This window comes from Aliiroseovarius crassostreae (genome assembly GCF_025137635.1).
GTDB classification, from domain to species: domain Bacteria; phylum Pseudomonadota; class Alphaproteobacteria; order Rhodobacterales; family Rhodobacteraceae; genus Aliiroseovarius; species Aliiroseovarius crassostreae.
This window is the reverse complement of the sequence record NZ_CP080772.1, coordinates 3,094,935-3,152,133: the sequence shown is the minus strand read 5'-3', so window position 1 is coordinate 3,152,133 and position 57,199 is coordinate 3,094,935. Positions and strand designations below refer to the sequence as shown.

The window sequence follows — 57,199 nt, the reverse complement described above, 5'->3', positions numbered from 1 at the left end:
CTTGGTCAGACGCTGTGTGCCGCCCATCCCGGCCATCACGCCGAGGTTCACTTCGGGCTGGCCAAATTTGGCAGTTTCGGACGCGATGATGAAATCACACATCATCGCCAACTCGCATCCACCGCCCAGCGCATAGCCTGACACGGCGGCGATAATCGGTTTGCGGATCCGCATGATCGCGGCCTCTTCGGGGGTGAACAGATCCCCGGCGAACACATCCACAAAGCTCTTCTCAGCCATCATCTTGATATCGGCCCCGGCGGCGAATGCCTTTTCCGACCCCGTGATCACGATGCAGCGCACCTTGTCATTTTCCTGCGCCTCTGCCAGCGCTTCGCCCAGCTCGCCCAACAGCTCGAGATTGAGAGCATTCATCGCATCCGGGCGGTTCAGCCGGATCAGCGATACGTGGTCTTCGATTTCGACGATAATATTCTTATAGGCCATGGTTCCCCTGCCTTAGTCCCGTTTTGGTCGTCCCTGACCAGTGGTGGTCGAGGGGGAGTCCTACGCGGGCATTCCCCCTCGATCAAGCTATCTTTGACATTGCCCACAATAGAAGCTTGATCGTCCCCCCTGCACGATTCGGGCAATTTTCCCTTTGCAATCAGGTGTGACGCAGGGTTCGTTTTCCCGTCCGTAGACCTGAAAACTGTGTTGAAAATACCCCAGATCACCATCCGTCTGACGGTAATCCTTCAGCGAAGATCCACCGCTTTTGATCGCCTCAGTCAACACATCACGGATGATCGGCACCAATCCCGCCACCCGTTTGGCGGCAATCTGACCTGCCTTTCGAGTCGGATGGATCCCCGCCCGAAACAGCACCTCGCAGACATAGATATTGCCAAGCCCTGCGAGTATTCCCTGATCCAGAAGCGCGGTCTTGATGGCCGTGTTTTTACCGGCAAGCCTGGCGGCCAGATAGGTTTCATCAAAATCATTGCCAAGGGGCTCCGGACCCAGGACGCGGATCAGCTTATGCGCCGCAAGACCCGCCGTGGGGCATAGATCCATCGCCCCGAAGCGACGCGGATCGTTAAAGGTCACCCGCGCGCCGTTCTCCATATCAAACACGACATGGTCATGCTTTTCCGGCGCCGGGTGGGTGTGGTGAAACTTGCCCAGACGATGACCCGAAATCAGCATCCGCCCGGACATGCCCAGATGCACGATCAGGGTTTCATCAGTATCGAGGTCCAGCAGCAGGTATTTCGACCGACGCCCAAGATGGCGCACCTGCGCCCCGGTCAACCGGTCAGCCATCCGATCCGGGAACGGCCAGCGCAACCCGTCACGCCGCACCTCTGCCCGGGCAATCCGCACGCCCTCCATCACCGGGGCAAGACCGCGACGCACGGTTTCAACTTCGGGCAGTTCAGGCATGGGACCTCTCACTCATACGCATTCCAGTTCTCAGACAGCTCTTCATTGGCCCGCTCTATCAATGCCTCCATCCCGGTATAAAAGGAGGAGATCTTTGCCTTGCCGGCCTCACCAAAATGAAGCTCATATTGCATCGCTTCCCGGTTATAGCCAACGTCCACCAGATCATTCCAGGCATATCGCTTCCTGCGAAAACTCCAGTGCGTATTGATCAGCCCCTCGCGGTCATAGGACACAAAAGCGACGATCATCCAAAGGCACATCAGCCCGAAGAACAGCCCGAACGCCGCCATGAAAAGCGACAGACCAAGCTGATCCCCCTCCAGTGCAACAAAGATGAACAGGGCAGACAGAGCGCCGCTTGCCGGAACGAAAAGGAAAAGAAACCCGGATTTGAGCCGAAGCGTGGTGACCCCCTCAAACGGATCATGCCGCCCCTCATCCCCGCCGAGCCGGGCCACCGATACCAAAAAATAAGGCAGGGTTGGCGCAAGAAGAAGCGTGCCCAATAATTTCAGGATATTCTCGGACCAGGGATTTCCGGGCTGAAGAAAGGCCAGGGCAGGGGGCAGGGTGTTGGGGTGCTCGCGAAGATAGGTCCCGCCGAAATGGGCCAGCCCGAAAAACACGCCCCCCGCCATCAGCAAGAGCAAAAAGGAAATGACAACCTGACGCATGTTCCGTTTCCAGCCTCAACCGCAATTGTATCCGGGACATATCTGACTATAAGGGAGCAGAGACAATTTAAGGCAAGTGCCGATGACATCGAACAGCAAGAAAACCACGCATTTCGGGTTCAAAACCGTAGACGAAGACCAGAAGGCCGGGATGGTCCATGGTGTTTTCACAAATGTGGCCTCGAAATACGACATCATGAACGACGTCATGTCCGTCGGCATTCACCGCCTCTGGAAAGACGCGATGATGGACTGGCTGGCCCCCCGTCCCGGGCAGCGCCTGCTTGATGTGGCCGGTGGCACGGGCGACATTTCCTTTCGGTTCTTGAACCGCGCGGAAGGCACATCCTCTGTCGTGCTGGACATGACAGAATCCATGCTGATCGAAGGACGCCAGCGCGCAGAAGCCGGCAATATGGCGAACCGGCTTGACTGGGTGGTTGGCGACGCGATGCAATTGCCGTTCGAGGATAACAGCTTTGATCGCTACACGATCAGCTTTGGCATCCGCAACGTGACCCGTATCCCCGACGCGTTGAAAGAGGCCTATCGGGTGCTCAAACCCGGCGGGCGCCTTATGGTGCTGGAGTTTAGCCAACTGCCCAATGACGGATTGCAAAAACTCTACGACCTCTATTCCTTCAACGTGATCCCCCGGATGGGCAAGCTGATCGCAGACGACTATGACAGCTATCAATACCTTGTTGAATCCATTAGAAAATTCCCGGATCAAGATACATTTGCCGGAATGATCCGGGACGCCGGTTTCGAGAATGTGAAATATCGCAACCTGTCCTTGGGGATTGCAGCCCTGCATTCGGGATGGAAGATCTGACATGCGTGGACCGCACAATATCTGGCGCCTGATCCGCACCGGCGCCACCTTTCAGCGCACCGGCGCCATGGGTGTCGTTCTGGATGCGATGAACGCACCGCCTGCCCTGCGGGTGGCCGCTCGGGTCATTGGCTTTCCCTTTGCGTGGCTGGGCAAGAAAGGTGACACATCCCTGCCCCCTGTCACCCGCGCCATTACCGCGCTGGGACCGGCCTATATCAAATTCGGACAAATCCTGTCGACACGCCCGGACGTGGTTGGGTCTAACCTCGCTGACCAGTTGAAATACCTGCAGGACAAGCTGCCTCCCTTCCCGCTTGATGTGGCGCGTGACATGGTTGAGGACGAGTTGGGGATCAAGGTGGACGAGGTCTTTTCCGAGTTCTCCGAACCGGTTGCCGCCGCCTCCATCGCGCAGGTCCACCGCGCCCGCCTTGCCGCAAATGGCCAGGAAGTGGCCGTCAAGGTTCTGCGCCCCGGCATCCTGCGGGCCTTCCGCACCGATATCGACGCGTTCCACTTCTCTGCGCGGATGATCGAATGGCTCCTGCCCTCAACCCGGCGTTTACGCCCGACCGATGTGGTGGAACATTTCGAAGGCGTGGTGATGGGGGAGCTTGACCTGCGCCTGGAGGGGGCTTCCGCCAGCGAGTTTGCGGAAAATACCCAAAAAGATCAGGGCTTTGAGGTTCCTCATGTCAATTGGGCGCTGACCGGGCGCTCCGTGATGACACTGGGGTGGGCCGAAGGCATTCCCGCCAATGATCTGGACAGTATTCGGGCATCAGGCCTGAATATGACCGATCTGGGTGAACGGGTGCTGCAGCTGTTTCTCAGCCATGCCCTTCGGGACGGGCTGTTTCATGGGGATATGCATCAGGGCAACCTGAAATTCGCCGAAAACGGAGACATCGTTGCCATTGATTTTGGCATTATGGGACGGATCGACGAATATACCCGGCGGGTCTATGCCGAAATCCTCTACGGCTTCATCACCCGCAATTACACCCGCGTGGCTGAGGTGCATTTCGAAGCCGGCTATGTGCCCGCAGATCGGGATGTGGTGGAATTCGCACAGGCCCTCCGCGCCGTTGGTGAACCAATTGCAGATATGGATGCAACGCAGATCTCGATGGCCAAACTCCTCTCTTACCTCTTTGAGGTCACAGAGAAATTTGGCATGCAGACCCGCACGGAGCTAATCTTGCTGCAACGGACGATGGTTGTGGTCGAAGGGGTCGCGCGCTCACTTGACCCACATATCAACATCTGGCAGGTCGCCCGTCCCGTCGTCGAAGATTACATCAAGGCGTCAATCGGTCCCAAAGCACTCGCCCGCGACCTGCTTCGAACCGCACGCGTCCTGTCGCGGTTTGGGCCGCGCCTGCCCGAACTGGCCGAAGCGGCACTGATCCGGCAATCCGCGCCCTTGCCAGAAGCGGCGCCAGCGCGACCAATGAGGGCGATGGCCTATGTCAGCCTTGGTGGTGGAATTGCGCTTGTCGCGGTCTGGCTGTCATCACTTATATGATGGCCTGACCGTACAATTTTGAAGCAAAAGCAACTCTGAACGCCCGGTTTTCCGGGGGGGCTAGCTGTCCGACGCTTCGCGTAGCGCAGTTACCTTATCGGCAGACACTTTGTCGCCACTTTCGAGAACCAGCTTGAGTTCACCATCTTCCTGCCGGGTTTCCACAACCCTCGCGTAGACCTCTACTGGCGTTGCATCAATAAGTTTGCCCTCGCTCCAGCTTTCAAGCTCAAACGAATAGGTCCCATTTGCAAATGGCTGGCCGGATGTGTCCACTCCTGCCCACTCGATCTGATCACTGGATACGGGAATATCGGTTTTCTGAACCACGCTTCCCTCTGCATCCTTTACAATCAGATAGGTCTGGTCCGCGGTGGACGGTGGTTTGGGCGACAAGGTCACCGGGGTACCATCAAAACTGGCAGGTGCGCTCACCCGCGCCTCCATGCCAACCCAGCCCGCGACATCCGTCATTCCCATCAGATCAAGCCGTGCGGTCATTCCTTCCAGCAAACTGTTGCCCCTCACCTGCTGCTCGACGCCTGAAAATGTCGCAAGCTGCATGGCAAATTCCGTTGAGTCCATCGGGTTCAGCGGGTCCTGGTTTTCCATCTGAACCGTCATCATCGTCAGGAATGTCTCAAAATCCGAAGACAGCGCTGCGGACGCATTTTCATCGGTTTTGACCTCACTGGGAGAGGCGGGTGGCGCGGTGAGGGAGGAGGGTAAAGTCGGGTTGGTTGCAGTCGTAACCATCTGATATCCTTATAGTCTAATATCAATTCCAGAGCGGGTCATCACATTCAGAAGCACCGGCTCAGCTTTGTCAGGCACGTGGCCATTATCAGTTGCATCCCCAGAGGAGCTGGGGGCGTGATCAGAAAATGACTGCCCACCTTCCTTGCCGCCCGCCCCGGATTGCGTGAAGGAAAAGGTGACCTCTCCATATCCAATGTCACGCATTTCCTGGGCAAGCAGGTCGATATGACGCCGCATCAGATCGAGCGTTTCCGGGCGCTCTACGTTGACCGCAATTGTCATTGCAGACAGGTCACCGGAAAAGGTCAGGCGCAGCTTCCCAAGTTCCTCGGGGCTCAGCGTAAGTTCAACCGGTCGGTCCGGCATTTTCCTGGCAACCTCTGCCAGCTGAAGGGCAACATGACGTGGGAGTTCGGTGCGCATTTGCCCCGAGAGCTCCGCGCGACTACTGAGTGTCTCTACCATTCGTCCCTCAGCGATCCCCGCCTCAGAACTGCTCGCAAACAACTGGTCCAATTCGAAATTCCCAGAGGGTAGGCGCGCGCTACTTTCCTGCAGGACATTCAGTTGGGCCTGCATCGCCCCCCCCCCTGCAATCAAAGGAGTTGCCCCTGCTGGATTTGCCAACGCCGGGGCCGCAACATGGCTTTGCTCAGGCGCACTTGCCCAGCGGGCCTGTTCCTTCCCCAAATCCTTGGCCTCTCCCGTGCCCGAGGGACCTTCTTTCATGGTTGCTGGTGCGTGCACGGTCACGTCTGGCGCTGCGGAACGAGGCAACCTGGTCGCGTCCTCCCCCGGCATCATGACACCCGCAGACACTGGCGTGCTATGCGGGTTTCCACCCGGTTGACTGCCCACTCTGCCTGCCTCCCCTGTAAAGACCGACCCCGTTATCATTTCCGGCGTGGCCCGGATACCAGCGCCAACCACATTGGCCTGTTCACTGTTTTTTACTGTCTCCACCAGTAATTTACCCTGCGAAGCAGTCATTGTCTGAGGATCCATCTGCAACGATGGTTGCGGCTGAAACTGCGCGGCAAACATTGTGTCCACTCGTGACAAGGATGCCCGACCCGGACCCGTTGTCCCGCCCGCTATCTCGGTCATCTGCCCACCTATCCGGACCCGGTCACCCGCCTCTACAGTTTTCAAATTGTTGCCGAGAGCACGATCCGATTTGCCTTCACCGGATAGGGTTGCGCCAAGTTCCTGCAAGCCAAGCGCCGGAACTCTGCTGACCGCTTGCGCCGTTTCAACTGAAACCCCGCTGGCTTTTATCGCTTTCAACCCAGCCACCAGAACTGTTTCATCTGGCGACATCTGAGAGGGCTGTGTTTCAGAGCCAGCACTGTCGCCCCCCACCCGCTGAACACTATTTTCGGTCTGCACAGAGCCCCCTGGGCCCCCTGGCATCCCGAAAAACACGTTGGCCTCCGCCGGTAGATCCGTCATGTGCCCCAGCATGGGGTCAAGCAACCGAATTTCGGAAAGGGCTTCATCATGCTGATCCGCAACCTGCATCATAGGCCGATCCACGTCCTTTGCACCCGACATCAGGTCACTAAAGAGATCGCCCACGCCGCGCCCAGGACGAATGTCACTGACACCATTCTGCGCACCATCAGCAGCGCCGCTTATCGGTAATTTCGGTCCAATTTGCATGTGTCCATCCGGGTATTCTGACTCCGATTTCGATCAATATGACAGCAGTTGGTTACCGGATGTTTACCGCCAGCAGAGATAGTTGGGGAAATAGATCGCATTTGAAAGGATGGCACATGGATCCGACACGGGCAGCCTTGGGGCCGCTTAAAACTTCGGTTGGAGCGGTGGGAAATTCCACTGAGAACAGTCAGGACGCAGCACTGCGCCAGGCTGCAAAAGATCTGGAAGCCTCTTTTCTTGCAGAAATGCTGAAGGCAACCGGCCTCGGCAAAACGCGGGAAAGTTTCGGAGGGGGAGCGGGGGAAGATCAGTTCTCATCATTTCTGGTTCGTGCCCAGGCCGATGAGATGGTCAAGGCCGGCGGTATTGGTCTGGCCGAATCACTTTTCGAAGCATTGAAGGAACGATCCAATGGCGCTCTTTAAACGCATATCTCCGGCGCAGGCCCTGAACAATTTGCTGGATCAGGAACGAAGTCTTCTCTTGTCCGGGCAGCTTGTCGAACTTGCAAAGCTTGGCCCCGAAAAGGAACGTCTGTTCCGACTATTGCCGAGTATGGCGCTAAGCCGCACAGTGATTGAGCAGATGCGGCAGAAAGCTGAACACAATCAGGCATTGCTTCTGTCTGCAAACAAGGGCCTTCGCACAGTTTCGCGCCGGCTGGAGCTGCTCCGCAATCAGAAATCACAATTGCGCACCTATGATGCGGGCGGGCAAAGCCAGGACCTCGCCCGCCCCTCAAACAAGTTTGAACGTCGCGCATGACACAAGACCAGTTAGTTCAAATTGAACGCAAACCAATCGCTCGAATTTAGAATTCCTTCAGCATTTCGGCGTCAGCTATAGACGCATTCCTCGAGGGGGTGGCGCGGAACGGACAATCCCGAAAACTTCCGCAGAGTTGAGAACGGCTCTTCTTATTCGCTTTCAGGCGATTTTTTCAAACCCGGTGTAAAGCACCGAAAAGACTGAAGGAAAATCTCATGTCTAGTATCCTGACAAACAACGGGGCAATGGTTGCATTGCAGACGCTGAAGTCGATCAACTCGAGCATGACCGACACCCAGAATCAGATCTCAACCGGTAAAAAGGTTTCCACTGCCAAAGACAATTCGGCCGTGTGGGCAATTTCCAAGGTGATGGATTCGGATGTAAAAGGGTTCAAGGCGATCTCGGAGTCCTTGTCTTTGGGGGAAAGCACCCTCGCAGTCGCACGCAACGCATCGGAAACCATCACCGACCTTCTGACCGAAATGAAGGGCAAGATCGTCGCGGCACAAGAAGAGAACGTTGATCGTGCGAAGCTGCAAACTGACATCGTTGCCCTGCGCGACCAGATCGGCTCTGTTGTCAGTGCGGCCCAGTTCAACGGCCTGAACCTGATTGACGGATCAAGCACCGACGCCATGCAGGTGTTGTCATCGCTGGATCGTGATTCCAATGGCAACGTGACGGCAAACCATATTGCCGTGGATCGCCAGAACCTGTCCACGACAACCCCGGTAACCGCACAGGCATTTGGCGCCACGGATCTTGCAGATGCCGCAGCCGCCAACGCTCTCATGCAGACGGGTGCCGCCAACACCCAGCACGACGACGTAGCCTTTGATCCGGCCAGCCCAACCGCAAGCATTGCAGATGGTGCCAACCTGCAAATCGACATCAAGTCGGTTGCAGAAGGAAACAGCTACCAGATCATCCTGGATGATGTGAATGTGAACGTGAATGGTGGTGGGAGCACTCTCGGCCAACGTACCTTCGAATATGTGGCATCATCCACCGATGGTACCGCCGAGGTTGCCAAGAACCTGACCGACCAGATCAACGCCTTCTTCGGTGCAGCAACCGATTCGGGTGAAGGGTATACGGTCACTCTGGGCACCGGTTCCAACGCCAATCAGCTTACCATCGCGAATGCCGCTGGTGGCGACGCAACTGCGATCAAGGTCGGCCTTCGCGTTCAGACCGGCGGAACCGCAGGTTCCACCGCGTCCTCTGGTGGTCTGGGGGCACTTCAAAATATTGATGTGACCACCGACTCGGGTGCAACTGGCGCACTGGCCGCAATTGAAGGCCTGATCAACCAGTCCATTGATGCTGCCGCTGCCTTCGGCTCTGCCGCTGGCCGCATCGAAACCCAAAGCAGCTTCGTCTCCAAACTCTCGGACTCGCTGAAATCGGGTATCGGCGCCATGGTAGACGCGGATATGGAAGAAGTATCGGCGCGCCTGCAAGCCCTGCAGGTACAGCAACAACTGGGAACCCAGTCGCTGTCGATCGCCAACCAGGCACCGCAAAACATCCTGTCGCTGTTCCGCTAAGGGACCATATGGCGGGGCGTCAAAAGGGCGCCCCCCATATCCCTCACCCCTGATTTCAACGTTTGACGGAAGGAAAAACCGTGAACGCTATGAACTTGGCCAAAACGGCCTATGCGGCCTCAAACACCGCAGTCCGCACCCCTCGAGGCGTCGAATACGAAGCCTTCGCGCGGGTCACACACAAACTCAGATCAGCGGCCGAAAAAGGTCGTACCGGTTTTGGAATGCTGTCTCAGGCTCTTCACGAAAACCGCCGTTTGTGGACACTTCTCGCCGCAGATGTAGCAGAAGCTGACAATAAACTGCCGCAAGATCTTCGCGCCCGGATTTTCTATCTCGCAGAATTTACAAATGATTTCAGCCGGAAAGTCCTAACTGACGGCTCGGATCCGCAGGCCCTTATTGAGATCAACACCGCCATCATGCGTGGTCTTCGTCAGAAATCGGAGGCAGCATGAGCGGACTGGTCCTTAAATTAAGCCCGAAAGAACGCGTTCTGATCAATGGCGCAGTCATTGAAAATGGAGATCGGCGTTCACGCCTTTCGATTGTGACACCAAACGCCAATATTCTGCGACTACGAGATGCCATTCATCCGGAAGAGGTAAACACCCCTGTCCGCCGTGTGTGCTACATTGCCCAACTGGTCTTGTCAGGCGATGTTGAGCAAAAAGAAGCGCATCTGCAATTGCTGCGCGGAATTGAACAACTCAGCCAGGTTCTGACGGATCACGACAGTCGGGATCAACTGACACGCGCAACCGAAGCCGTGAACAGTCAACAATTCTATCTTGCGCTGAAATGCCTGCGAACGCTTTTGCCACGCGAAGAGCGCTTGCTCGCTGCGAGAATGGCATGAGTTTCCAACCCATCATACCGATGGGCGGCGCTGCCGGCTGGGCGTTTCTGCAACGTACGCAGGACGCCCAGAAACAAACGTTCAATGCGTCAGCAGAAATGCAACGTGATGCTTCCTACTACAAAGAGAATATCGGCAAAATATCTTCTGCACAGGAGTTGGTGGATGACTATCGCTTGCTAAAGGTTACCCTTGGAGCCTACGGCCTGAGCGACGACATCAACAATAAATTTTTCATCCAAAAAGTTCTGGAAGATGGCACCTTTGACGAAGGTGATCTTGCCAACAAACTCTCAGACAAACGCTATTACGAAATGGCCAAGGATTTCGGGTTTGGCGATCTCAGCATTCCAGCAACCCAGATATCCACCTTTGCAGACAAAACCATCTCAGCCTTTCAGGAAAGGCAATTTGAAGTTGCCGTCGGCGAGCAAAATAAAGACTTTCGCCTCAGCCTGTCTTTGAAACGAGAGCTTGGCGCCATTGTCGATAAATCCACTTCCGAAGACGGAAAATGGTTCTCCATCATGGGAAACCCTCCACTGAGAAAGGTCTTCGAAACCGCTCTGGGGTTGCCCAATAGCTTCGGAGCACTTGACCTGGATCTACAACTGCAAGGGTTCAAGGATAAGGCGGAAGCCTATTTTGGAAGCAACAAGATCAGCCAATTTTCCGACCCTTCCAAGTTGGACGAGCTGAACAGGCTGTTTCTGATACGATCCGATTTGGCCAATGGCTCGACGGGCATGTCAAGCAGCACCATTGCCCTGACACTGCTTCAAAACCTCTGAGCAGCGCAATCTGCCTAGCTGGGATTTGCCATGCAAGCCCCCAGCCGGCGGAAGCTGGCCTCGGTGTTTTCCAATTCATCTTCAGCCAAGAAACCATCCAGTTTCGGATAGCACTCAATTGCTGCATCCACCATCGGGTCGCTTCCGGCCGCATACAGGCCAGCCTGTATCATCATTTCCGATCTGGCATAAGCACCAAGGCGCTGTCGAGCAGCCGATATGAGAGCGTTCTCTGCATCGGTCGCAGCCCCTGGCAACGCGCGGGAGACGGACCTCAGCAGATCAATGGCCGGGAAACGCCCCCGCTCAGCGATTTGGCGGTCTAGCACAACATGACCATCCAGAACACCGCGCAGGATGTCCGCCACAGGTTCTTCCATGTCAGATCCGGCCACCAAGACAGAAAAGATGGCCGTAATATCCCCTTGTTCATCCTGCCCGGGACCTGCCCGTTCACATAACGTGGTAATTTGTTGCGCAGTCGATGGTGGGAACCCGCGCAGCGAACTGCCCTCACCAGAGGCCAGCGCGATTTCGCGGTGTGCTTCTGCAAATCTGGTCACGCTATCGGCAAGGAACAAGACGTGACGCCCCTGATCCCTGAAATGCTCTGCCACGGACATTGCCGCCCAGCCTGCCCTTCTGCGAACCATCGGTGATTGATCCGATGTCGCGGCTATGACAACTGCACGTTTCATACCCTCAGACCCAAGAACACGTTCAACAAACTCCCGCACTTCTCGCCCTCGTTCGCCGATCAGGGCAATGACCACGACATCTGCCTGCACCCCACGGGCCAGTTTTGCCAGCAAGGTGGACTTCCCCACACCGGAGCCTGCAAACAACCCGATCCGTTGCCCCTTAACAATCGGCAAAAGCGTATTGAAAACAGCAAGCCCAGTCTCTAGCCGCGCCCCCAGAACCCGACGCTTGGTCGGGTTTATGGCTGTCCCGCGCAATGGCCGTTCGACCCCTCCGCGCATAACCGGCAATCCATCTATGGCTTTCCCAAACGGGTCGAGCACACGACCAATCCAACTGTCATCCGGAGCAATCTGCGTGCCGCCTCGCAGCACCACCTGCTCTCCAATGCGCAGCCCTTCAACATCACCATCAGGCAATACCGTTATCCGATCCGCCGACAGATTGAGAACTTCACCCAGCCGTTTCTGCCCTGAGGACCCGATTTCTACCAGATCACTTTGCGCCGCCACATGTGAAAGCCCTGCAACCTCGATCGTGCCACGATGGATTTCCACAATGCGACCAATGTCTGCCGTCCGGGTCACGGCTGCGACTTCTGCGGTGAGCTGCTCGAATCCGACGGCTTTCATGGCGTTCTCCTAAAATTTGAGTCGTGAAACTGTTTTTAAAGGAATCAGGGTTAAGCCTTAGTTGAAACCAATCGAGGGAGAAGCCCCGATGTTCGACAAACTGGAAATTTTTCGCATGAGTCAGGGGTTGGCACAGCACGCCGCGGCTCGTCAGTCGACCATTGCACAGAATGTTGCAAATGCAGATACGCCGGGTTACCGCGCCCGCGATCTTGTCTCATTCGCCGAGACATATGATGCCCCCAATGGCACTGAAATGCGGCATTCCCGCGCAAAACATGCGCTCACCGCTTCTGACCATCTGGGACAAGCGCCCCAATCGATCCTGCGCGACGGCCCCACGTCCCCAAATGGAAATTCCGTTTCATTGGAGACCGAATTGATGGCCTCTGCCAGTGCAAAGCGCGACCACGATCTTGCACTCGCTGTTTACAAGAGCTCGATGAACATCATGCGGGCCGCCGTCAGCGGTAGATAAGGAATGGCATCATGAATGATCTCAGAAATTCTGCCGCCGCCGCCGCCTCAGGCATGCGAAGCCAGGCCGCCCGGTTGCTCCACGTTTCAGAAAACATCGCCAATGCCGACACCCCTGGCTATCGGCGGAAGCTGGTCAGTTTCAATCAGGTGATGGAAAGCGGGCGCGCAACCGGGTTGGTAGAACCCGGACAGGTGCGCCTGGACCAAACGACTTTGCCCAGCGTGTATGACCCCTCTCACCCGATGGCAAATGACCAAGGCTACTATGACGGCTCGAATGTCGATCTGGTGGTCGAAATCGCTGACGCGCGCGAAGCGCAGCGCAGCTACGAGGCGAACCTCAAAATGTTCGATCAGACCCGGCAAATGTCCAAAGGACTGCTCGATCTACTACGCAGATAGGAGACACCAGAATGGATGTTAAATCCTCTATCGCGGCCCAAGGCTATGCTGCCACCCGTCCCGCCACGCAGCCAAAGGCGCGGGCAGACGGGCCTGCGGCGGATTTTGCCAAAATGGCAAATGACTTCGCCGCAACCGTTCAGCAGGGCGAACAAACCGCACTGGCCGCCATGTCGGGGGATGCGGACCCGCATGCACTTGTCCAGGCTCTGGCACAGACCGAACTTGCGGTCGAAACAGCAGTCACCATTCGCAATAAGGTGGTCGAGGCGTATCAGGAAATTCTGAGGATGCCGGTATGATGAATGACGTCATCTTCTTCGACACCTTGCGCGCGGGGCTGTGGAACGCGGTTCTGATCTCCTCCCCCATCCTGACGGTTGCCCTGGTGGCTGGCCTGGCTGTCGGCCTTTTTCAGGCTCTGACTTCAATTCAGGAAATGACCCTGACCTTTGTGCCCAAACTCATTGCCATTCTGGTCGTGTTCTGGGTTTCGATGAGCTTCATGACCGAAACGCTCACAGGCTTTTTCCAGAACCAGATCATCCCATTGATCGCAGGAGCCTGACATGGACAACACCCATTACACCAACCTCACCCGCCAATCCGGCCTGCTGCGTGAGATGACAACCATCGCCAACAATATCTCCAATGCTTCAACCAGCGGATTTCGTAAGGAAGGCGTGGTGTTCTCCGAATTTATCCATGCGATGCCAAAGGATGAACCGTCCCTGTCGATGGGGTTTGCAAATGGGCGGTCCATCAACCTGCAACAAGGCGCGTTGACGCAGACAGGCGGAACCTACGACTTTGCCATAGAAGGAGACGGGTTTTTCATGCTCGAAGGGGTGGATGGCCCGGTTCTGACCCGCGCCGGAGCCTTCATCCCGTCTGCGGAGGGTGAGCTTACGAATATGGATGGCTTGCGTCTTCTGGATGCCGGCGGAGCCCCGATTTTTGTGCCACCTGACGCCAAAACGGTCTCTCTGGCATCTGATGGCACCCTATCTGCTGATGGACGCCCGGTCACCCAGATCGGCCTCTTCGCCCCCCTCGACAGATCTGATCTGCAACACCAGCAAGGTGTATTGTTCACCGCGCCCGGCGGAACACAACCCGTTTTGGAAGGCACCAACATCCTGCAAGGTTTTGTGGAAGGTTCAAACGTCAATCCCGTTCAGGAAATCACCAGAATGATCGAAGTTCAGCGCAGCTACGAGTTGGGCCAGAGCTTCATGGAAAAAGAAGACGAACGGATCCGTGCCGTCCTTCAGACCGTTGTGAAATAAGGAGTTCCCATGCGTTCATTACAGATTGCCGCCACCGGGATGCTCGCCCAGCAAATGCGGGTTGAGACCATTTCCAACAACCTCGCCAATATGAGCACCACAGGCTACAATGCCCGCCGCGCAGAATTTGCAGATCTGCATTATCAACAGGCCACCCGCCCAGGCTCCATTGCAGCCTCTGACGGTACCGTCATCCCGGCCGGGGTGCAGCTCGGGCTTGGCGTCCGCCCCGCTGCCGTGTCCATGATGGTTGAACAAGGCAGCCTTGCCCAAACCAGTGGCGAGCTGGACCTTGCGATTGAAGGCAAGGGCTATCTCGAAGTTACACTTCCAAGCGGCAATGCCGCATATACACGGGATGGCGCGTTGAAACTGTCGCCAGACGGTCAGATCCTGAACACCGACGGCTATGTGGTTGCACCCGGAATCACCATCCCAAGTGACGCTCGCTCCGTATCCATCAATGCAGATGGCGAGGTCTATGTTTACTTCAAAGACGTGGTTGAGCCAGAGTTAATGGGTGCTTTCACGCTGACCAGCTTTACCAATGAAAAAGGGCTCGAGGCCATTGGCTCCAACCTATACTTGGAAACAACTGCCTCCGGTGCGCCGCTAACCGCCGCCCCCGGACAAGATGGGCTGGGCACACTCCGTCAGGGTTATCTGGAAAACAGCAGCGTCGACGCAGTCCGAGAAATCACCGAACTCATCGAGGCTCAGCGCGGCTATGAGCTCAACTCAAAAGTCATCACGGCAGCCGACCAGATGCTGGCAGCAACCACGCAGGTGCGGTGATGTGGCGTTTCATTCTTGCTCTCTTGCTTCTTCCGACAGCTATTCAAGCTGACACAGTTCTTGCCGCCCGCACCATGCGTGCAAACAGTATTCTGACCGCGGCAGACCTGACAGTCACGCCAGGGGATATCCCCGGCACCTATGTCAGCATGGAAGAACTGGTTGGGCAGGAAACCCGATCGGTTCTTTATGCAGGGCGCCCCATTCGGCTCAACGATGTCGGTCCACCTGCACTGGTCGACAGAAATCAGATCATCATTCTGATCTATGAAACGGGTGGCCTCCGAATTGCCGCAGAAGGGCGCGCGCTTGCGCGGGGTGGCATCGGGGATCGTGTGCGCGTCATGAACTTATCGTCCCGCAGCACCATCACCGGCACCATACAACCCGATGGCTCCGTTTCAGTCACCCCCCCAAACTTCCCAGGCTTTTAAAGGTTGCAATATGCGTTACTCACCCCTTCTGTTCAGTCTTGTCATCGCAATTTCTGGCTGTTCCCGGTTGGAGCAGGTTGGCAAAGCACCTGACCTTAGCCCGGTAGAGGTCAGTTCCGAGCATCATGCCATGACAACCGCGGCACTTCCTGTCACGAAAGATCCCAAGAATTCGGTCACCCGAGCGTCAACCTGGAGCAGAGGCCGGCAATCCCTTCTTGGCGACCGACGCGCACAGCAAGCCGGGGACATTTTAACCGTGGTCATCGAAATTGATGATCGCGCTGAACTGTCCAACAGCTCTTCACGCAGCCGAAATGGTGCCGAAACCATGGGACTGCCATCCCTGTTTGGCATTCCACAGAATATCAACAAAGTTATGCCAGACGGGGCCAACATGGCGTCAGCCGTGGACTTCAGCTCAACCAGCACCTCATCTGGAAACGGGAACGTAAAACGCAATGAAAAGTTAAAGCTCCGCGTTGCGGCAACCGTTCTGGGGACGCTGCCAAATGGTGTTCTCAAGATTCAGGGCACCCAAGAGGTGCGGGTGAATTTCGAGCTGCGCGAATTGTTGGTGACCGGTTTTGTGCGGCCAGAAGATATCTCGCGCAAAAATGAAATCCCCTACGACAAGATCGCCTCGGCTCGTATTTCCTATGGTGGTCGAGGTCTAATTTCAGATGTTCAGCAACCTCGCATCGGCCAACAGGTTGCAGACATTATCCTTCCATTCTGACCGGGGGCTTCCAATGGGAAAAATCCTACCAGTTCTTCTTGCTATGATTGGGCTCGGCGCAGGTGTCGGTGCAGGCATCGCTCTGCGCCCTGCACCCTCCGAAGTGGTGGAAATCAACCCGTGTGGTGACATTCCAACTGAAACCAAATCAAACCTTTCGGAGGAGAGCTCCGCAGAAGAGGGCGCCCCCAGCAGTGACTTCGTTAAAATGAACAACCAGTTCGTTATTCCGGTTTTGGGCAACGGCCAAGTCAGATCTCTGGTTGTCTTGTCACTTAGTTTAGAAATCGCACCCGGGGGCAGCGAGGAATTCTATCAACGTGAACCGAAGTTGAGGGACGCATTCCTGCAGGTGCTTTTTGATCATGCAAACCTGGGTGGTTTTGACGGCGTATTCACCGAGGCCGGGAAACTGGACGGGTTGCGCTTGGCTTTGACAGAGGTCGCAGAAAAGATCATGACAACGGATATCTTTGAGGTGCTGGTTACGGATATTGTGCGCCAGGACATCTGATAGGTCCTAAGGTGATAAATCGCATGGAATGCGTCACCAAAGCCACTTTCGAGGCCGTCTTAACTGCATGCCCAATTCAACCCGCATACACTCTTGATGGTCCTCGTTGTGATTTGGTAATTCAACTTCGAAAAGACATGAGTGGGCCGGAATAGGCATCCAAACATCCTGTGCGACCACTCATCTTTTGCATGTCATGCGGAGTGGACAACCGTATGGGGTTTCAATGCGTCTATCAGACAGACAGATGTTTCAACCAACAGCGCAGCCACACTTCAAGCCGAAACTATCCCAATTGGTGCTTACGAAGACTTGAAACACACATCTCCGATTAGAGATCCTGAACTTGTCAACTTCGGGCTGTGGTCACGCAAGCGCGTGTGTTGTGTATCGCCCTTCAATACTAGGCGTTTGACCAGAGAGCTCCAAAGGAAATCGTGAGGGGAATGTGACTGGTGAAAAACTGACCAAAACCCCAGCGCCGGCTCGATTTAGTTCGCCCATCATCTCATGTAAGGACTTTCTCGCCAACGGTTGGCCCGGAATGTCAGCGGACCACGAAATCTGCGTGAAGAGCCCCTGCAGCTTTGATACTTTTCAAGATATCTATCATATCCCTTGGGGAAACGCCCAATGCGTTCAGCCCAGCAATAACTTCTGACAGAGATGTTCCCCCATCCACTTCCGCAAGGCCAACACCGGGCTCCTCCACAATATTTGCATCTGTCCGAGGTACAACAATGGCCTGCCCATCAGTAAATGGGTTCGGCTGCACAACCAAAGGCGTCTCTTGAATACGCAGCGTGAGGTTGCCCTGTGACACCGCAACTCTGCTGATCCGCACGTCTTCCCCCATCACAATCGTACCAGACCGCTGGTCCACCACAACACGGGCCTTGCGCTCTGGTTCGACCCTGAGGTTTTCAATGTCGCCCAGCGCGTGCGCGGGCGACAGCGCCCGTGTTTTGCTGATGTCAACGATTACAGTGCCACCATCAAGCATTCTGGAAACCACCCGGCCATAATTTTGGTTGATCACATTCTCAATCCGCTCGGCCGTTGTGAAATCTGGAGTGCGCAAGGCGAGGCGGATAGATTTAAGTTTGGTAAAATCGAAATCCAGTTCACGCTCGACCCGCGCACCGGCTGGAATGACACCACTGGTGGGAACACCTTGAACCACTTTCGCGCCATCCCCCTCAGCCGAAGCACCACCTGCAATCACCGTTCCCTGGCTGACCGCGTAAATTTCCCCATCTGCCGCATTCAAAGGGGTCATGATCAGCGTCCCACCCAGCAAGCTTTTGGCATCCCCAATTGCGGAAACCGTTACGTCAATTCTTGACCCGGCCCGTGCAAATGGCGGCAACGCGGCTGTGACAAACACTGCTGCAACATTCTTGGGCCGAAACTGCTCACCCGTAATGTTCACGCCGAGGCGTTCCAAAATATTAGACATGATGTCTTCGGTAAACGGAGCATTGCGAATTCCATCCCCCGTTCCATTCAACCCGACCACCAGCCCATAGCCGATCAGGTCATTTCCGCGAACGCCATCAAATTCAACAAGATCCTTAATTCGGATCGTATTAGCCTGCATCGACATGGCTGAGACGAGGAGGAGAAAAATAGCTGTAAGTATCTGTTTCATCGCATGAAATCCGTGAAATTCAGTTTCGACATACGCGCCGTAACAGTGTAGAGGCTTTCCAGTTGGGAATAGGCTGCCTGAAGCTCTGTCGCAGTATCGTAGGGATCAGCCGAAATGAGGTTTGAGCGTGTAATTTCAAGGGCTGACTTCTCAGCCTCATTTCGGGTTTGGGCAGCATCCACGCGCGCTTCAACCGCACCGATACCTGCACGCGCAAGCACAAGCCCGTCATTTGCGCTCAAAAGATCCTGCGCCGCAATCTTTGTCAGCTCAATCTGCTGCTCAACACTGCCATTCAGCGCGCCCTCAGCCATCACTGCACTTTTGACAGTTGCTTTCAAAACGTCCTTGATAGACTGGTCATTGGCGCGAATTGTCAGATCAGCGACCTCACCATTCCCCAACCGAATTGGTCCCATCGGATTGTCAGAACCGAGATAGGCCATGGTGGCGAATCCTCCAGCGGGATCGTCAAACCAGGCATCAATGCTAGTAGAGATATCGGCGGCATTGGTGTCACTTGCAATTGCAACCATAATTGCTTCGAGCATCTCTTCACCACTGACCAACGGGGCCTTGTCAGTTGCGGCACCAGCAAACAGGGAGCGCCCCATGACATCGGTATTCAGCTGCGAAACGGCAGAGTTAAATTTCTGCTTTGCATCCATTGCCGTTGTTTGCACCATGGTAACATTTTTCGAGCTCGTCGCCGTCAGCATTCCGCTCACGAGGTCTTCACCCTGGCTTTGAATGGTTTCGAGCGCGATCTGGGTCGTGTTCGCCAAGATAGCCGCTTCATCCGTTGCGGTTTTATATGCCAGCAGGGTTTGCAGATCGTGCTCTATTCCTGCAATCGGGCCAAAATCACCAGACACGGCACGGCTTATGTCTGTCTTCAGACCCGTTGTCAGCTCTACACCCAGACGGCTCATCTCTGCCCGGAGCTTCGCCCCCTGTGAGCGAGAGTGGAACGCGGTGGCCAAATCACCAAAGGTCGTAAACATTTCGGTGCCTCCTCGTTAGATACTCAGCAATGCCTGGATCATCTCATCCGCCGCGGTGATCACCCGCGCATTGGCGGCATAGGCTTGCTCAATCATCATGAGTTTTTGCATTTCTGCATCCGTATCCACCCCCTTGCTCAACTCCATTTGCTTGAGGGAATTGTTTTGTGCCGAAGAGAAGCTGTATTGTGCTTCCGCCTCTTTCAAATCGGCCCCAACGATGGACAACATATCTGCCGCCAAGCCCGCTGATGATCGTGCCGCGCCCAGGAAACCACCCGAGGTTGGTGCCTTTGCCCGGCCCATAGCATCAGCAAGTTCGTTGATGAGAGTGGCATTTCCAGCCTCCCCCTGTGCGACTGCCCCCAACCCATCACGAATGCGCCACACAGCCCCCCCTTGTGCGGGGTCAACAGCCGCGTGTAGGGAAATCCGTGCTGACAGGCCAAGCTCCGTTGCGAGATCAAGGGCATTTCCATTGTCAGTGAACAGTCCTGGATCCCCCACAGCCCGCGTAGCATCCACTGCTGGATCCTCGAACCTTTCCATCAGATCGCGGGCAAAACCATCCAGTCGTTGCTGGGCATCCACGGCGAGCTCATCCCTGACCTCAAACTCCGCCGCCAGCGAGCCACCGGCGATCGGGCTGCGATCACCGCTCGTGCGCAAGGGTTGACCATTCATCGTCAGACCAGACAATGCTCCGCTTGCCTGGGTCATTTCGGGAACAATCAAATTGACGGTCGAGAATTCAAACTGAGCTGCTTTCCCTTCCAGAACAATGGCACCGCCGGTGGTTACCAGCGCCACTTTTCCATTCTCTCTTGGCAGTTGTTTTAGCGGCAGGATTGACGACATTTCGTCAATGGTTTTCTGGCGTATATCCATAAGGCCCGAAGGATCAACACCTTGAGTACGCGCCTGTTGGATCTTGGCATTCAAGGTTTCGACCTGCTTGAGGCCCGTATTCAATTTCTCAACCTGCAGAGCGATGTTCTGGTCAGCCTCCAAACGTTGCTCCTGCACCTTGTCGGAAACATTGTTGAGATGCGTTGCCACGTTGTTTGCCGCATCCACCACCGCGGACAAGCGCGCCTCACTGCCAGGCTGCGCGGCTGCTTCCACCAGCGCCGCATCAAGTTTCGCGATGCGTCCGGAAAGCGAACCGGGGTCATCCGGCGTTCCCAAAGCCATTTCCAATGACTTGAGAAATGCGGAGGTTGTACTGTCGTAACCTACGGCCGCATCGGTCAGCCGGCGATCCCCCAAAAGCACTTCGTCGGTATGTCGCGTCACCCCCTCGACGAACACACCGGATCCGGTTCCACCGAGCGTTCGCGAAGAAAGCTCCAATGACCGAGGGGCGTATCCCTCGGTCATGGCATTGGCCACATTGGACGACACAAGGCTTGCCGCCCGAGATTGTGCACTTAGCCCTGAAAGAGCGTTGTGCATGGTGCTTGTGATACTCATATCTCAACCTCCGATGACCACCCCGGAAGTTACCGTTTGATATTGGTGGTCTCCTGCAACATTTCATCAACGGTCTGAATGACCTTGGCGTTGGAACTATAGGCACGCTGGGTCTGGATCAGTGAGGTCAGTTCACCTGCCACATCCGTGGTAGACCCTTCGCGTGCAAAGCCAATCACTTCACCTGTCGGGCCATCACCTGCATCCCACATGAAGAAGGAGCCGGACTCGGGGGACACCTGATAGGCTTGGTTGGACAGGGATTTCAGGCCATTCGGGTTGGGCACATCCACCAAGGGAACCTGATAGATTGTCCGCGTGAAACCAGTGTCATAGGTGGCTTTCAGGAAGCCATGTTCGTCAATCTCGACCCCGGTCAGATTGCCGACGGGGGACCCATCTTTGGAAATGGATGTGGGCGCAAAACTGTCCGAAAGCTGTGTGAGCCCGTTCGGGTCACCGATTTTTCCGATCGTAAGCGACAGCGGGCCACCATCAACGGTCAGGGCAAGTTCCCCTGTTGCAGCGTCATAGGCGCCGCCGGACACGACCGCAACCGAGTTCAAGGTCCCCCCGTCCGCACGGCTGTCATCAAATGTCAGCGTGTATTCCCCAATGACGTTATTGCCGCCAGCACTGTCCCGGATCACCATGGTCCATTGATTGGATGGCGCGGTTCCCGAGGCAGGCACAACTGGCGTGAAAGAGAAGTCCAATGTTTCGGATGTCCCGAGGTTGCCGAAATATTCAACGGACAAGGGCAATGTATCGCCTGGTGCCCCCACTTCGGTATCCACCGCCGGGAGGTTGACCCCGAGTTTCAGGCGGGTTGTCGGGTCACCGGCAGTCTGGTTGGAATTGATTACAACTGGTTCAAGCCCGGCCCCGGAATCTCGTGGGAAAGTCCCGACATTTCCGTCTGCATCTGCGGGCCATCCCAGCAGCACCAGACCGGTTTCCGTTTTCAACACGCCTTCACTGTCCGTCCTGAACGAACCGGTCGTCGTCATCATCATCGGGCGATCCCCTGACCCGCTCCCCAAAAACACTTCCTGTGTCACGGGCAACATACCGCTGCCACCAATGGCAATATCGAGGGGGTTTGATGTAGAAATCAGCGGGCCCGTTTCATCAATCAATCGCTGGGTCGACACGCGCACACCGCCCGCCGAATAAGTCCCGGCCCCGGCAGTTCCGCCGATCACCATACTTTGGAAATCCGCTGTCGCCCGCTTGTACCCGAAGGTCGAGGAGTTGGCGATATTGTCGGAAATCGTCGCCAGACGGGTCGCGTTTGAACTCAAACCGGCAACCCCGGCACTCAGCGAGGAAGAAATAGTCATGGTGCGCCTTTCTGCTGCATCAGGTATGTCAACCCGGACCATAGCGCCCGACCCCTTAACAGCGGCCTAACAACTACAATCCGAATTTAATTGCTGCGCAGCGCCGGCCGCCTTCAGGGTGTCTTCTTCCGCAGCAAAGTCAGTTCCACCCGGTTGTTGCGCAGGGCCATCGGGTTGCGCGCTGCCGGCTTGCGATCGGCATGTCCCGTCACGCGTTGGATCCTTCCGGTTTCGACCTGCTTCGCCTCGAGCAGTTCGCGCATGGCCGTTGCCCGATCCCCGGACAGGTCCCAGGCCGTATTCCTTGCAACCACAACGGGTTGCGCACGAACATGTCCCCCGATGGCAATCTTGTTTTCCACCAGCCTGAAGATCCGTGCCATCACCCCTGCCAGCTCCTGCATCACCGGGGTCGGCGTGCTGGTTCCTGGTTCAAACAGGGGGTCACCTTCGATATCAAACAGCTCAATCAGCAGGCCCTCATCTGTCACGCGGGTCAGGATGTGACGCCGGGTTGCCTCACTGACCATGCTTTCACCGGATTTCCCGCTGAGAAGCTCCTCGACCTTTTCGATTGCTTTGCTGTCCTGGGCCGAATCATCCACCTCACGCCCGCCGGAATTCTCTCCCTCCCGATCCTCGGTTGGGTTGCGCGGCAGCCCCCCATTGCCGGATTGGGCCAGCGTTTCCTCGGAAAAGATCGAATCCCCCCCGAAGGAGCCGGACCCACCGCCAGACACCCGATTGATCGGGATGGTCGGGCTGAAATAATCCGCGATCCCCTTGCGTTGTTTTTCCGTTGTTGCATTCAACAGCCACATCAAGAGAAAGAAGGCCATCATCGCGGTCACGAAGTCGGCATAAGCCACTTTCCATGCACCGCCGTGGTGTCCATCACCACCGCCCTTCTTCACCTTCTTGATGATTATTGGCGCTTGTCCATTTGCGCTCATACCACCACCTCATTTTTCACCCGAAGACAGGAATAGCAAAGAGGTGTTTATCCCCGCTTAACCTGTCAAATTGTCGGGATTTTCCGGTCGCTGCCGGGCGACGATCCGGTCCAGCTTTTTGTGACGGGGTGTTTTTCTTGACTTCATTGCACTTGCAACAATATTAATTAACGAGCGAAAGGATCGACCGGTTCGCGACGACCGGCAGCAACAGGGAAACGGAATGACCAATCACAATGGCCAGCGTGACATGCAGCGCGCAGTGTCGAATACCGGCACCAATGTCGAATACATGCCCGGCTGGGCCAATGACTTTGAAACGGAAGCCCTGCCCGGCGCGTTGCCGCAAGGCATGAACTCTCCGCAGAAATGCAATTACGGTCTTTATGGCGAGCAGCTTTCGGGCACGGCCTTTACCGCCAACCCGCCGGAACGCACATGGTGTTACCGGATCCGCCCGTCGGTAAAGCATTCTGCCCGCTATACCAAAGTGGACATGCCATATTGGAAATCCGCCCCCTGCATTGACCCGGATGTGATCTCACTGGGCCAATATCGCTGGAACCCGGTTGAGGCGACAGAGGGGCTGAACTGGATCACGGGCATGCGCACCATGACCACGGCAGGGGATGTGAACACGCAGGTCGGCATGGCCTCGCATATCTATCTGGTCACCGAATCGATGGTGGATGATTATTTCTTCTCGGCCGACAGTGAGTTGCTGGTGGTGCCGCAGGAAGGCCGCTTGCGCTTTTACACCGAACTTGGCGTGATTGATCTGGAACCGAAAGAGATCGGCATCATTCCACGCGGGCTGGTCTATCGGGTAGAACTGGTCGAGGGGCCAGCGCGCGGCTTTGTCTGCGAGAACTATGGTCAGAAGTTTGAGCTGCCGGGGCGCGGGCCCATCGGGGCAAACTGTATGGCAAACCCGCGCGATTTCAAGGCGCCGGTGGCGGCATTTGAGGACCGCGAGGTGCCCTCCTCCCTCACCGTGAAATGGTGTGGCCAGTTCCACCGAACCGAGATCGGCCAATCGCCGCTGGACGTGGTGGCGTGGCATGGCAACTATGCCCCTTACAAATACGACCTGCGCACCTATTGCCCGGTTGGGGCGATCCTGTTTGACCACCCGGATCCGTCGATCTTTACGGTCCTGACCGCCCCGTCAGGCCATCCGGGCACCGCCAATATCGACTTTGTCCTGTTCCGTGAACGCTGGATGGTGGCCGAAAACACCTTCCGCCCGCCCTGGTATCACAAGAACATCATGTCCGAGCTGATGGGCAATATTTACGGCCAGTATGACGCCAAGCCGCAGGGCTTTGTGCCGGGCGGGATCAGCCTTCACAACATGATGCTGCCGCACGGGCCGGATCGGGATGCGTTTGAAGGCGCGTCCAATGCGGATCTGAAACCCGAAAAGCTCGACAACACCATGTCGTTCATGTTCGAAACCCGTTTCCCGCAACACCTGACCGAATTTGCCGCCAAAGAGGCCCCGTTGCAGGACGATTATATCGACTGCTGGGACAGCCTTGAGAAGAAATTCGACGGCACACCGGGTGAGAAATAAGGGGAGAGGCGTGATGGGGTTGAAGCTCTACACCTACTGGCGGTCGACCACCTCTTACCGGGTGCGGATTGCGTTGAACCTGAAAGGTGTGCCCTATGAAAGCCACCCGGTGAACCTTGTGAAGGGCGAGCAGCGCAGCGCGGAGTTTCAGATGATGAACCCCGGCAAAGGCGTTCCGGTTTTAGAATTGGAAGACGGCACGGTGCTGACCCAATCGCTGGCGATCCTCGACTATCTGGATCATGCCTATCCTGACCCGGCGCTTCTGCCCAACGATCCATTAGAGCGCGCCCGCGTCATGGCCGCGGCCCATATAATCGCACTCGACATCCATCCGGTGAACAACCTGCGCGTGGTGCAGCATCTGGACAAGATGGGGCACAGCAAGGCCGACAGTGTTGACTGGATGGTGCACTGGATGACCGAAGGCCTGACCGCTTTTCAGGCGACACTGCCAACAGGCACGAAATTTGCTTTTGGCGACCGGCCGACGCTCGCGGATATCTGCCTTGTGTCGCAACTTTATAATGGGCATCGCTGGGGCGTCGACATGGCACCTTTTGCCCGCCTGACCGAAATTGAAGAAACCTGTCTGGCCCTGCCCACCTTTGCCAAGGCCCGGCCAGAGGCCCAACCAGACGCTGAATGAGGACATCATGAGCCAACTGAAAAAATCCTGGGTGGACAGCGCCAATTCCGCTGACACCCCTTTTCCGCTGAACAACCTGCCCTATGGCGTTTTCTCTGTCGGCGATGAGGAACCGCGCTGTGGGGTGGCGATCGGGGACATGATCCTCGATATGGCCGGGGCCGAAGAGGCCGGGCTGATCGAAATCAGCGATGATCCCGTCTTTGACGTGCCGTTCTGGAACGAGCTGATGGAACTGGGATCCGATGCCTGGTCCGCCCTGCGCGCGCGACTGGAACAGCTGCTCGGGGAACACTCTGGTGAACGCGATGCGGTGGAGCCTTTCCTCGTGGCGCAAGCGGATGCCGAGCTGCACATGCCGTTCCTTGTCTCGGAATACACCGATTTCTACGCCGGGCGTCAGCACGCCGCCAATATGGGTGCGATCCTGCGTGGCTCACCTGATCTTCCGGCCAACTGGCTGCACATCCCGATCGGTTATAACGGTCGCGCCTCCTCCGTCGTGATCTCCGGCACACCGATCCATCGCCCCAACGGCCAGCGCAAAGCGCCCGACGCCGAGATGCCCAGCTTTGGTCCGTCAATGCGTCTGGATATCGAGCTGGAGATGGGCGCCATCGTCGGCAAACCCTCCGCGTTTGGTCAGCCGATCACCGTGGACGAAGCGGATGACATGATCTTTGGCTATGTGCTGCTGAACGACTGGTCGGCCCGTGACATCCAGGGCTGGGAATACCAGCCGCTTGGGCCGTTTCAGGGCAAAGCCTTCGGCACCTCAATCTCGCCATGGATTGTGACCGCAAGCGCGCTGGAAGAGTTCCGCGCCCCCACGCCCGAACGTGAAAAGGAACTGCTGCCGTATCTCGATGGCTCCAAAGACGGTCTTTACGACATCGAACTTCAGGTGCTGATGCAGCCCGAAGGGGCCGACAAGGCGAGTATCATTGGGGAAACCAACTACACCCGCATGTATTATTCCGCTGCCGAGCAACTCTGCCACCACGCCATCGGTGGCTGTGGGATGAATGTGGGCGACCTGCTGGGCTCCGGCACCATCTCTGGCCCGACCAAAACCGAATACGGATCACTGATGGAAATGAGCTGGGCCGGGCGCGAGCCCTTCACGCTCGATACCGGCGAGACCCGCACCTTTATCGAGGACGGCGATACGCTCACCCTGCGCGGGGCCGCGAAAGGTGACGGGTTCCAGATCGGGTTCGGCGATTGCGTGGGCCAGATCCTGCCCGCCAAGAGCTGGCCGAAATAATGGCGCTGGCGCTCAGATCATCCTGCGGCCGATTGCCATTCGAGGATTGCCTCGGAGGGCATCAAAAGCATGATGATATTGAGCGCCAACCCATCGCGGATCAGATAGGTGGTCAGCAGCTCGAAGCCGACTATAATGGCAACCGAGGCCCAGATCGGCAGGCGCAGCGCCAGCCAGAAGCCAAGGAACATCGCCAACATATCCGCGCCCGAGTTGATCACCGCATCGCCCCAATACTCGCCGGACACGGTGAACTCGCGATAGCGGTTGATCACCGCCTCGGTGTTCTCGGCCACCTCCCACGCGGCTTCGATCAGGGTTGCCACCAACAGCCGCCAGCCCAGCGCAAAGCGGCGCATGGTCAGGAAGGTCAGGCCGTAAAACAGAAAGCCGTGGATCAGGTGGCTGGGCGCGTACCAGTCCAAAAGATGCTGCGAGCCCTGCCCGCTGTCATCGCCGGAATACCACAAAAGCACATACCCGCAGGGGCAATACAAATTGCGCCCCATCCACAGAAGCGCCGCCAATGTGGCGACAAACACAAAGAAAACGGCCCAGTAGGGCATATGACGTCGATCAAACATGCAGGAACAGAATCACGTTATTCTGCCTGCGTCTAGGAAGGAAAACCCAACCATGGCAAAAGCTTTTGCGTCCCAAGGGGACATGACTGAGAAGAAGATCACCTTTGAAGAGGTGGGGCGCGACATCTATGCCTTCACCGCCGAAGGCGACCCGAACTCCGGCGTGATCATCGGCGATGACAGCGTAATGATCGTTGAGGCGCAGGCCACACCGCGCCTCGCAAACAAGGTGATCGAATGCGTGCGTTCGGTGACGGACAAGCCGATCTCCCACGTGGTGCTGACCCACTATCACGCCGTGCGTGTGCTGGGCGCATCGGCCTTTGGGGCAGATCAGATCATCATGGGCGACACGGCCCGCGCGATGGTCGTGGAACGCGGTCAGGAAGACTGGGACAGCGAGTTTCAACGCTTCCCGCGCCTGTTTGAAGGGCATGAGAGCATTCCCGGCCTGACCTGGCCTACCACCACCTTCTCGGACGACATGACCGTCTATCTCGGCAACCGCCGTATCGACCTGATGCATCTGGGCCGCGCCCACACGGCGGGTGACATCGTGATCCATGTGCCGGATGAAAACGTGATGTTCACCGGCGACATCGTCGAATACCACTCGGCCTGCTATTGCGGGGACGGGCATTTCAGCGATTGGGGTGACACGCTCGACAATATCGCCGCCTTCGACGTGGACGCGATTGCGCCGGGCCGGGGGGATGCCCTCGTCGGCAAAGACATGGTCAACGCCGCGATTGAAAACACCCGCGATTTCGTCGAAAGCACCTACCGCCCCGCCGCCAAGGTTGCCGCGCGCAATGGAACGCTCAAAGAAGCCTGGGATGCGGTGCGCGCCGAATGTGACCCGAAATTCGCCGACTACGCGATCTACGAACACTGCCTGCCCTTCAACGTCGCCCGCGCCTATGACGAGGCCCGCGGCATCGACACCCCCCGCATCTGGACCGCCCAGCGCGATCTGGAAATGTGGGAGGCGCTGCAGGGCTGATCGGCCGCCCCGGCCCCTTATTTTCTGGTTGAAAATATCCCCGCCGGAGGCACCCGACATCACAACATGGACCCGCGCCCGGGAGGGGGCGCTGGTCCGCAAGAAACGCGCCGAACCCATGGCCGCACCAGCTCTCCTGGCCGGTCTCTTGTCGGAGGAGGAACGACATGACAAAAATCTTTGAAACCCCGCTTTATGCCTATAAGCGGAGCCCCGATCAGGACGCCGACACGCAGGTGCGCCGCAAGGTCGTGGTGATCGGCGCCGGCCCTATCGGCCTCGCCATGGGCATCGAAATGGCCCAGGAAGGCATCGAGGTGGTGATCCTTGATGACAATGACAAGGTCTCCTTCGGGTCGCGTGCGGTGTGCTACGCCAAGCGTCCGCTGGAAATCCTCGACCGTCTGGGATGTGGCCAGCCGATGGTCGACAAGGGCGTCGAATGGAACATCGGCAAGGTGTTTTTTGACGACCGCGAGGTGTATCAGTTCAACCTGCTGCCGGAAGAAGGCCACGAACGCCCGGCCTTCATCAACCTGCAGCAATATTACTTCGAAGAATATCTGGTAAACCGCGTGCGCGAACTGGAGGCCGCCGGCGCGCCGATCGAAATTCGCGGCAACAACAAGGTCACCGCCATTGGCACACATGATGACCATGTGACGCTGGAAATCGACACGCCGGACGGGCCCTATAACCTCGAAGCAGAATGGCTGGTGCCCTGTGACGGGGCCGGGTCGCCTGCGCGCAAGATGCTGGGGCTCGACTTTGTGGGCCGCGTGTTCGAAGACAACTTCCTGATTGCCGATGTGATCATGGAAGCCGGGTTTCCGACCGAACGCTGGTTCTGGTTCGACCCGCCCTTCAACCGCGGCCAGTCCGCCCTTCTGCACAAACAGCCCGACAATGTCTGGCGCATTGACCTGCAACTGGGCTGGGACATCGACAAGGAAGAAGAGAAGAAACCGGAAAACGTCATCCCGCGCCTCAAAGCGATGCTGGGCGAGGATGTGAAGTTTGAGCTGGAATGGGTGTCGATCTACACGTTCCAGTGCCGTCGGATGGAAAAATTCCGCCACGGCCGCGTGCTGTTTGCCGGGGACGCCGCCCACCAGGTCTCGCCCTTTGGTGCGCGGGGGGCAAATTCCGGCCTGCAGGACACTGACAACCTGGGCTGGAAACTGAAACTGGTGATGGAGGGCAAAGCCCCCGAAAGCCTGCTCGACAGCTATGACATGGAACGGGTGCATGGGGCGGATGAGAACATCCTCAATTCCTCCCGCTCCACCGATTTCATCACACCGAAATCCGAGATGAGCCGCATTCTGCGGGATGCGGTGCTGGACCTGTCGGAACAGTTCGAATTTGCCCGTCCGCTGGTCAATTCCGGGCGCCTCTCGGTGCCCTGCACCTATGATGGCTCGCCGCTGAACTCGTCCGATGCGCTGGATGGCCCGGAGCGCACCCGCCCCGGCTCTCCTTGCCCGGATGTGCCGCTGGGGGAGGCTTTTTTGCTGCCGAAACTGGGGGGCAGGTTCACCCTGTTGACCATCGACGCAGATGCGCCGGATGTGATTGAGGAAGACGGGATTGAAGTCACCCGGCTGGCCCTGTCGGTCAGGGATGACAAATCCGGGGCCCTCAAAGCCCGCTATCTGGGCGATGCGCCCAGCGGCGTCTACCTGATCCGCCCGGACCAACACGTGGCCGCCCGTCGCCCCAGCTATGACGACAATCTGTTCCGCGCCGCCATTCGCCGCGCCACTGGCAAGGAGTAAGTGACATGACCGAGAATCAACTGATCCTGACCCCGAATATCGACGGCGCAGACGATTTTTATGCCGAGCTTCTGACCGCCCATGAGGGGCTGTCGAAAGAAGATAGTGATGCGCTGAATGCGCGGATTGTGCTGGTCCTGGCCAACCATGTCGGGGACCGCAATGTGCTGTCGGCTGCAATCAACGCGGCCAAATCCGCCTTGAAATAAGAAAACCGCGGGGCGCGTCAGGCGCCCCGCCCGTCCCGCAGAAATATCCCTTTCAGACAGAGGGTTCGCGGCTTTGGCATCTCTCTGGCTGCGCGCGATGATCCGCCTTTCAGGAGGGAACATTGCGTTTGGCAAACAGCGTTTCCCTGCAATTCTTCAACGCGCTGAACACCGCCTCATCCCTTGGTGCCAACCGTGATCATTCCCGGTTCTTACAACACCTGATCTCCCCGCCTTTTCTTCGCTGTTGCCAATTCCCCAAAAATTTGATCAAATTAATCCAAGGCGAGACCTGCAGGGCTTGCGCCCAGAATTTTTGAATGCAAGAGTGCCACCAAATCCGTCCAGGGAGTCAGGAATATGATCGAGAAACGCGACTTTTACATCAATGGCCAATGGGTCGCCCCGGCCAAGGCACATGATTGCGAGGTGATCGACCCGTCGACCGAAGAGGTCTGCGCGGTAATCTCGCTCGGTGATCAGGCTGACACAGATGCCGCCGTGGCCGCCGCCAAAGACGCCTTCAAAAGCTGGAGCGTGACCTCAAAAGAGGAGCGGCTGGCCCTGATCGAAAAGATCCATCAGGTCTATGCCGCCCGGGCCGAGGATCTGGCACAGGCGATGACTCTGGAAATGGGAGCCCCTCTTGACCTGTCGCGCAGTTCTCAGGTGGGTGCCGGCAGCTGGCATATCGCAAATTTCATCAAGGCTTTCAAAGAGTTCGAATTTGATCGGATGCTGGGGGATCACGCTCCGAATGACCGGCTGCTGTATGAACCGGTTGGCGTGACCGCGCTGATCACGCCATGGAACTGGCCGATGAACCAGGTGGCGCTGAAAGTGGTGGCCGCGCTTGCCGCGGGCTGCACCATGGTGCTGAAACCGTCCGAAGTGGCGCCGCTCTCGTCGATTGTCTGGACCGAGATCATGGACGAAGCCGGGGTTCCCGCTGGCGTCTACAACATGGTCAATGGTGACGGGATGGGTGTTGGGTCACAGCTCACCTCGCACCCGGATGTGGACATGGTCAGCTTCACGGGCTCCACCCGCGCGGGCATCGCGATTTCCAAATCCGCCGCCGACACGATCAAACGCGTGGCGCTGGAACTGGGCGGCAAGGGTGCCAATATAATCTTCGATGACGCGGACGAAAAAGCCGTGGTGCGCGGCGTGCGCCACATGATGCAGAACACCGGGCAAAGCTGTAATGCCCCCTCGCGGATGCTGGTGCAGCGCGGGATCTATGACCAAGCTGTTGAGATTGCACGAGAAACTGCTGAAAAGACCGCAGTGGACGTGGCCCATAAAGAAGGTCGCCACATTGGCCCGGTGGTGAGCGAGCTGCAATGGGGCAAGATCCAGGACCTGATCCAGAAAGGCATCGACGAAGGCGCGCGCCTTGTCGCCGGTGGCCTTGGCCGCCCGGAAGGTCTGAACAAGGGTTATTTCGTCAAACCCACCGTCTTTGCCGACGCCAACAACCAGATGACCATCGCGCGCGAGGAAATCTTTGGCCCGGTCCTGACCATGATCCCGTTTGACACCGAGGAAGAGGCGGTCGAGATCGCCAATGACACGGTCTATGGCCTGACAAACTATGTGCAGACCCAAAACGGCGAGCGTCTGAACCGCGTGATCCGTCAGATGCGCTCTGGCATGGTTGAAGCCAACGGCACCTCGCGCGCCGCAGGCTCGCCCTTTGGCGGGTACAAACAATCCGGCATCGGCCGTGAAGGCGGCGAATTGGGCATCGAGGATTTCCTCGAAGTGAAAGCCGTGTCGGGCTGGTTCAACGGGTGACCCCCCGTCATCGGAAACACAAAAGGGCTCGCAATTTGCGGGCCCTTTTCCAGTTGCGCCCTGTGAGCACGCCGAACGCTTTAAAGCGTTTCGGGATAAACTTGAGACACATGTTTATTCCGCAACGCCCACGACATTGATATCTCTTGCCGCGTTTCGGTTTTGCCCTGTGTCAGGTTAAAACCGAAACGCTTTAGTTAAAAGCAAGCACTGCAAACAGTACGACCAAAACACCCATGCCAATGTTGAACATACTGAGCGCCGGCATCTTCGCAGCCGCCTCAGCATCACCGGCCATTGCAAGCGCGCCGGTCTTTCCGGCAACGACAATCCCTGCGATCAAAGCGCCTACTGCAACCAGTTTTATCCAGAATATGAACGGCCCGGAACTCCATATCCCCCCGGCAGTTGCCATCAAAACACCTGTGATCAGGATCAGGCCAAGACCAATGTGGCCAATCATTTTAAGCGGCTTGACCGCCCGCCCCAAGACAGGTTTGTGCTCAAGCTCAGCCTTGTCAGCAAGCGCCCCAATGACAGGTAATCCAAAGGCCGAAGCCCCACCCATGAACAAGCCCAGAATATGGACCGTCAGCGCCAAATCATTTGCTAGCGACATCTCATCCCCCCTTTCGCTTTTCTGCACATATTTGAGCCCATCCCCGCCATCATTACAAGAATACGGGACAGAACCACCAAATGCTGCGGGTTATACGGCAATTTCAGCGCGCCTTTGGGGCAGGGATTTCCTCGACGTGAAAGCGGTGTCGGGTTGGCCGAACGGGTAACTCCCGGTCACTAGAAACACAAAAAGGCTCGCAATTTGCGGGCCCTTTTGGCAACTTTCATTCAAACTTTATTTGAGCGTTTCTCATGAAGCCAATTGGACTAATTCTCACAGGCCTCCTACTGGGGGGAACAGCATCGCATTTTCTGACACGTGGGTATGAGGCGTTGGATGCAGGGACTTCATATACCTACCGCTGCGTTCAACTTGATCACGAAGCGAATGCCCGTGATGCCGCAGAAGCAATCATTGAGTTACTTCTCAATTCCGAGAATGCTCATGAGCTTGAACATGTGATCACAGAAGCCGGATGGCGCGTGGATGGGTTTTCAAAGGGCGACCATAGCATCATCATGGCTCTGCCACCTGACCATGGGATGGGTTTGGAATTTGTCCGAACAGCCTCAGGCCAAATTGATCTCCAACCCCTGCCCGGCAGCCCAGGTTGCACCGAAAATCAAGCCCGCCGCACGACCACAGACCCCACAGAATAGCCGGCCCCAAACGAACAGATCACGCCGGTATCCCCTGCTGCCAGATCGTCGGAGTATTTCGAGAACGCGATGATCGACCCTGCTGAGGAGGTGTTGGCGTAGTCTTGCAGGATGTTGGGCTGTTCGCCCTCTTCCGGCACACGGCCCAGCACCTTTTTCCCGATGAAATCATTCATCGTCTTGTTGGCCTGATGCAGCCAGATCCGTTTCAGATCATCTTGCCCCACGCCCAGTTCTTCCATGTGGCCAAGGATGTGTTTTGACACAATCGGCAGCACTTCTTTGAACACTTTGCGGCCGTTTTGCATGAACTGCATGTCACGGCGGTCAGGCAGCGCGCCGCCCTCTTCGCGGGTGCGGCGCAGGAAGCCGTTATTGTTGCGGATATTGTTGGAAAACTGCGTCAGGCATTTGGTGCCGAGGATCTCAAAATGCGCGCCTTTTGCGTCCTCTTTCCGTTCCAGAACGGTCGCCGTGCAGACATCGCCGAAGATAAAGTGGCAATCCCGGTCGCGCCATTCCAGATGGGCCGAACAGATCTCGGGGTTGACCACCAGCGCGCGGCGCACAGACCCCGACCGGATCATGTCTGCCGCCGCCTGAATGCCGAACGTGGCCGAGGAACAGGCAACATTCATGTCAAAGCCAAACCCCCCAGCCCCCAGCGCCTGTTGGATCTCAATCGCAATCGCCGGATAGGCGCGTTCATGGTTGGAGGCGGCACAGATCACGAGATCAATCTGATCCGCCGTGATCCCGGCCTTCTCCAACGCTTTCTCACAGGCATCCACCGCCATTTCGGTCATGATCCCCGGCTCATCATCCGTGCGCGCCCGCAACCGTGGCCGCATGAGTTCTGGATCCAGCACCCCGCTTTTGTCCATGACAAAACGCTGGTGAATGCCTGAGGCGGACACGATGAACTCTTCGCTGGAGGCGCCGATCGGATCCATCTCTCCGGCTGCAATCGCAGCGGCGTTTTCCGCGTTCATCCGCGCAGCATAGGCGTTGAACGCCTCAACCAGTTCGGCATTGGTGATGATGTCGCTGGGGGTGAAAACACCGGTGCCGGTGATGACGGGTTGGAACATGGGGACCTCCTGATAGGTCCGCATACTCAAGCAAAGACGGGCGGAAAGGGCAAGATAGGTGACGCTTGGTCAGCTGGGCTTTGCGCCCTCTATGAGGCGTGGCTGGGGCGCTGCCCCAGACCCCGAGGTATTTAGAGCAAGAAAAAGCACATCGGATCAGAACGGGGTTTTTGCGCGAAAACTCATGCCCTTGCCCCCATCCGGGTGGCGCAGGCGGAGCTGTTCGGCATGCAGCATCAGGCGCGGCGCGTTCAGGGCGTCACCGGTTGCGTAGAACGGATCGCCCAGGATCGGGTGGCCAAGTTCCAGCATATGCACGCGGAGCTGGTGGCTGCGCCCGGTTTTGGGAAAGAGCCGCACCCGTGTATTGCCCGCCTCATACCGCATCACTTTCCAGTCGGTGATGGCCTGTTTGCCGTTTTCATGGTCCACATGCTGTTTTGGCCGGTTGGGCCAGTCAACGATAAGCGGCAGGTCGACGGTGCCTTCTTTCTGCGCCAATTCCCCCCAAACCCGCGCAACATAGGTCTTTTTGGTCTGACGCTTTTCAAATTGCAGTCCCAGGTGGCGTTGCGCATGAGGTGTCATGGCAAAAACCATCACGCCGGACGTATCGCGATCCAGGCGATGCACCAGGAGAGCCTCGGGGAACACGTTCTGAATACGTGTGATCAGGCAATCCGCAAGATGCTCCCCTTTTCCGGGGACAGACAGCAATCCGGAGGGTTTATCCACCACGAGGATTTCATGGTCCTGGTGGAGAATCACCAAAGGGTCCTGCGGAGGGGCGTAGGCATCAGTCATCTCGGGCGGGATAGCCGGACAGGCGGAAAGAGGCAAGGGACCGGGCGCTGAGGGGAGAGAGTTGACCAATGCGGCACGCACCCGTTCTTGCGGGAGAGTGTATGTTACCATTTCAAGGGGAAATGGTGCCCAGAAGAGGTTTCCCGCAAAACGCTTAGCCATTGTTTTCAATAGATTAATAAAGATCTCAATGCGACTTGTGTAGTCATTTGTGTAGTGGAAGGATCACTCTTCTGCGGGACGAGGGCGAACTGACCAAACACAATCACTCAGCACATCCAGAATGTTCGTCCAGTCCTTCAATGGGTCCGAAATAAAGTGGGTATTACGCGCCCTGAGTTGCGGCCAAACCACGGTTGGCGGCACCTTTTGAGGACTTGGGGACGTACGGGGGAATGCAAGAGGGGGCTAAAACGTACATCAAGGGGCGCACTCAGGGGAAATCTTCAGAGCAATAGGGGAAAAGTGATGTGATGCTTCCTGGGTTGACTGGAGAAATGGATAAAGTTCCTTCCATTTTGGAGCGTTAGCAGTACTTAACGATTTGCTCACCATGGGGTGGTGTAACTGGCTTGCCAATAGTGGCACCCTCTAGGAACTTCCGATTAGGCTACAAGTGAGAAGCGGCGACCATCACGGCTTCTTTTCAACATTCCACTGATGGTTGGAGTTGGCTAAGATGGTAGGCAAAGTGTTAATGAGATGTTGATGATGAATTAATAAGAAGCGGTGGAAGAGTTTGCCCAACGCCTAGGTTAAAATTCCCTTATAAGAGGGTATTGGGTGATTGCAGTTTGATTAGATGTTTGATCTAAGTGACGAAGTCCTAGGATTTATTTGCTGAACTTTATGATTGGAAGTTGCTGAATGTGGACCCCTGCTTCTGGCGCACATGCGATTGAGCGTGTTTCTCTTGCTGTCATTTTTACTGATGCAGTGCCGATGAAGGTGCTTGACGCAGCCACGCAGTTCACTGAGGCACTCGTCGCTGATGGAACTTTTCCAGTCAAGCAAGATGTGGCCAGTGCCAACATTGAATTTAGCGTTAGTTTGGAAGATGGGGGAAAGAGTGTGGTCTCCCAACCTGATCGCGTTGGGGTTGCGTTTTATGCAGATACAGATCAGAGCTTGGAACTTGCCCGCTACACCAAAGACCTCGCTGTACTTTCTTCATACAACTATGAGTCATGGAGTGCCTTCGTTCAGCATGTGCAGAAAACATTAATCCCCTATTTGGCCAAAGTGCGAGATATTGTCTCAATCAAAACCGTGAAGCTTGAATACGATGATCGGTTTGTCTTTGAAGGAGATCCGACGAAAGCCAATATTGACGAAGTTGTAAACGTTCCATCGTTGCATTTGCCAAAAGAAGCGGTCGGCAGCGGATTTCCATGGCATAGTCGTCGAGGCTGGTTTGTGCCCGCCGACAATGGAGCTGTTTTGGTCAACTTGGACATGTCTGAAACGCGAGTAGCTCGTGTTGATCAGCCAGATATTCCCTTTCTCTCAGTGTTTATCAAATCCGTTGTGGAAGCGCGGCTGGATGAGCCTGTCGATGAGGTAGCAGCGTTGAACGAGATATTTAAAGATCTACATACTCTATCGAAGGAGGTGTTTATGTCTACTTTGACTGATGATGCAAAAGAGATGGTTGGGATAGGCGAATGAACTGGAAAGCATTCGATAACTTGAGTGAAGCAACGAAGTTTGAAAAAGCTCATGCCGCTCAACGCTATTTGGCTGAAAACACTTCAGATGTTTCTGTTGTACCTCGTAAATTACAACATGTTCGCTCGGCGTTCCCGCATGCTCGGCTGGTCACAGAAATCGACAATTCTGAGGCAACTGTAAGTGTTAAAAAAGGTTCGGATGTTGTTGTCCTAGGAGAATATAAGAGGGCGCAAGCTCCAAACACCAATCCTGTCTTACTTGGTGAAAAGCCCAAACCTGCGTTTTTTGCGGCCCCCACCCGCTTAGAGCTAAAGTTTCCTCTTCAGCAAATTTCTTTGTTTAGCACCTTTGAAGATGATTGGGATGGGTATGGCTCGAAAGCACCTTCAAAGCTTGTTTTGGAGCTTTCAGAAAAATTGCTCATGGCTTGGGACCTGGATCTTGGAATCATCCCTGACCTAAGTGTTTTGTCGGAGGGAGATATATCCTTTGAACTATATTCTGAATGTGGAAGTTTGCTTGGGGTTGTTGATGTCTTCGACGATGGCGTGATGAGCTATGCGCTCTCGATTGATGGTGTCGCCAACGAGACTGGGTCACTTGTTATCGAGAATAGCGAAGATCGGAAAAAGATATTTGAATTGATCTTGAAAGCTAAGAATTCGGTGTGACTGACGTTTCTTGTCCGGACCATTTAAGGGAAGTGCTGGATGCGCGGCCAGAAGATAGTACCGCTGCTGTGTATTTCTGTGAGCGATCCCCACAATGTGAGTGTGAGGCTGCTGCTGAGTGCGAGGGCGGCCATGGGCCCATTGGGGCGGATGAGAGTATAACATATCTGGTTTCTCATCCGCAGCAAACGCGCCAGATGTATCGTGATGAAAAAAAATTAAAGGAAGTCCCCTTCGGGTTTAAGGCTCAACTGTTCGATGCGGCGTTTACGTGCGGAATTTCAGTGATGAGGGAGGTGCTCGCCCCAGATAATGAGATGCTGATACAAGCAAAAAAACTCTATGATCGGGCTCAAAAGGATAAGCCTCATGAAGGGGGCATTATTGGGGTTATCCAATTTCCAGCCAATGTCGTATTTGATCTGTTGTGCGAAGAAGGTCGGCGGATGTTTTGCCTTTATGATACTCCGATAGATGTAGGCAAAGATGATCAAGTGCTTTCCCATGGAGACATATTTGGGACAATATATGGCGGCGACCTCAGGGCTGCCAAGGCGGCGTTAAGGGTTAAGTTGCACACTGCGGTTTCGAAGGAGGCACATAAGGTCAGCGTCATTGAATACCGGGGCGGGTTGCTTGATGAATATAAATCTACCGTTGTCACGATGAGAAACCACGTTGCTTCCTAGTGTTATATTAAGGTCTCGGTACCCTTCTGTTTGGTTTCTAGCTTTCCTATAGAGAACTATTGGTTGACCCTTTCGGTTTTTAGTGTCCACTTTGGCAGGGTTTTGTTGTTCGCTATTTTTTGCCCTAAAAATCTGAGACCCCTTCTACGGTATCGAGCGCGGTGGATTTCCCCCCGTACCCCCTCCCTACGGGCCACCTCAACGGCCCCCTCTCTTCCCCACTCCACCCTCCGAGGTCTTTTCCTCTGGATGAGTGACCACCCTGGTCAAGTTGCAGGGACCCTGGGGGTGCGCTGGCGGGGAACAGTGGGGCTGGATCAATTAGGTTGCCCCATAAGAGAACAGAAGAGGAACGATCCTGGTGTCCCGGAAGGTATACCAAGTAGGACATTTCACCAGGTAAGAGCAGCCCCTGATTTCATTGGTTATTTTTTGTCCGATAAGTTGGGGTTGACAATTATAGGACGATAATCCCATAAAGCCTAGAGATTTTGGGACAGTGAGGCAGGACATGACTGGCACGATAGTAGGATATGCACGGGTTTCCTCTGTGGAGCAGAACGAGGAAGCCCAGATTGGTCTCCTCCAAGCTAACGGGGCCACAAAACTCTTCATCGACAAAGCCAGCGGAACGTCACGCGACAAACGCCCAAAACTTGCGGATGCCTTGGAGTGGGTCCGTGAAGGGGATGTGCTTATGGTGACCCGATTGGACCGTCTGGCCCGGTCGGTCAAAGACCTCCATGACATTGCGCAGGAGTTAGAGCGGAAAGAGGTCGGCCTCAGGGTCACTGAGCAGAGCATTGACACGACTACCCCACAGGGACGCCTCATGTTCACCATGTTGGGGGCAATTGCTGAGTTCGAAACGGGTCTTCGTGCCGAACGTCAAAAGGAAGGGATCGAACTGGCAAAGGCGCAAGGGCGGTTCAATGGGCGACCTGTGACAATTGATCATGACGCGGTGCGGAAAGCGCGTGATGGGGGAATGAAGCCCGCCCAGATTGCCAAAGAGTTCGGCATTGCGCGATCTTCCGTCTACCGGGCGCTGGGGGGAGACTGAGCTCTCCTCCATTCTCAACCGTGGGGCCTCTCCAATTGTTCGCGGGGCTAGGTTTGTTTATCGGTTTTGCGTGAAGAGAAACAGAGCCGGGTGCAAATACATTTATTAATTAGGTGACCTAATAAGATAGAGGAGTGCATCGCTCTTCTCCGTCAACCAAATCGTAAGGCCACCGTGCCGGATACCTGACTGCAAACCGCTATGCCTGACCAATCGGTCTTTGCGGATATGGATGTCGCTCACAACGACCAATTTGCCCTGTGAACAGCAGATCCCACAGAGCCAATGAAACAAGGCGTTTCGAATTAGGTGGCCCCATAAGATAGAGCTCTATGCCTTTCTTCCCTGAATAAACACTAAGGATACCCCCACATGGAACACCCGACTGCAACCGCCCTGGCGGAACAAACCCACATTGCCTATACGGAAGGTGCTTCCCACGGCAATCCCGGTCCAGGCGCATGGGCCCACTTCACTCACAACCCCGATGGCACCTTCACGGAAGCCTCAGGGTTTCTCCGCGACACAACCAACCAGAGAGCCGAGCTTCTTGCCGCAATATGCGCCCTGGAGATGACCTCAGAAGGTGCCCGCGTCCACATCTACAGCGACAGTGCCTACGTGGTGAACGGAGCCACGCAATGGCTTGAAGCATGGAAGGTGAAGAACTGGCGGAATGCCCAGAAGAAGAGCGTGAAGAACCGCGACCTCTGGGAACGTCTGGATGGCCTGTTGGATACACGCACGGTCACCTTTGAGCACATCCCAGGTCATGCCGGTATCCCTGGTAATGAACGTGTAAACGCACTTGCACAGGATACCACCACAGGACGCGCGGGCTTTGGCCCAATCACCTTCGCCATCGAACAATAAGAGGAGCGAGATATGAACAGCTCGACACCGACCACCAAAGATGTGGCCTATCTTCTCGATCACCCGGAAAAGGCGGAGAAGTTTGACGCTCAGTTCGGAGAGGGGAAAGCAGCTCAATATCTGCAAGCTCACAGCAGCGCGGAGCGGCCTCAAGAAGCCCTTGAAGGTCACCGCACTAGTGAACCCGCTGCAATCTCCAATACCTCTCCACGAGCCCACACAGGAAGCTCTCAGCCCACCTCCAAGGACATGGCTTACCTGCGAGCTCATCCCGATATGTCAGAGAAGTTTGATGCCCGATTTGGGGAAGGGACTTCGGCATCCATCCTCCAACACGCCTCCCTTGAAGAACCTGGAGACTTTGGTCCCCTGGGGGAGCTGATCCGGGGCAATAATCCCAATGCGCAAGACCCGGAGGACACCTCCATCCTGGGGGAAATTGCCCAGGGGATTGGCAACGGCATCCAGGAGGCCCTCAACGAAACCGTGGACACCCTGGAGAGCTTCGACATTGCCGCTTCAAAGAAGTTGGATGATTGGGGCATCCCCTCACGGCTCCAGATCGTGAACCAGGAGGGCCGGATTGACCCCGACCTCAAATATTTCCATGAAAGTGAAGGGGATGAGGATTGGCTCGGAGGCAAGACCACGGTCAAAGGTGATGCGGTGGAGGTCACGACCATCAAGGAACCCGTCACGGGCCTTGGTCGGTTCACCTCTTCCACCACTCAGTTCCTGGCGGGCATGGCCGGGGCGGGAAAGGTCACAGGGCTCAAAGGGCTCTGGGGGGCATTCGTCAATGGAGCCATTGCTGACGGGGTGGTCTTCGACCCGGATGATCCGAACCTCACCGCCTGGGCAGAGCAGAACGAATACGCCGTTCCCTTCCTTACCGAAGCCTTGGCAACCGACCCTGAGGACCCCGAGTGGATGAACCGGATGAGGAATGTCACCGAAGGGGTTATCCTGGGCAGTGCCATAGAATTCACCCTGAAGGGCCTCAAAGGTCTTGCCCTGGCAGCCAAAGGGAAGCGTGTTGGCGGAGAAGCTGGTGAAGCCCTGATCAAGCAAAGTGAGGAACTGGTGGATGAGGCCACCCAGGAAGCCCGTGGGGCCATGGAAGAGGGTGTTGCCCTGGATGCCCCCGATGGTCCGATGCTCCTCACCCCGGAAACTCGTGTGGATACCCCGAAAGAACTCCCCTTGGCAGATCCTGATGCCATTCGGGCAGCCATGGCGGACAAGGAGATGGTGACCCCGGAGCAAATCTCGGAAAGCCTCTGGTTCAATGCCTCCAAGATGGATGGGCCGATGGAAGCCCAGGCAATGATTGAAGTTGCAGGAGATGCCCTGGCCCGTAGTGGTGCCCTTGAACGCCTGGGGCTGGATAAGCCTGAGAGCTTTGATACCGTCATAGCCTCAGCCAAGGAGGAACTTGCCAATCTGACAGGTGGAAGCCTGGATGAGCTGACCGAACGGGTTGCCGCCGTGGGGGAGAGTGCGGTTGAGCAAGGGAAGTTCCTGGTGGCCGGGAAGATGGCGCTGCAATCTCTTGGCCGGGAGGTCTCCCAGGTCGCCACTAAGCTCGATGGGATGTATGCGCTGGGCAAGGTGGACCCTGTGGTGGAAGCCCGCCTCCTGGACCTAATGCAGACCCACACGGACCTGCAAGGTCACCTGAAGCGCATCCAAACGGCAGCCGCTCGGGCCACCTCTGTGGGGCGTATTCGGACCACTGATGGGATTGATGCTCAGGCTATGGACGCATTGACCCGCGTGGAGGCTGCTGGGGGCTCGAAGGCAATCCGCAAGGCAGCCAAACAGCTCCGCATGGCGGGTGGTCCGGCTCAACAGGCAGCTCTCCTGAGGGACATGACCCGTGGGGGTCGGCTCAATCGAGGCCTGAAGGTGGTCAATGAGGTCTTCATCAACAACATCCTCTCTGGCTGGCGAACCCATGCGGTGAACGTCACCTCCAACATGGTCAATACCGTGGTTCTCCCCATGGAACGGGTCATGGGCGGTGTGGTGACCCGCAATCCCCAACAGGTCCGCGAAGGGTTCCAGCAATATGTGGCCCTGCGGTCTGCCGTGATGGACAGTATCCGCCTGTCTGGTCGGGTACTGAAGAACGAGATGCCCGTCTTGGATACCCAGGTGAAGCTTGATTATCAGAATGAGGGGTTCCGAGCGATTTCCAAGGATACCCTGGGCGTTGAAAGCCAGCTTGGTGGGAAGATCGTCGATGGCATGGGGGCACTTGTCCGGGTGCCTGGACGGTTCCTTATGGCAGAGGATGAATTCTTCAAGCAGATCATGTTCCGCTCACGCCTCCAGGCACGGCTAACGGCTGAGGTGCAGGCCCTTCCTCCAGAGGAGCTCAAGCGCATGGGCTATGCCAGTGCAGGAGAGTTCATCGAAGGGGAAACCCGAGCGGCAACCATGACGGTGCAAACCCTTGAGGGCCGCTGGGAGGACATGCTGTTCAAAGGCAGGGTGGTTGATGACCCAGAAGTCAAAGCCCAGTTCATCCGCGATAACCTGGGGGCAGCCAATGAGGGTTCCAAATATGCTGCGGATGCCCTGAGGGTGGCCCGAGAGGCGACCTTCACCCAGCCCTTGAAGGAAGGCTCTTTCTCCCATGGGTGGCAGCAGATGGCGAATAGGCATCCGGTGCTGAGGCAGATCACGCCCTTCATCCAAACACCAGCGAACATCCTGACCAAAGCGTTCCACCGGGTGCCGGGGGTGAACATGCTTCATTCCCAGTATCGGGAGCGGTTGTTCTCCTCTGATCCCAACATCAAGGCGGAAGCGGCGGGTGAAATGGCAACTGGCGTGGCTCTGAGCTTGGCGGTGCTGATGCTCTCCTATGAGGGGCGGATCACCGGAGGAGGACCAACCGATGGGAAGACCCGTGGCCTCTGGATGCGGGACAAGAAATGGCAGCCTTATTCGATCAACCTGGGAACCCCTGAGGAACCCCACTGGGTCGAATACAAGCGGATGGACCCTTACGCTCTCCCCTTTGGGATTGCCGGGGATATTGCCGAGATGATCCAGGCCAGTGAGAACGATCCTGCCTTTGATAGCGCCGGACTGTTCGCCATGCTGGTGGCCTCTGTGGGCCGGAACCTTACCTCCAAGACCTGGCTCCAGGGGATGGCGGACGTGATTGAGGTCCTGCATTCCTCCGACAGACCCCAAGTTGCCCAGCGCTGGATGGAGCAACGGGTGGCCGCAATGGTTCCCTTCGCCTCAGCCAACCGGACCTTCAACCAGGACAGTGACGAGTTCTCAAGAGAGGCACGGGGCTATCTGGCCCGGATCAAGGCGAACACTCCTGGCATGTCTGATGAGCTTCCCATTCGATATGATTGGGTCTCTGGGGAAGCCATTGAGAACCCAACGCGCTTACTTGGCTACATCACGGCAACCTCTGGTCCGGAGGATGAAGTGGATGAGGAGCTCCGCAAGCTGGGCTACGGGTTCACCGGACCTGATCGGAAGATCGGCCAGATCAAGCTTTCCTCCGAGCAATACCAGGAATGGGCAAAGCTCATGGGGACCGTGAAGATCGGCGGGAAGATCCTGAAGGGACGCCTGAAGGCGACCATGCAGACCCGGCGATATGACCTGGATCGGAGCCGTATCCCTGATGGGGTCACTACTCCCTCTGAAAGCCACCGGGTTGAGATGCTGAGAGGCATCATTGCGGGCTACAAGCAGAAGGCCCGAGCGGCTCTCTTTGAGAGACACCCGGAGCTCTATGACGCCTGGATTGCCTATGAGCGATACGAAGCGGATGCCCGAAGCGGCAAGGCTCAAGAAGGTGAGCGTGGGAACCTGCTTCTGGGGTTCTAGGCGTATTGCATCTCTGAAAAACTGAGAGGGGCCCTACGGGGCCTCTCCTCATTGGTCATGAGCGATCAAGAGAACTGGAAGAGGTTGACAGAAAGTCAACTTAATCTGCGAGTTACTCCGCAAAGGGCTCCCTGTAATTTTTACAGGTAGCTGCAAACCTTCCCTAACAATGATGAACGGTTCTTGATGAACTTCAATACCCTGTGTTCAGCACAGGCTCTTTCGTTGCTTTAGCGGGAGGTGCCTGAGAATTTCTCAGGTAGCCTGCAATGTGTCCCTAAGAGCAACACCTCCGAGAAGGGAGAAGAACCGATGACCGACCAACTGAAAACCTTTGAAGCCCCCGCGCTGGGCAACCTGAAATTTACCGTATGGGACCGTGAAGGTGAGCCGTGGTTCATCGCTAAGGAAGTGCTGAAGGTTTTGGAATACAAAACCAGATCGACGCATACCATCCTTAACTACATAGACCCCGAGGAGAAAGTTAAGGAGAGCATAAAGAGCCTCAGTAATTCTGTGCCTCTTTTGGCTCGCCACAAAATGTCTGCCCACCACCCACACTGGTTCATCTCTGAAAGCGGCCTCTACAAGCTGATCATGCGGTCCAACAAGCCGGAAGCCCAACAGTTCCAAGACTGGGTGACCAAAGTGGTCCTCCCCGCAATCCGGAAGGATGGGGGCTAATCCGCCTCCGTATATGTAATAGGTAGATCTGAAAGGTGGAGACTTGCGGGCAACCCATCGGGTTCAGGCTCAATCCGCCTCCGTATATGAAATAGGAGACCTTAAAGGTGACCTGAATGGTCATCCTACTCCTCCTCAATCTCAAAAGACCATGTTCATGGGCCGACCTCTAAGGTGACCTTCTAGGAAGTCCTTAAGGGAAAGACCCCATATCTCATTCCTCGATGAGGAAATGAGGATGAAGTTGACCATTTGTGGTCCCCCAATTCCATAGAAAGAACCAATATGCTTGATAGCACCAATGGGTCTCCATCCGATGAGGTGGCGACCACGGCTACCTTAAAGGTATGTCCGAAATGCCAAACCCAGTTCCAACCTGCACGACGAAATCAGCGTTATTGCAACAGGCAATGCCAAAAGAATGCGGCCAGAGGTCCGCGCCAAACTGAAAACGCACGGATGACCAGTCAGCATTACACACGTGCTCTGGATCTGGCGCACATGGTCTATTCAAAACCAATCTTCGAGCGATTGGGGGCAATGAAAGACATTCTTGACTGTGTGCCGCATGATGCGGGGCTCAGGCGAATTCTCAGAGACCCAACACTCCTCTGCGCCAACCCGTTTTTCGAGCGTAGGTACTTCGTGCGAGGGCGAGACAAAACCATTTCCCAGGCAGCCAGCGCCTACACTCAAAAGTTCTTTGGGGTCTCCATCGTGACTTACGTTCAGCAGGTCCTTGAGGGACGAGTGAATGAAGAATTCCCAGTGAGAAGGGCTTGATGGGAGCAAGGTCGGCCCATTCCGAAGGGGGCAAGAATGTATCTTGCTTGGGCTATATCAATCGCACACCCTGAAGCGACCAGGAAACACCATTGACGCCCCTTTGGAATGCAGCTAAGCACTTGAAGGAGAACAAGAAAACCACAAATGGGAAGTTCCCACGAGTGGAAACAATTCTCCTCTACTTCGAGCATCTAGTTGAAAGAGAATTGACATGACAAAAGACCCAACCAAGCCCCTCCTCACCATTGGAAAATATGTATTCGACATCCAGCACGATCCACGCCTTGAAGGGGAGCTGTTCATGTTCGCGATGTTGAACCGGAATGTGTGGGGGATTGGTCTGGAGGTCCGTTTTGGACCCTTCAAGTTCTACCTTGAGAGAGTACTGGCGGGGGTGCCTGCGGAGTAACCCTGAGGGAACCAAAGGAGGCGGTGCTGATAGGTGCCGCCCTCTGTTTTTTACCGATCCTCTTGAAACGGACTGTAGCCTTCCAGCGCCTTCATCAAGGCTTCCTGTTTTTGCTTCAAAGATATTTCACTACCATACGAGCTATCTTGCCCCGCGCTCAGAGCGTGACCTTCAATCGCCTTCGCGGTTTCCGGGAAAACTTCCGCTTTTCGCATCCGATCTTTCATATTGTGCCGGAGACTGTAAGGGACATGCTTGGGGTCTTTCGTATAGACCCTCACTCGCTTTGAGAGGGCTTGAGAGAGCCGATCCAGACCGCCAGCAGATGCAAAGCGGGGAAACGCGTAGTCATCCCCACGGGCTCCTGAGGCAACCTCCTGGGCGACCTCCAAAGCCAACCCGACGAGTGGCACCTTTCGCATGGACCAACCACTCTTGAGCGTTCGATCCTCTCTCTCCCGAATGACAATATGGGGAACCTCAGCATCCACAACTATCTCAGAGAAGGTTAGCATTCGGATTTCAGAGGGCCTTGCACCCGTAAAATCTAGCATGGTCCAGATCTGTAAAAGTGACTTGGCATCTTTTGACCTAGAGGCGACCAAATCAGTGTAGACACCCTCGATTGTCTTTGGCTCTAGAGGGAGCCGCTCCTTCTGCCGCACAACACCGGACGCCTTCAGCTTCAACCCATTAAACGGGTTGCTTTCCCCTGCCCCCAGCTCACTGTTCGCCAGGTTTATTACAGCTCGAATGTCATTCGTCTCCCTGCGGATCGTTGAAGAAGCTACACCCTGCTTTTCTCTCATATCGCGCCATGCCCTGGCATCCGCTCGGGTGATCGCAGAGACAGACCGGTCCCCCCCTAGAACAAACGTCAAATTCTTCTCAGCTCGGGCAAACCGCTGGACCTGTTTTTTTCGTTGTTCTGGAATGGGCAGGGATTTTTCTTCCAGATAGAACTTGAAGGCATCCGTCACGGTCACCACTTGGGGCTGTTTATCTACGCCCCCAAGTAGCGCAGAGGCCAAAGCACCCTCATTCTCAGGGACACCTACATATTCGCCAGTATTGGGGTCTTGGTATTTCTCAATTAGACGATCAGCAGCAATTTCGCGCCAAGTTTGCTCACTGTCAGTACGCCCCCGACTGTTGGGGTCAGCGCCCCAGCTTTCCAACAGGGCTGCCAATCGGGTTGACTGTTCGGAGGGAGAAAGTCCTGAGACCCCATTCTTTGCCAAGCTCACCATATGCTCAATCCGCTCATGCACGGCACCGTACCGCATCATGGCTTCGTTCATGGATTTACCTATGACGGTTATGAATTCACGCTTCCGAACGACTTCTTCGAGAATCTTTGGGACCCTACGTCGATAAACATAGCTGCCGGTTCGTTTGTCTTGCTTGAGGTATTTCACGGTCACATTCCGCATCGCTTTGCCCATTTGTGTAGGTAAGCGTGTATGCAAATCGAATGCAAGGGAACTAATTCCCCATATAATTCAATTACTTAAAGCGGGATAAATGGTGCCCAGAAGAGGACTCGAACCTCCACGTCCATACGGACACTAGCACCTGAAGCTAGCGCGTCTACCAATTCCGCCATCTGGGCACGGTTGGTGAGGGGCGATGTAATGGGTATGCCGGGGGGGGTCAAGCGGGAAATGTGGGTTTTTTGAAAAAACCTTTCCACCTTGCCCAAACCGGTCTGGAAAGCTATGAATTTGCGCGAGATATGCGAAAGCATTTGCGCGAGATTTGCAAGGAGGACATGGATGTCCAAGCTAGTGACCATTTACGGCGGGTCCGGTTTTGTAGGGCGCTATGTTGCGCGCCGCATGGCAAAGCAGGGCTGGCGTGTTCGTGTGGCGGTGCGCCGCCCGAACGAGGCCCTTTTCGTCAAACCCTATGGTGCAGTCGGCCAGGTTGAGCCGATGCTGTGCAATATCCGCGATGACAATTCGGTGCGCGAGGTTATGCAAGGCGCTGATGCCGTTGTGAATTGTGTCGGCATCCTGCTGCCGCGTGGCAAGAACACCTTCCATCAGGTGCACGACATCGCCGCCGGTCGGATCGCCCAGATTGCAGCCGAAGAAGGCGTTGAGCGCCTTGTGCATGTGTCGTCACTGGCCTCGGACCCGGACGCCCCCAGCCAATATGGCCGCACCAAAGCGCGCGGTGATGCCGCCGTGCAGGAGGCATTCCCCTCTGCCGTCATCCTGCGTCCGTCAATCATCTTTGGGCAGGAAGATGCGTTCTTCAACCGCTTCGCCAACATGACCCGGATGAGCCCGGTGATTCCCGTGGTCGGCGCTGACACCAAATTCCAGCCGGTGCATGTGGATGACGTGGCCGCAGCTGCGGAGAAAGCTATTCTCGGTCAGGCCGAGGCTGGCATTTACGAACTTGGTGGTCCGGATGTGGAGAGCTTCCGCGATCTGCTCAAGCGTATGCTGCGCCATGTGCAGCGTCGCCGTGGCATCGTGAACATCCCGTTCGGCATTGCCCGCATCAATGCGTTTGCGTTCGACATGGTGCAGAAGCTCAGCTTTGATCTGGTGCCGTCGCTTCTGAGCCGCGACCAGGTGCGTAACCTGCGCGTGGACCACGTGGTCAGTGACGATGCGAAAGGCTTTGCCGATCTGGGCATTCAGCCGAAGGCCATGGATGCGATGCTGCCCGATTACCTGTGGCGCTTCCGCGAAAACGGGCAATATGCGGCCATCACGGCGTCTGCCAAGAACCTCAAAGCCTGAGGTCACGGTATCTGAAATGCAAAAGGCGCGGCAGGGACCGCGCCTTTTTTGTGGGGTTACGTTGGCAAGCGGCTGAACGCTTTAGCTATACGCATAGACCAACAGCACCAGCCCAAGCGCCACGCGATAGATCACATAGGGTGTAAAACTGACCGACCGCAGAAGGCGCATCATCAAACTCAGCGCGAGAAGGGCCGCGCCGAATGACAGCACCGCAGCAATTGCCCCATCTTTTGCCAGCTGCCAATTGGCCTCGGCGGCCACCTCTGCCCCCAACAGGACACCGGAGGCAAAGATGGTCGGGATCGACATCAACATGGCAAGCTTCGCCCCGTCCGAACGCGCATATCCCAGCGCCCGCGCCCCGGTGATGGTGACGCCCGAACGCGACGCTCCGGGGATCAGCGCGACCGCCTGCCAGAGCCCCATGATCAAAGCATCCCGCAAGGTCCAGTCGCCTTCCCGCTTCGCCTCGCCCCCGTTTCGGTCGACAATGTAAAGCACGATGCCAAATCCCAGCATGGTCCAGGCGATCACCTTGACCGACCGCATCGCATCATCCAGCCCGGTCAGTTTCAGCATCAGACCGAACAAAACAGCAGGGAGCGTGGCCATCATCAACAGAAACGCCAGCCTGGCGCCGGGCGTATCGATACGCCCCGCCAACATGCGCGGGATCCCGGCCAGCCCCATCCGCACATCCCGCCAGAAATAGATCACCACCGCCAGCAGGGTGCCAAGATGCACCGCCACATCAATCGCCTGCCCCTGATCGGGATACCCTGTCACCACCGGCACCAGAACCAGGTGCCCGGATGACGAGACCGGCAGGAATTCAGTGATTCCCTGCAGAATTGCGACCAGGAAAAGATGCGCGAGCGTCATTGGGACACCTGTGGTAAAAGCCTGTATTTCTAAGATTTTGGCAAGCTACCTGCTTGTGAGCGAAAGGGAAGGGGAAATAAAGGTAAGCATAACTTACTTATTTTTTATGAACTTGAGAAGAAACTCACGATGGGACCCTAAAAAATCGACATATAGGTCAGTGTTGCTGACTTTTCATTTGCTCCAGCCTTATTTACAAGGGCGTACCCAGCCATGTGTTCCCAGCGAACACGCAGATGTGACGGAGAGCAAGGAATGGCCAAACAGCCGATGTTGAAATTTGTGAGCGTCAACCGCGATATGCCCGAAAAGCGGTCGGCGGAGACTCGCAAAGAGGACTTTCAGGAAATCTATGCCGAGTTCGCGGCCGCCAAGGCGGAAGAACAGGCCAGCCGCTGCAGCCAATGTGGCGTGCCCTACTGTCAGGCCCATTGCCCATTGCACAACAACATCCCCGACTGGCTGCGCATGACCGCCACCGGTCGGTTGAAAGAGGCCTACGCTCTCAGTCAGGCCACCAATACCTTCCCGGAAATCTGCGGTCGCATCTGCCCGCAGGACCGTCTGTGCGAAGGCAATTGCGTGATTGAACAATCCGGCCATGGCACCGTCACCATCGGCGCGGTTGAGAAATATATCACCGACACCGCATGGGAACAGGGCTGGGTGGAAGAGATCACCGCGGGTCCAGCCACCGGCCAAAGCGTTGCCATCATTGGCGCGGGTCCGGGCGGTCTGGCGGCTGCTGACGTGCTGGTGCGCGCAGGCCACGCGGTCACCATCTATGACCGTCACGACCGGGCGGGTGGGTTGCTGACCTATGGCATCCCCGGCTTCAAGCTGGAAAAAGACGTGGTGATGCGCCGGGTCGAATTGCTCGAACGCGCAGGCGTCACCTTCAAACTGAACAGCAATGTGGGCGAGGACGTCACCTTTGCCGAGATTCGTGACAGCCATGATGCCGTGCTCATCGCCACCGGCGTTTACAAGACCCGCGACCTGTCCGGTCCCGGCGCGGGGGCCACGGGCATCGTGCGGGCGATCGACTATCTCACCTGTTCGAACAAAACCGATTTCGGTGACACCGTGCCGGAATTTGAAAGCGGCGAACTGAATGCCAAGGGCAAGAAAGTTGTCGTGATTGGCGGCGGCGACACCGCCATGGACTGCGTGCGCACCGCGATTCGTCAGGGGGCCACCTCGGTCAAATGCCTGTATCGCCGCGACCGCGCCAACATGCCCGGCTCGCAGCGCGAAACGCAGAACGCCGAAGAGGAAGGCGTGGAATTCGTCTGGCTGGCCGCTCCCAAAGGTTTCACCGGTGAGCCGGTCAACGGCGTGATGGTGCAGCAAATGCGCCTTGGCGCCCCGGACGCGTCTGGCCGTCGCAGCCCCGAAGTGATCGAAGGGGCGGATTATGTCGAAGAGGCCGATCTGGTGATCAAGGCGCTTGGCTTTGAACCGGAAGACCTGCCGACGCTCTGGGATCAGCCGGAACTGCCGGTCACCCGCTGGGGCACTGTGAAAGCCGCGTTTGGCACCCACCGGACCGACATGGAAGATGTCTGGGCCGTGGGCGACATCGTGCGCGGGGCATCCCTGGTGGTCTGGGCGATCCGCGACGGGCGCGAAGCCGGGGCAAATATCGTCGAGACACTGGCAAACAAAGCCGCGCTCGCCGCTGAATAATCAGGACATATCCGGGGCATGCCGGGCCGCAACTCACGCCGCGCCCACGCCCCATGAGGAGACAGAACATGACGAAATATGATGAAAACTGGGCCCGCCACGAAGAAGCGAAACGCGCCTATATGTCGGAACACAGCCTCTATCGCGAAGAGGACGAGCACAGCTCCTGTGGGGTTGGTCTTGTGGTGTCCACCAATGGCAAACCCTCGCGCCAGGTGGTTGAGGCCGGCATCAACGCCCTGAAAGCGATCTGGCACCGCGGTGCGGTGGACGCGGACGGCAAGACCGGGGATGGCGCCGGTATTCACGTGCAGATCCCGGTTCCGTTCTTTTACGACCAGATCAAACGCACCGGACACGAGCCGCGCCCCAACCAGCTGATGGCCGTGGGTCAGGTGTTCCTGCCACGCACCGATTTCGGCGCTCAGGAAGCCTGCCGGACCATCGTGGAAACCGAAATTCTGCGGATGGGCTATTACATCTATGGCTGGCGCCACGTGCCCGTCGACATCACCTGTCTTGGCGACAAGGCCAACGCCACCCGCCCCGAGATCGAACAGATCATGATCTCGAATTCGAAAGGTGTGGATGAGGAAACCTTTGAGCGTGAGCTTTACGTGATCCGCCGCCGGATCGAGAAAGCCGCAGCCAACGCGCATATTTCCGGGCTTTATATCGCGTCCCTGTCCTGCCGTTCGATCATCTACAAAGGCATGATGCTGGCCGAACAGGTGGCCGTGTTCTATCCGGACCTGATGGACGAGCGTTTCAAATCGTCTTTCGCCATCTATCACCAGCGTTATTCGACCAACACCTTCCCGCAATGGTGGCTGGCGCAGCCTTTCCGCATGCTCGCCCATAACGGCGAGATCAATACGCTCAAGGGCAACCTGAACTGGATGAAATCGCACGAGATCCGCATGGCCTCTTCGGCCTTCGGGGATCTGGCCGAAGACATCAAACCGATTGTGCCCGGCGGATCTTCTGACTCCGCTGCCCTTGACGCGGTGTTCGAAGTGCTGGTGCGCGCAGGCCGCTCCGCCCCGATGGCAAAAACCATGCTGGTGCCGGAAAGCTGGTCAAAACAGGCGATTGACCTGCCGGATGCGTGGAAAGACATGTATTCCTACTGCAACTCGGTGATGGAACCCTGGGATGGCCCCGCCGCCCTTGCCATGACCGATGGTCGCTGGGTCTGCGCCGGTCTTGACCGCAACGGGTTGCGCCCGATGCGTTACGTGGTGACCGGGGACGGGCTGCTGATCGCGGGCTCCGAGGCGGGCATGGTGCCCACCGATGAAGCCACCGTTGTGGAAAAAGGCGCGCTTGGTCCGGGGCAGTTGCTTGCTGTCGATATGAAAGAGGGCAAGCTCTACCACGACACGGAAATCAAGGACAAGCTGGCCGCCGCCCAACCCTTTGGCGACTGGGTCGGCAAGATCCACGACCTGGAAGAGAATCTAGCCGGTATCGAGGAAAAACCGCTGTTTTCCGGCGATGAGCTGCGCCGCCGTCAGGTGGCCGCCGGGTACACGCTGGAAGAGCTGGAACAGATCCTGGCGCCGATGGCCGAGGACGGCAAAGAGGCGCTGGCCTCGATGGGGGACGACACCCCCTCTGCGGTTCTGTCGACCCAATACCGCCCGCTGTCGCATTTCTTCCGTCAGAATTTCAGCCAGGTGACCAACCCGCCGATCGACAGCTTGCGCGAATTCCGCGTGATGTCGCTGAAGACCCGGTTCGGCAACCTCAAGAACGTGCTGGATGAAAACGGTGGCCAGACCGAGATCATCAGCCTGGAAAGCCCGTTTGTCGGCAATGAGCAGTTCATTGCCATGACCAAGGCTTTTGAAGCCCCGATGGTCGAGATCGACTGCACCTTCCCCGCCGGGGGCGGCAATGGCGCATTGCAAACCGCACTGAGCGAGATCCGCGCCAAGGCCGAAGAGGCAATCCAGTCTGGCGCCGGGCATCTGGTGCTGACCGATCAGGCACAGGGCGAAGACCGTATCGCGATGCCGATGATCCTTGCCACCTCGGCGGTGCACAGCTGGCTGGTGCGCAAAGGTCTGCGCACCTTCACCTCACTCAACGTGCGGTCCGCCGAATGCCTTGATCCGCATTACTTTGCGGTTCTGGTGGGCTCCGGTGCCACCACGGTCAACGCCTATCTGGCCGAAGACAGCCTTGCGGACCGTATTGAACGCGGATTGCTGGACTGTTCGCTGACCGAAGCGGTGAGCCGCTATCGCAATGCGATCGACCAGGGTCTGTTGAAGATCATGGCGAAAATGGGGATCTCGGTGATTTCCTCCTACCGTGGCGGTTTGAATTTCGAGGCCGTTGGCCTCTCGCGCGCCATGGTGGCCGAATATTTCCCCGGCATGATCAGCCGGATCTCGGGTATCGGGATCTCAGGCATTCAGAAAAAGCTCGAAGAAGTGCATGCCGCGGGCTTTGGCACGGGCAACATGGTTCTGCCGGTTGGCGGGTTTTACAAAGCCCGCAAATCGGGCGAGACCCACGCCTGGGAAGCCCAGTCGATGCACCTTCTGCAAAATGCCTGCGACCGCGCGTCCTATGCGATGTGGCAGCAGTATTCAAAACGCCTGCAATCCATGCCGCCGATCCACCTGCGTGACCTCTTGGCAATCAAGCCGCTGGGCAATCCGGTGCCGATCGAAGAAGTGGAAAGCATCACCGCGATCCGCAAACGTTTCGTCACCCCCGGCATGTCGCTGGGCGCGCTTAGCCCCGAAGCACACCGCACCCTGTCGATTGCCATGAACCGCATCGGCGCCAAGTCGGATTCGGGTGAAGGCGGCGAAAGCCCCGAGGATTTCACCCCGGAACCCAATGGCGACAACGCCTCCGCCAAGATCAAACAGGTGGCATCAGGCCGTTTTGGTGTGACCGCCGAATACCTGCTGCATTGTGAAGAGCTTGAGATCAAAGTGGCGCAGGGTGCAAAACCCGGCGAAGGTGGCCAGCTGCCCGGCATGAAGGTGACCGACCTGATTGCCAAACTGCGCCATTCGACCAAAGGCGTGACGCTGATTTCGCCGCCGCCGCACCACGATATCTACTCGATCGAGGATCTGGCGCAGCTCATTTACGACCTCAAGCAGATCAACCCGCGCTGTAAGGTGACGGTGAAACTGGTGGCATCAAGCGGTGTTGGCACGATTGCTGCCGGCGTGGCCAAGGCCGAAGCCGATATCATCCTGATTTCCGGCCACAATGGTGGCACCGGGGCCTCGCCTGCGACCTCGATCAAATTCGCCGGTCTGCCGTGGGAAATGGGCCTGACCGAAGCGCATCAGGTGCTTGCGATGAACAACCTGCGCGACCGGGTCACGCTGCGCACCGATGGGGGCCTGCGCACCGGACGTGACATTGTCATGGCGGCAATGATGGGCGCCGAGGAATATGGCATCGGCACCGCAGCCCTGATTGCGATGGGCTGTATCATGGTGCGCCAGTGCCAGTCGAACACCTGCCCGGTGGGCGTCTGCACCCAGGATGACGACCTGCGCGCCAAATTCTCCGGCTCGGCCGACAAGGTGGTGAACCTGATCACCTTCTACGCACAGGAAGTGCGCGAGATCCTCGCCTCGATCGGGGCGCGTTCGCTGGATGAGGTGATCGGTCGTGCCGACCTGCTCAGCCAGGTGTCGCGCGGGTCCGCGCACCTTGACGACCTCGACCTGAACCCGCTGCTTCTGACCGTGGATGGAGCAGACCGGATTTCCTATGACCGGGACCGTCCGCGCAACGCGGTGCCAGACACGCTGGACGCTGAAATCGTGCGCGACGCGGCCCGCTTCCTGGAAGATGGCGAGAAGATGCAGCTGAGCTATGCGGTGCAGAACACCCACCGCACCGTCGGCACCCGCACCTCGTCGCATATCGTGCAGAAGTTCGGCATGCGCAACAACTTGCAGCCCGATCACCTGACGGTGAAGCTGACGGGATCGGCCGGTCAGGCGCTGGGGGCCTTTGCAGCACCCGGCCTGAAGATTGAAGTGTCGGGGGATGCCAACGACTATGTGGGCAAGGGTCTGTCTGGTGGCACCGTTGTGGTGCGCCCGCCGATGGCCAGCCCATTGGTGGCGGCTGAGAACACGATCATCGGCAACACGGTGCTTTACGGCGCGACCGATGGGTATCTCTTTGCGGCGGGTCGCGCGGGTGAGCGTTTCGCCGTGCGCAACTCGGGCGCCAAGGTGGTGATCGAAGGCTGCGGGTCAAACGGTTGTGAATACATGACCGGCGGCATCGCGGTGATCCTCGGCTCGATCGGTTCGAACTTCGGCGCGGGGATGACCGGTGGCATGGCGTATCTCTATGATCCCGAGGGCAAGTCTGGCGACCTGATGAACATGGAAAGCCTGGTCACCTGCCCGGTCACCGTGGATCACTGGGAAGCTGAACTGAAATCTCTGGTCGAACGCCACGTCGCCGAGACCGGATCGGCCAAGGGCACCGAGATCCTGCGTCACTGGGATTTTGAAAAAGGCAACTTCCTGCAAGTTTGCCCGAAAGAAATGCTCGACAAGATCCCGGCACCGCTGTCGCTGGAAAGCGAAGCTGTTCCGGCAGAGTAAATCTTTAAAGCGTTTCGACTTATTGTCGGATCACGACAACAGATCTGAGACGCCCGCGCAAGCCGCGGGCGTTTTGCTTTTTTGCTCCGCGCATGGACCACGGGGGGAAAGATGTGGGGGCCGTGGCAAGAGGGAAACAAAGCAGGGGCTTTGCCCCTCGGCCTGACGGCCTCACCCCAAGATATTTTCGACCAGAAAATGAGAAGCGCGGGGCGGCCTGAACCATCCCCCCTGCCTTGCATCCTCCCGGAAGTTTAACACGAGGCAAGGGTTTTGCTGAGGCGCCAAAGATCATGGCCATTTTCAAGCCGCAAGGCCCAGTCCAACGGGATATGCTCCACCCCATGGGCGGCGCCCATCACCGCCCCAATCACAAGGGCGCGGCCGCAACTGTCGCCGCCTGCCAGAATATTCCGTCGAATGGCATCGGCAAAATCTTCTGCCTGGTGCAGAATATGAAAGGCCAGCGGCAGGCCCTGTATCAGGGCGCAGGCGCGGCCGGTGACTTCGCCATAAGCGACACTGTCATAGACATCAGTGGTCAGGGCCTGTCGAAGCGGGGCGCCGAAAGGGTCGGGGGCATGTGTGGCGGCCTCAGAAAGCACATGGTGTAAGTCCCCTCCGGCCTGCACCTCTCGCAAGATCCCGGCCACCAGAATACCGGCATCTCTGGCCAGCAGATTATCATGCGTGACCTGTTGCAGCGGCAGCCAGCGCGCCGCGCCCATATGGGCCATGACAATGGCGGGCACGAGGGCGGGCAGCTGGTCATCAGCACCACCTGGGGGCTGCACCCCGGAGGCGATATTTCCAAGAGCCTCCCGCGTGGGACGATCAATATAGCCAGAAAACGTCCCGCCAGGTCCAAACGCTCTGGCAAAAGCATCTGCATAGGTTTCGGCGCTGGGGGTTTCTGTCTGCAACAGATAGTGCATCAGCCCTGCAAACGCCGCACCGTAATGTGAAAGGGTCCCGGCCTCTTTCCCCTCATGGGCAAAGAACGAAGGCACATTTTCATAGTGATCGGGGTCGGGCGAGAGAAAGGCCACGTCATCATGGGCTGCGGCGATCTCTTCCAGCCGCGCGACATCATAAATCCAGTGCACCCCCATTGCGGCGGCATCTGCGGTAAGGGCTCCGAACAGCGTGGCGGAAATCAGTTTCGTCTGGGTCATGGCGCGTCCTCCGGTTGGAAATAGTGTGCGCCTGATGCCATGCTTTTTCCAGTCGGTCACAACAAGTTGACCCCCCCGCCCTGCTGTGGGAAAATTCAGC

Annotated in this window: 54 protein-coding genes and 1 tRNA gene (1 of these 55 running past the window's edge); 36 read left to right on the top strand and 19 right to left on the bottom strand. The window is 56.7% G+C overall.

The features are described 5' to 3' along the window. From K3J57_RS15115 to K3J57_RS15105, 3 genes are all read right to left on the bottom strand, one after another. Nucleotides 1–447: the 5' portion of an enoyl-CoA hydratase gene (locus K3J57_RS15115; protein WP_055187337.1), read on the bottom strand. Its footprint begins 330 nt before the window's first position; the window shows 447 of its 777 coding nt (coding positions 1–447); the start codon lies at nt 445–447; the stop codon falls past the left edge of the window. 87 nt (nt 448–534) lie between these two features. Next, complete coding sequence (mutM, locus tag K3J57_RS15110) at nt 535–1,386, bottom strand: bifunctional DNA-formamidopyrimidine glycosylase/DNA-(apurinic or apyrimidinic site) lyase (protein ID WP_259792924.1); 852 nt, start codon at nt 1,384–1,386, stop codon at nt 535–537. 8 nt (nt 1,387–1,394) lie between these two features. Beyond that, complete coding sequence (locus K3J57_RS15105) at nt 1,395–2,063, bottom strand: hypothetical protein (RefSeq protein ID WP_259785627.1); 669 nt, start codon at nt 2,061–2,063, stop codon at nt 1,395–1,397. Nucleotides 2,064–2,145: 82 nt separating this feature from the next. Between K3J57_RS15105 and ubiE the strand changes: the two genes are divergently transcribed. Further along, on the top strand, nt 2,146–2,898 hold the full coding sequence (gene ubiE, locus K3J57_RS15100; RefSeq protein ID WP_173486054.1) for a bifunctional demethylmenaquinone methyltransferase/2-methoxy-6-polyprenyl-1,4-benzoquinol methylase UbiE: 753 nt from the start codon (nt 2,146–2,148) through the stop codon (nt 2,896–2,898). A 1-nt stretch (nt 2,899) separates the two neighbouring features. Further along, the gene (gene ubiB / locus K3J57_RS15095; RefSeq protein ID WP_259796575.1) at nt 2,900–4,429 is read left to right on the top strand and encodes a 2-polyprenylphenol 6-hydroxylase; all 1,530 of its coding nucleotides are present in this window, start codon (nt 2,900–2,902) and stop codon (nt 4,427–4,429) included. Between the two features lie 60 nt (nt 4,430–4,489). Here the strand turns inward: ubiB and K3J57_RS15090 are convergent, their stop codons facing one another. Together K3J57_RS15090 and fliK are read right to left on the bottom strand one after the other, a co-directional pair. Beyond that, nucleotides 4,490–5,185: a flagellar hook capping FlgD N-terminal domain-containing protein gene (locus K3J57_RS15090; protein WP_259776302.1), complete on the bottom strand. Its 696-nt coding sequence runs from the start codon at nt 5,183–5,185 to the stop codon at nt 4,490–4,492. A 9-nt stretch (nt 5,186–5,194) separates the two neighbouring features. Further along, nucleotides 5,195–5,653 carry a flagellar hook-length control protein FliK gene (gene fliK / locus K3J57_RS15085; protein WP_259796572.1) on the bottom strand — a complete coding sequence of 153 codons (459 nt, stop codon included), beginning with the start codon at nt 5,651–5,653 and terminating at the stop codon, nt 5,195–5,197. Nucleotides 5,654–6,688: 1,035 nt separating this feature from the next. On the opposite strand from fliK, the gene K3J57_RS15080 reads away from it, so the two are divergent. The 7 genes from K3J57_RS15080 (at nt 6,689) to K3J57_RS15050 (ending at nt 10,824) form a co-directional block, all read left to right on the top strand. Continuing rightward, nucleotides 6,689–6,832, top strand: a complete 144-nt coding sequence (locus tag K3J57_RS15080) for a hypothetical protein (protein WP_259792918.1) — start codon at nt 6,689–6,691, stop codon at nt 6,830–6,832. Nucleotides 6,833–6,966: 134 nt separating this feature from the next. Then, nucleotides 6,967–7,278, top strand: a complete 312-nt coding sequence (locus K3J57_RS15075) for a rod-binding protein (protein ID WP_259773641.1) — start codon at nt 6,967–6,969, stop codon at nt 7,276–7,278. Continuing rightward, nucleotides 7,265–7,618, top strand: coding sequence for a flagellar biosynthesis protein FlgN (locus tag K3J57_RS15070; RefSeq protein WP_259785622.1), 354 nt, complete (start codon nt 7,265–7,267; stop codon nt 7,616–7,618). Before K3J57_RS15075 ends, K3J57_RS15070 begins: the two co-directional genes overlap by 14 nt. Nucleotides 7,619–7,836: 218 nt before the next feature. Continuing rightward, on the top strand, nt 7,837–9,174 hold the full coding sequence (locus K3J57_RS15065) for a flagellin N-terminal helical domain-containing protein (RefSeq protein WP_259785621.1): 1,338 nt from the start codon (nt 7,837–7,839) through the stop codon (nt 9,172–9,174). Between the two features lie 89 nt (nt 9,175–9,263). Further along, on the top strand, nt 9,264–9,632 hold the full coding sequence (gene flaF, locus K3J57_RS15060) for a flagellar biosynthesis regulator FlaF (protein WP_259777492.1): 369 nt from the start codon (nt 9,264–9,266) through the stop codon (nt 9,630–9,632). Continuing rightward, a complete protein-coding gene (gene flbT, locus K3J57_RS15055; RefSeq protein ID WP_055187327.1) occupies nt 9,629–10,033 on the top strand; it encodes a flagellar biosynthesis repressor FlbT in 405 nt (134 codons plus the stop codon). The genes flaF and flbT overlap by 4 nt, the downstream gene beginning before the upstream one ends. Further along, nucleotides 10,030–10,824, top strand: a complete 795-nt coding sequence (locus K3J57_RS15050) for a DUF1217 domain-containing protein (protein WP_259796569.1) — start codon at nt 10,030–10,032, stop codon at nt 10,822–10,824. Before flbT ends, K3J57_RS15050 begins: the two co-directional genes overlap by 4 nt. Before the next feature lie 14 nt (nt 10,825–10,838). On the opposite strand, the gene K3J57_RS15045 is transcribed toward K3J57_RS15050, so the two are convergent. Further along, nucleotides 10,839–12,158 (bottom strand): FliI/YscN family ATPase, encoded by a 1,320-nt coding sequence (locus K3J57_RS15045; protein ID WP_259792915.1) that lies wholly within the window; start codon nt 12,156–12,158, stop codon nt 10,839–10,841. A gap of 88 nt (nt 12,159–12,246) precedes the next feature. Between K3J57_RS15045 and K3J57_RS15040 the strand changes: the two genes are divergently transcribed. The 9 genes from K3J57_RS15040 to K3J57_RS15000 are packed head-to-tail and all read left to right on the top strand — an operon-like array spanning nt 12,247 to nt 16,811. After that, nucleotides 12,247–12,636 carry a FlgB family protein gene (locus K3J57_RS15040; RefSeq protein ID WP_259776296.1) on the top strand — a complete coding sequence of 130 codons (390 nt, stop codon included), beginning with the start codon at nt 12,247–12,249 and terminating at the stop codon, nt 12,634–12,636. Between the two features lie 11 nt (nt 12,637–12,647). Continuing rightward, nucleotides 12,648–13,040: a flagellar basal body rod protein FlgC gene (gene flgC, locus K3J57_RS15035; protein WP_259773633.1), complete on the top strand. Its 393-nt coding sequence runs from the start codon at nt 12,648–12,650 to the stop codon at nt 13,038–13,040. Between the two features lie 11 nt (nt 13,041–13,051). Continuing rightward, the gene (gene fliE, locus K3J57_RS15030; protein WP_055187322.1) at nt 13,052–13,342 is read left to right on the top strand and encodes a flagellar hook-basal body complex protein FliE; all 291 of its coding nucleotides are present in this window, start codon (nt 13,052–13,054) and stop codon (nt 13,340–13,342) included. After that, nucleotides 13,339–13,608, top strand: a complete 270-nt coding sequence (locus K3J57_RS15025) for a flagellar biosynthetic protein FliQ (RefSeq protein ID WP_055187321.1) — start codon at nt 13,339–13,341, stop codon at nt 13,606–13,608. Before fliE ends, K3J57_RS15025 begins: the two co-directional genes overlap by 4 nt. 1 nt (nt 13,609) lies before the next feature. After that, nucleotides 13,610–14,329, top strand: a complete 720-nt coding sequence (locus tag K3J57_RS15020; protein ID WP_259792913.1) for a flagellar hook-basal body complex protein — start codon at nt 13,610–13,612, stop codon at nt 14,327–14,329. Between the two features lie 9 nt (nt 14,330–14,338). After that, nucleotides 14,339–15,124: a flagellar basal-body rod protein FlgG gene (flgG, locus tag K3J57_RS15015; RefSeq protein WP_259773631.1), complete on the top strand. Its 786-nt coding sequence runs from the start codon at nt 14,339–14,341 to the stop codon at nt 15,122–15,124. Then, entirely contained in the window at nt 15,124–15,558 is a 435-nt protein-coding gene (gene flgA / locus K3J57_RS15010; protein WP_375542813.1) for a flagellar basal body P-ring formation chaperone FlgA, read from the top strand. The genes flgG and flgA overlap by 1 nt, the downstream gene beginning before the upstream one ends. A 10-nt stretch (nt 15,559–15,568) precedes the next feature. Then, nucleotides 15,569–16,297, top strand: coding sequence for a flagellar basal body L-ring protein FlgH (flgH, locus tag K3J57_RS15005; protein WP_259779199.1), 729 nt, complete (start codon nt 15,569–15,571; stop codon nt 16,295–16,297). A 13-nt stretch (nt 16,298–16,310) separates the two neighbouring features. After that, the gene (locus K3J57_RS15000; RefSeq protein WP_259792909.1) at nt 16,311–16,811 is read left to right on the top strand and encodes a flagellar basal body-associated FliL family protein; all 501 of its coding nucleotides are present in this window, start codon (nt 16,311–16,313) and stop codon (nt 16,809–16,811) included. A gap of 547 nt (nt 16,812–17,358) precedes the next feature. Here the strand turns inward: K3J57_RS15000 and K3J57_RS14995 are convergent. The 5 genes from K3J57_RS14995 to K3J57_RS14975 form a co-directional block, all read right to left on the bottom strand. After that, nucleotides 17,359–18,462: a flagellar basal body P-ring protein FlgI gene (locus K3J57_RS14995; protein ID WP_259785613.1), complete on the bottom strand. Its 1,104-nt coding sequence runs from the start codon at nt 18,460–18,462 to the stop codon at nt 17,359–17,361. Then, on the bottom strand, nt 18,459–19,466 hold the full coding sequence (locus K3J57_RS14990; protein ID WP_259785612.1) for a flagellin: 1,008 nt from the start codon (nt 19,464–19,466) through the stop codon (nt 18,459–18,461). The genes K3J57_RS14995 and K3J57_RS14990 overlap by 4 nt, the downstream gene beginning before the upstream one ends. Nucleotides 19,467–19,481: 15 nt before the next feature. Continuing rightward, complete coding sequence (gene flgK / locus K3J57_RS14985) at nt 19,482–20,939, bottom strand: flagellar hook-associated protein FlgK (protein WP_259796562.1); 1,458 nt, start codon at nt 20,937–20,939, stop codon at nt 19,482–19,484. A 29-nt stretch (nt 20,940–20,968) separates the two neighbouring features. Beyond that, complete coding sequence (locus K3J57_RS14980; protein WP_173486073.1) at nt 20,969–22,282, bottom strand: flagellar hook protein FlgE; 1,314 nt, start codon at nt 22,280–22,282, stop codon at nt 20,969–20,971. Between the two features lie 113 nt (nt 22,283–22,395). Beyond that, the gene (locus tag K3J57_RS14975) at nt 22,396–23,235 is read right to left on the bottom strand and encodes an OmpA/MotB family protein (RefSeq protein WP_259785610.1); all 840 of its coding nucleotides are present in this window, start codon (nt 23,233–23,235) and stop codon (nt 22,396–22,398) included. 223 nt (nt 23,236–23,458) lie between these two features. Between K3J57_RS14975 and hmgA the strand changes: the two genes are divergently transcribed. The 3 genes from hmgA to fahA are packed head-to-tail and all read left to right on the top strand — an operon-like array spanning nt 23,459 to nt 26,727. Continuing rightward, nucleotides 23,459–24,811 carry a homogentisate 1,2-dioxygenase gene (gene hmgA / locus K3J57_RS14970; protein ID WP_375542812.1) on the top strand — a complete coding sequence of 451 codons (1,353 nt, stop codon included), beginning with the start codon at nt 23,459–23,461 and terminating at the stop codon, nt 24,809–24,811. Between the two features lie 13 nt (nt 24,812–24,824). Next, a complete protein-coding gene (gene maiA, locus K3J57_RS14965; RefSeq protein WP_259796558.1) occupies nt 24,825–25,460 on the top strand; it encodes a maleylacetoacetate isomerase in 636 nt (211 codons plus the stop codon). Nucleotides 25,461–25,467: 7 nt separating this feature from the next. Next, nucleotides 25,468–26,727 (top strand): fumarylacetoacetase, encoded by a 1,260-nt coding sequence (gene fahA / locus K3J57_RS14960; RefSeq protein ID WP_259796555.1) that lies wholly within the window; start codon nt 25,468–25,470, stop codon nt 26,725–26,727. 17 nt (nt 26,728–26,744) lie between these two features. Here the strand turns inward: fahA and K3J57_RS14955 are convergent, their stop codons facing one another. After that, complete coding sequence (locus K3J57_RS14955; RefSeq protein WP_259792905.1) at nt 26,745–27,311, bottom strand: DUF2585 family protein; 567 nt, start codon at nt 27,309–27,311, stop codon at nt 26,745–26,747. Between the two features lie 52 nt (nt 27,312–27,363). On the opposite strand from K3J57_RS14955, the gene K3J57_RS14950 reads away from it, so the two are divergent. From K3J57_RS14950 to K3J57_RS14935, 4 genes are all read left to right on the top strand, one after another. Continuing rightward, on the top strand, nt 27,364–28,314 hold the full coding sequence (locus tag K3J57_RS14950) for an MBL fold metallo-hydrolase (protein WP_055187305.1): 951 nt from the start codon (nt 27,364–27,366) through the stop codon (nt 28,312–28,314). Between the two features lie 167 nt (nt 28,315–28,481). Further along, a complete protein-coding gene (locus K3J57_RS14945) occupies nt 28,482–30,092 on the top strand; it encodes an FAD-dependent oxidoreductase (RefSeq protein ID WP_259796552.1) in 1,611 nt (536 codons plus the stop codon). A 5-nt stretch (nt 30,093–30,097) separates the two neighbouring features. Then, entirely contained in the window at nt 30,098–30,301 is a 204-nt protein-coding gene (locus tag K3J57_RS14940) for a DUF2783 domain-containing protein (protein WP_055187303.1), read from the top strand. Between the two features lie 360 nt (nt 30,302–30,661). After that, complete coding sequence (locus tag K3J57_RS14935) at nt 30,662–32,101, top strand: aldehyde dehydrogenase family protein (RefSeq protein WP_259773618.1); 1,440 nt, start codon at nt 30,662–30,664, stop codon at nt 32,099–32,101. A gap of 193 nt (nt 32,102–32,294) precedes the next feature. On the opposite strand, the gene K3J57_RS14930 is transcribed toward K3J57_RS14935, so the two are convergent. From K3J57_RS14930 to K3J57_RS14920, 3 genes are all read right to left on the bottom strand, one after another. Then, the gene (locus tag K3J57_RS14930; protein ID WP_259785605.1) at nt 32,295–32,720 is read right to left on the bottom strand and encodes a hypothetical protein; all 426 of its coding nucleotides are present in this window, start codon (nt 32,718–32,720) and stop codon (nt 32,295–32,297) included. A gap of 625 nt (nt 32,721–33,345) precedes the next feature. Continuing rightward, complete coding sequence (locus K3J57_RS14925; protein WP_259796549.1) at nt 33,346–34,473, bottom strand: beta-ketoacyl-ACP synthase III; 1,128 nt, start codon at nt 34,471–34,473, stop codon at nt 33,346–33,348. A gap of 156 nt (nt 34,474–34,629) precedes the next feature. Continuing rightward, entirely contained in the window at nt 34,630–35,277 is a 648-nt protein-coding gene (locus K3J57_RS14920) for an RluA family pseudouridine synthase (protein WP_259792896.1), read from the bottom strand. Nucleotides 35,278–36,144: 867 nt separating this feature from the next. On the opposite strand from K3J57_RS14920, the gene K3J57_RS14915 reads away from it, so the two are divergent. The 8 genes from K3J57_RS14915 (at nt 36,145) to K3J57_RS14880 (ending at nt 45,987) form a co-directional block, all read left to right on the top strand. Beyond that, nucleotides 36,145–36,945 (top strand): TIGR04255 family protein, encoded by an 801-nt coding sequence (locus K3J57_RS14915; RefSeq protein WP_259796546.1) that lies wholly within the window; start codon nt 36,145–36,147, stop codon nt 36,943–36,945. Next, entirely contained in the window at nt 36,942–37,619 is a 678-nt protein-coding gene (locus K3J57_RS14910; RefSeq protein WP_259796543.1) for a hypothetical protein, read from the top strand. The genes K3J57_RS14915 and K3J57_RS14910 overlap by 4 nt, the downstream gene beginning before the upstream one ends. After that, nucleotides 37,616–38,308, top strand: a complete 693-nt coding sequence (locus K3J57_RS14905; protein ID WP_259796541.1) for a hypothetical protein — start codon at nt 37,616–37,618, stop codon at nt 38,306–38,308. The genes K3J57_RS14910 and K3J57_RS14905 overlap by 4 nt, the downstream gene beginning before the upstream one ends. Before the next feature lie 511 nt (nt 38,309–38,819). Next, complete coding sequence (locus tag K3J57_RS14900; protein ID WP_259796537.1) at nt 38,820–39,371, top strand: recombinase family protein; 552 nt, start codon at nt 38,820–38,822, stop codon at nt 39,369–39,371. A 372-nt stretch (nt 39,372–39,743) separates the two neighbouring features. Beyond that, complete coding sequence (locus K3J57_RS14895) at nt 39,744–40,244, top strand: ribonuclease H family protein (RefSeq protein WP_259796533.1); 501 nt, start codon at nt 39,744–39,746, stop codon at nt 40,242–40,244. A gap of 12 nt (nt 40,245–40,256) precedes the next feature. Continuing rightward, nucleotides 40,257–44,108, top strand: coding sequence for a hypothetical protein (locus tag K3J57_RS14890; protein ID WP_259796531.1), 3,852 nt, complete (start codon nt 40,257–40,259; stop codon nt 44,106–44,108). A 312-nt stretch (nt 44,109–44,420) separates the two neighbouring features. Then, complete coding sequence (locus K3J57_RS14885; protein ID WP_259796528.1) at nt 44,421–44,792, top strand: BRO-N domain-containing protein; 372 nt, start codon at nt 44,421–44,423, stop codon at nt 44,790–44,792. Between the two features lie 997 nt (nt 44,793–45,789). Further along, on the top strand, nt 45,790–45,987 hold the full coding sequence (locus K3J57_RS14880) for a hypothetical protein (RefSeq protein ID WP_259796527.1): 198 nt from the start codon (nt 45,790–45,792) through the stop codon (nt 45,985–45,987). Nucleotides 45,988–46,037: 50 nt separating this feature from the next. On the opposite strand, the gene K3J57_RS14875 is transcribed toward K3J57_RS14880, so the two are convergent. Further along, complete coding sequence (locus K3J57_RS14875) at nt 46,038–47,432, bottom strand: site-specific integrase (RefSeq protein WP_259796524.1); 1,395 nt, start codon at nt 47,430–47,432, stop codon at nt 46,038–46,040. Between the two features lie 80 nt (nt 47,433–47,512). Further along, nucleotides 47,513–47,599, bottom strand: a tRNA-Leu gene (locus K3J57_RS14870). 163 nt (nt 47,600–47,762) lie between these two features. Between K3J57_RS14870 and K3J57_RS14865 the strand changes: the two genes are divergently transcribed. After that, nucleotides 47,763–48,743, top strand: a complete 981-nt coding sequence (locus K3J57_RS14865) for a complex I NDUFA9 subunit family protein (RefSeq protein ID WP_259776280.1) — start codon at nt 47,763–47,765, stop codon at nt 48,741–48,743. An 81-nt stretch (nt 48,744–48,824) separates the two neighbouring features. On the opposite strand, the gene K3J57_RS14860 is transcribed toward K3J57_RS14865, so the two are convergent. Next, nucleotides 48,825–49,628 (bottom strand): undecaprenyl-diphosphate phosphatase, encoded by an 804-nt coding sequence (locus K3J57_RS14860; protein WP_259796522.1) that lies wholly within the window; start codon nt 49,626–49,628, stop codon nt 48,825–48,827. A gap of 255 nt (nt 49,629–49,883) precedes the next feature. Here K3J57_RS14860 and K3J57_RS14855 point away from each other — a divergent pair, with 255 nt between their 5' ends. Next, on the top strand, nt 49,884–51,317 hold the full coding sequence (locus K3J57_RS14855) for an NAD(P)-dependent oxidoreductase (protein WP_259792890.1): 1,434 nt from the start codon (nt 49,884–49,886) through the stop codon (nt 51,315–51,317). Nucleotides 51,318–51,385: 68 nt separating this feature from the next. Beyond that, nucleotides 51,386–55,924, top strand: coding sequence for a glutamate synthase large subunit (gltB, locus tag K3J57_RS14850; RefSeq protein WP_259796519.1), 4,539 nt, complete (start codon nt 51,386–51,388; stop codon nt 55,922–55,924). 254 nt (nt 55,925–56,178) lie between these two features. Here the strand turns inward: gltB and K3J57_RS14845 are convergent, their stop codons facing one another. Then, nucleotides 56,179–57,099 (bottom strand): ADP-ribosylglycohydrolase family protein, encoded by a 921-nt coding sequence (locus K3J57_RS14845; RefSeq protein WP_259796517.1) that lies wholly within the window; start codon nt 57,097–57,099, stop codon nt 56,179–56,181. Nucleotides 57,100–57,199 lie beyond the last annotated feature (100 nt).

Coding starts and splice junctions, on each gene's coding strand:
- mutM (WP_259792924.1), bottom strand. CDS start 1,386: ATGCCTGAACTGCCCGAAGTTGAAACCGTGCGTCGCGGTCTTGCCCCG.
- K3J57_RS15105 (WP_259785627.1), bottom strand. CDS start 2,063: ATGCGTCAGGTTGTCATTTCCTTTTTGCTCTTGCTGATGGCGGGGGGC.
- ubiE (WP_173486054.1), top strand. CDS start 2,146: ATGACATCGAACAGCAAGAAAACCACGCATTTCGGGTTCAAAACCGTA.
- ubiB (WP_259796575.1), top strand. CDS start 2,900: ATGCGTGGACCGCACAATATCTGGCGCCTGATCCGCACCGGCGCCACC.
- K3J57_RS15090 (WP_259776302.1), bottom strand. CDS start 5,185: ATGGTTACGACTGCAACCAACCCGACTTTACCCTCCTCCCTCACCGCG.
- fliK (WP_259796572.1), bottom strand. CDS start 5,653: ATGGTAGAGACACTCAGTAGTCGCGCGGAGCTCTCGGGGCAAATGCGC.
- K3J57_RS15080 (WP_259792918.1), top strand. CDS start 6,689: ATGCTGATCCGCAACCTGCATCATAGGCCGATCCACGTCCTTTGCACC.
- K3J57_RS15075 (WP_259773641.1), top strand. CDS start 6,967: ATGGATCCGACACGGGCAGCCTTGGGGCCGCTTAAAACTTCGGTTGGA.
- K3J57_RS15070 (WP_259785622.1), top strand. CDS start 7,265: ATGGCGCTCTTTAAACGCATATCTCCGGCGCAGGCCCTGAACAATTTG.
- K3J57_RS15065 (WP_259785621.1), top strand. CDS start 7,837: ATGTCTAGTATCCTGACAAACAACGGGGCAATGGTTGCATTGCAGACG.
- flaF (WP_259777492.1), top strand. CDS start 9,264: ATGAACTTGGCCAAAACGGCCTATGCGGCCTCAAACACCGCAGTCCGC.
- flbT (WP_055187327.1), top strand. CDS start 9,629: ATGAGCGGACTGGTCCTTAAATTAAGCCCGAAAGAACGCGTTCTGATC.
- K3J57_RS15050 (WP_259796569.1), top strand. CDS start 10,030: ATGAGTTTCCAACCCATCATACCGATGGGCGGCGCTGCCGGCTGGGCG.
- K3J57_RS15045 (WP_259792915.1), bottom strand. CDS start 12,158: ATGAAAGCCGTCGGATTCGAGCAGCTCACCGCAGAAGTCGCAGCCGTG.
- K3J57_RS15040 (WP_259776296.1), top strand. CDS start 12,247: ATGTTCGACAAACTGGAAATTTTTCGCATGAGTCAGGGGTTGGCACAG.
- flgC (WP_259773633.1), top strand. CDS start 12,648: ATGAATGATCTCAGAAATTCTGCCGCCGCCGCCGCCTCAGGCATGCGA.
- fliE (WP_055187322.1), top strand. CDS start 13,052: ATGGATGTTAAATCCTCTATCGCGGCCCAAGGCTATGCTGCCACCCGT.
- K3J57_RS15025 (WP_055187321.1), top strand. CDS start 13,339: ATGATGAATGACGTCATCTTCTTCGACACCTTGCGCGCGGGGCTGTGG.
- K3J57_RS15020 (WP_259792913.1), top strand. CDS start 13,610: ATGGACAACACCCATTACACCAACCTCACCCGCCAATCCGGCCTGCTG.
- flgG (WP_259773631.1), top strand. CDS start 14,339: ATGCGTTCATTACAGATTGCCGCCACCGGGATGCTCGCCCAGCAAATG.
- flgA (WP_375542813.1), top strand. CDS start 15,124: ATGTGGCGTTTCATTCTTGCTCTCTTGCTTCTTCCGACAGCTATTCAA.
- flgH (WP_259779199.1), top strand. CDS start 15,569: ATGCGTTACTCACCCCTTCTGTTCAGTCTTGTCATCGCAATTTCTGGC.
- K3J57_RS15000 (WP_259792909.1), top strand. CDS start 16,311: ATGGGAAAAATCCTACCAGTTCTTCTTGCTATGATTGGGCTCGGCGCA.
- K3J57_RS14995 (WP_259785613.1), bottom strand. CDS start 18,462: ATGAAACAGATACTTACAGCTATTTTTCTCCTCCTCGTCTCAGCCATG.
- K3J57_RS14990 (WP_259785612.1), bottom strand. CDS start 19,466: ATGTTTACGACCTTTGGTGATTTGGCCACCGCGTTCCACTCTCGCTCA.
- flgK (WP_259796562.1), bottom strand. CDS start 20,939: ATGAGTATCACAAGCACCATGCACAACGCTCTTTCAGGGCTAAGTGCA.
- K3J57_RS14980 (WP_173486073.1), bottom strand. CDS start 22,282: ATGACTATTTCTTCCTCGCTGAGTGCCGGGGTTGCCGGTTTGAGTTCA.
- K3J57_RS14975 (WP_259785610.1), bottom strand. CDS start 23,235: ATGAGCGCAAATGGACAAGCGCCAATAATCATCAAGAAGGTGAAGAAG.
- hmgA (WP_375542812.1), top strand. CDS start 23,459: ATGACCAATCACAATGGCCAGCGTGACATGCAGCGCGCAGTGTCGAAT.
- maiA (WP_259796558.1), top strand. CDS start 24,825: ATGGGGTTGAAGCTCTACACCTACTGGCGGTCGACCACCTCTTACCGG.
- fahA (WP_259796555.1), top strand. CDS start 25,468: ATGAGCCAACTGAAAAAATCCTGGGTGGACAGCGCCAATTCCGCTGAC.
- K3J57_RS14955 (WP_259792905.1), bottom strand. CDS start 27,311: ATGTTTGATCGACGTCATATGCCCTACTGGGCCGTTTTCTTTGTGTTT.
- K3J57_RS14950 (WP_055187305.1), top strand. CDS start 27,364: ATGGCAAAAGCTTTTGCGTCCCAAGGGGACATGACTGAGAAGAAGATC.
- K3J57_RS14945 (WP_259796552.1), top strand. CDS start 28,482: ATGACAAAAATCTTTGAAACCCCGCTTTATGCCTATAAGCGGAGCCCC.
- K3J57_RS14940 (WP_055187303.1), top strand. CDS start 30,098: ATGACCGAGAATCAACTGATCCTGACCCCGAATATCGACGGCGCAGAC.
- K3J57_RS14935 (WP_259773618.1), top strand. CDS start 30,662: ATGATCGAGAAACGCGACTTTTACATCAATGGCCAATGGGTCGCCCCG.
- K3J57_RS14930 (WP_259785605.1), bottom strand. CDS start 32,720: ATGTCGCTAGCAAATGATTTGGCGCTGACGGTCCATATTCTGGGCTTG.
- K3J57_RS14925 (WP_259796549.1), bottom strand. CDS start 34,473: ATGTTCCAACCCGTCATCACCGGCACCGGTGTTTTCACCCCCAGCGAC.
- K3J57_RS14920 (WP_259792896.1), bottom strand. CDS start 35,277: ATGACTGATGCCTACGCCCCTCCGCAGGACCCTTTGGTGATTCTCCAC.
- K3J57_RS14915 (WP_259796546.1), top strand. CDS start 36,145: ATGTGGACCCCTGCTTCTGGCGCACATGCGATTGAGCGTGTTTCTCTT.
- K3J57_RS14910 (WP_259796543.1), top strand. CDS start 36,942: ATGAACTGGAAAGCATTCGATAACTTGAGTGAAGCAACGAAGTTTGAA.
- K3J57_RS14900 (WP_259796537.1), top strand. CDS start 38,820: ATGACTGGCACGATAGTAGGATATGCACGGGTTTCCTCTGTGGAGCAG.
- K3J57_RS14895 (WP_259796533.1), top strand. CDS start 39,744: ATGGAACACCCGACTGCAACCGCCCTGGCGGAACAAACCCACATTGCC.
- K3J57_RS14890 (WP_259796531.1), top strand. CDS start 40,257: ATGAACAGCTCGACACCGACCACCAAAGATGTGGCCTATCTTCTCGAT.
- K3J57_RS14885 (WP_259796528.1), top strand. CDS start 44,421: ATGACCGACCAACTGAAAACCTTTGAAGCCCCCGCGCTGGGCAACCTG.
- K3J57_RS14880 (WP_259796527.1), top strand. CDS start 45,790: ATGACAAAAGACCCAACCAAGCCCCTCCTCACCATTGGAAAATATGTA.
- K3J57_RS14875 (WP_259796524.1), bottom strand. CDS start 47,432: ATGGGCAAAGCGATGCGGAATGTGACCGTGAAATACCTCAAGCAAGAC.
- K3J57_RS14865 (WP_259776280.1), top strand. CDS start 47,763: ATGTCCAAGCTAGTGACCATTTACGGCGGGTCCGGTTTTGTAGGGCGC.
- K3J57_RS14860 (WP_259796522.1), bottom strand. CDS start 49,628: ATGACGCTCGCGCATCTTTTCCTGGTCGCAATTCTGCAGGGAATCACT.
- K3J57_RS14855 (WP_259792890.1), top strand. CDS start 49,884: ATGGCCAAACAGCCGATGTTGAAATTTGTGAGCGTCAACCGCGATATG.
- gltB (WP_259796519.1), top strand. CDS start 51,386: ATGACGAAATATGATGAAAACTGGGCCCGCCACGAAGAAGCGAAACGC.
- K3J57_RS14845 (WP_259796517.1), bottom strand. CDS start 57,099: ATGACCCAGACGAAACTGATTTCCGCCACGCTGTTCGGAGCCCTTACC.